The 57,671-nt window shown below is 56.8% G+C and carries 48 protein-coding genes and 2 pseudogenes (1 of these 50 running past the window's edge); 30 read left to right on the top strand and 20 right to left on the bottom strand.

The annotated features are described in order from the left end of the window. Together xdhC and guaD are read left to right on the top strand one after the other, a co-directional pair. Positions 1-287, top strand: the 3' portion of a protein-coding gene (gene xdhC / locus AUK77_RS07805; RefSeq protein ID WP_296127905.1) for a xanthine dehydrogenase accessory protein XdhC. Its footprint begins 550 nt before the window's first position; the window shows 287 of its 837 coding nt (coding positions 551-837); its start codon lies off the left edge, out of view; the stop codon is at positions 285-287. A 61-nt stretch (positions 288-348) separates the two neighbouring features. Next, on the top strand, positions 349-1,653 hold the full coding sequence (gene guaD, locus AUK77_RS07800) for a guanine deaminase (protein WP_296127902.1): 1,305 nt from the start codon (positions 349-351) through the stop codon (positions 1,651-1,653). Positions 1,654-1,725: 72 nt separating this feature from the next. Here the strand turns inward: guaD and AUK77_RS07795 are convergent, their stop codons facing one another. Continuing rightward, a complete protein-coding gene (locus tag AUK77_RS07795; RefSeq protein WP_296127896.1) occupies positions 1,726-2,484 on the bottom strand; it encodes a GntR family transcriptional regulator in 759 nt (252 codons plus the stop codon). A 625-nt stretch (positions 2,485-3,109) separates the two neighbouring features. On the opposite strand from AUK77_RS07795, the pseudogene AUK77_RS07790 reads away from it, so the two are divergent. Together AUK77_RS07790 and AUK77_RS07785 are read left to right on the top strand one after the other, a co-directional pair. Further along, positions 3,110-3,301, top strand: a pseudogene (locus tag AUK77_RS07790) (NCS2 family permease); the annotation flags it as partial. A 67-nt stretch (positions 3,302-3,368) separates the two neighbouring features. Beyond that, a complete protein-coding gene (locus AUK77_RS07785; RefSeq protein ID WP_296127893.1) occupies positions 3,369-3,995 on the top strand; it encodes a LysE family translocator in 627 nt (208 codons plus the stop codon). Between the two features lie 197 nt (positions 3,996-4,192). Here the strand turns inward: AUK77_RS07785 and uraH are convergent, their stop codons facing one another. After that, positions 4,193-4,546, bottom strand: a complete 354-nt coding sequence (gene uraH, locus AUK77_RS07780) for a hydroxyisourate hydrolase (RefSeq protein ID WP_296127890.1) — start codon at positions 4,544-4,546, stop codon at positions 4,193-4,195. A 411-nt stretch (positions 4,547-4,957) separates the two neighbouring features. Between uraH and puuE the strand changes: the two genes are divergently transcribed. From puuE to AUK77_RS07755, 5 genes are read left to right on the top strand one after another with little or no spacing between them, the layout of a single operon-like run. After that, complete coding sequence (gene puuE, locus AUK77_RS07775) at positions 4,958-5,899, top strand: allantoinase PuuE (protein ID WP_296127886.1); 942 nt, start codon at positions 4,958-4,960, stop codon at positions 5,897-5,899. Continuing rightward, entirely contained in the window at positions 5,896-6,411 is a 516-nt protein-coding gene (gene uraD / locus AUK77_RS07770; protein ID WP_296127883.1) for a 2-oxo-4-hydroxy-4-carboxy-5-ureidoimidazoline decarboxylase, read from the top strand. Before puuE ends, uraD begins: the two co-directional genes overlap by 4 nt. Positions 6,412-6,462: 51 nt before the next feature. After that, the gene (gene alc, locus AUK77_RS07765; RefSeq protein WP_296127881.1) at positions 6,463-7,458 is read left to right on the top strand and encodes an allantoicase; all 996 of its coding nucleotides are present in this window, start codon (positions 6,463-6,465) and stop codon (positions 7,456-7,458) included. A gap of 59 nt (positions 7,459-7,517) precedes the next feature. Continuing rightward, positions 7,518-8,021 (top strand): ureidoglycolate lyase, encoded by a 504-nt coding sequence (locus AUK77_RS07760; RefSeq protein WP_296127878.1) that lies wholly within the window; start codon positions 7,518-7,520, stop codon positions 8,019-8,021. Positions 8,022-8,068: 47 nt separating this feature from the next. Next, positions 8,069-9,376 carry a urate hydroxylase PuuD gene (locus tag AUK77_RS07755; protein WP_296127876.1) on the top strand — a complete coding sequence of 436 codons (1,308 nt, stop codon included), beginning with the start codon at positions 8,069-8,071 and terminating at the stop codon, positions 9,374-9,376. Positions 9,377-9,498: 122 nt separating this feature from the next. On the opposite strand, the gene icd is transcribed toward AUK77_RS07755, so the two are convergent. After that, on the bottom strand, positions 9,499-10,755 hold the full coding sequence (gene icd, locus AUK77_RS07750; protein WP_296127874.1) for an NADP-dependent isocitrate dehydrogenase: 1,257 nt from the start codon (positions 10,753-10,755) through the stop codon (positions 9,499-9,501). 362 nt (positions 10,756-11,117) lie between these two features. On the opposite strand from icd, the gene AUK77_RS07745 reads away from it, so the two are divergent. From AUK77_RS07745 to AUK77_RS07695, 11 genes and pseudogenes are all read left to right on the top strand, one after another. After that, positions 11,118-13,343: an NADP-dependent isocitrate dehydrogenase gene (locus AUK77_RS07745; protein ID WP_296127872.1), complete on the top strand. Its 2,226-nt coding sequence runs from the start codon at positions 11,118-11,120 to the stop codon at positions 13,341-13,343. A 124-nt stretch (positions 13,344-13,467) separates the two neighbouring features. Next, positions 13,468-13,908 (top strand): NUDIX hydrolase, encoded by a 441-nt coding sequence (locus AUK77_RS07740; RefSeq protein ID WP_296127871.1) that lies wholly within the window; start codon positions 13,468-13,470, stop codon positions 13,906-13,908. A gap of 61 nt (positions 13,909-13,969) precedes the next feature. Then, positions 13,970-15,088, top strand: coding sequence for a tRNA 2-thiouridine(34) synthase MnmA (mnmA, locus tag AUK77_RS07735; RefSeq protein WP_296127867.1), 1,119 nt, complete (start codon positions 13,970-13,972; stop codon positions 15,086-15,088). Next, complete coding sequence (gene hflD / locus AUK77_RS07730; protein WP_296127863.1) at positions 15,085-15,705, top strand: high frequency lysogenization protein HflD; 621 nt, start codon at positions 15,085-15,087, stop codon at positions 15,703-15,705. The genes mnmA and hflD overlap by 4 nt, the downstream gene beginning before the upstream one ends. Positions 15,706-15,745: 40 nt before the next feature. Continuing rightward, complete coding sequence (locus AUK77_RS07725) at positions 15,746-16,567, top strand: DMT family transporter (protein WP_296127947.1); 822 nt, start codon at positions 15,746-15,748, stop codon at positions 16,565-16,567. 75 nt (positions 16,568-16,642) lie between these two features. Further along, complete coding sequence (purB, locus tag AUK77_RS07720) at positions 16,643-18,013, top strand: adenylosuccinate lyase (RefSeq protein ID WP_296127862.1); 1,371 nt, start codon at positions 16,643-16,645, stop codon at positions 18,011-18,013. Positions 18,014-18,091: 78 nt separating this feature from the next. After that, positions 18,092-19,258: a cupin domain-containing protein gene (locus AUK77_RS07715; protein ID WP_296127859.1), complete on the top strand. Its 1,167-nt coding sequence runs from the start codon at positions 18,092-18,094 to the stop codon at positions 19,256-19,258. Continuing rightward, a complete protein-coding gene (locus AUK77_RS07710; protein ID WP_296127858.1) occupies positions 19,251-19,676 on the top strand; it encodes a GNAT family N-acetyltransferase in 426 nt (141 codons plus the stop codon). Before AUK77_RS07715 ends, AUK77_RS07710 begins: the two co-directional genes overlap by 8 nt. Positions 19,677-19,684: 8 nt before the next feature. Then, complete coding sequence (locus tag AUK77_RS07705; RefSeq protein WP_296127856.1) at positions 19,685-20,317, top strand: histone acetyltransferase HPA2; 633 nt, start codon at positions 19,685-19,687, stop codon at positions 20,315-20,317. Then, a complete protein-coding gene (locus tag AUK77_RS07700; protein WP_296127854.1) occupies positions 20,314-21,123 on the top strand; it encodes a secretin N-terminal domain-containing protein in 810 nt (269 codons plus the stop codon). The genes AUK77_RS07705 and AUK77_RS07700 overlap by 4 nt, the downstream gene beginning before the upstream one ends. 627 nt (positions 21,124-21,750) lie before the next feature. Beyond that, a pseudogene (locus tag AUK77_RS07695) lies at positions 21,751-23,309 on the top strand (isocitrate lyase). A gap of 441 nt (positions 23,310-23,750) precedes the next feature. Here AUK77_RS07695 and AUK77_RS07690 read toward each other — a convergent pair. Further along, entirely contained in the window at positions 23,751-24,398 is a 648-nt protein-coding gene (locus tag AUK77_RS07690) for a hypothetical protein (RefSeq protein ID WP_296127851.1), read from the bottom strand. Positions 24,399-24,499: 101 nt separating this feature from the next. On the opposite strand from AUK77_RS07690, the gene AUK77_RS07685 reads away from it, so the two are divergent. Beyond that, a complete protein-coding gene (locus AUK77_RS07685) occupies positions 24,500-25,285 on the top strand; it encodes a TSUP family transporter (protein ID WP_296127848.1) in 786 nt (261 codons plus the stop codon). Here the strand turns inward: AUK77_RS07685 and nudC are convergent. The 7 genes from nudC to AUK77_RS07650 form a co-directional block, all read right to left on the bottom strand. Next, positions 25,253-26,080 carry an NAD(+) diphosphatase gene (nudC, locus tag AUK77_RS07680; RefSeq protein WP_296127845.1) on the bottom strand — a complete coding sequence of 276 codons (828 nt, stop codon included), beginning with the start codon at positions 26,078-26,080 and terminating at the stop codon, positions 25,253-25,255. The two genes, AUK77_RS07685 and nudC, sit on opposite strands and share 33 nt — an antisense overlap. Before the next feature lie 2 nt (positions 26,081-26,082). Next, positions 26,083-27,762: a ferrous iron transporter B gene (locus tag AUK77_RS07675; protein WP_296127842.1), complete on the bottom strand. Its 1,680-nt coding sequence runs from the start codon at positions 27,760-27,762 to the stop codon at positions 26,083-26,085. A 50-nt stretch (positions 27,763-27,812) separates the two neighbouring features. Continuing rightward, positions 27,813-28,625, bottom strand: coding sequence for a crotonase/enoyl-CoA hydratase family protein (locus AUK77_RS07670; protein ID WP_296127840.1), 813 nt, complete (start codon positions 28,623-28,625; stop codon positions 27,813-27,815). 238 nt (positions 28,626-28,863) lie between these two features. Continuing rightward, a complete protein-coding gene (locus tag AUK77_RS07665; RefSeq protein WP_296127838.1) occupies positions 28,864-31,122 on the bottom strand; it encodes an Orn/Lys/Arg decarboxylase N-terminal domain-containing protein in 2,259 nt (752 codons plus the stop codon). A 130-nt stretch (positions 31,123-31,252) separates the two neighbouring features. After that, positions 31,253-31,996 (bottom strand): DNA polymerase III subunit epsilon, encoded by a 744-nt coding sequence (gene dnaQ / locus AUK77_RS07660; protein ID WP_296127836.1) that lies wholly within the window; start codon positions 31,994-31,996, stop codon positions 31,253-31,255. After that, positions 31,989-32,441 (bottom strand): ribonuclease HI, encoded by a 453-nt coding sequence (gene rnhA / locus AUK77_RS07655; RefSeq protein WP_296127834.1) that lies wholly within the window; start codon positions 32,439-32,441, stop codon positions 31,989-31,991. Before rnhA ends, dnaQ begins: the two co-directional genes overlap by 8 nt. An 18-nt stretch (positions 32,442-32,459) precedes the next feature. Next, positions 32,460-33,239: a methyltransferase domain-containing protein gene (locus tag AUK77_RS07650; protein ID WP_296127831.1), complete on the bottom strand. Its 780-nt coding sequence runs from the start codon at positions 33,237-33,239 to the stop codon at positions 32,460-32,462. 119 nt (positions 33,240-33,358) lie between these two features. Here AUK77_RS07650 and gloB point away from each other — a divergent pair, with 119 nt between their 5' ends. The 8 genes from gloB to fabI all read left to right on the top strand — a co-directional run bounded on the left by gloB (position 33,359) and on the right by fabI (position 44,218). After that, positions 33,359-34,132, top strand: a complete 774-nt coding sequence (gene gloB, locus AUK77_RS07645; protein ID WP_296127944.1) for a hydroxyacylglutathione hydrolase — start codon at positions 33,359-33,361, stop codon at positions 34,130-34,132. 98 nt (positions 34,133-34,230) lie between these two features. After that, a complete protein-coding gene (locus AUK77_RS07640; protein WP_296127829.1) occupies positions 34,231-35,799 on the top strand; it encodes a LysM peptidoglycan-binding domain-containing protein in 1,569 nt (522 codons plus the stop codon). 209 nt (positions 35,800-36,008) lie between these two features. After that, positions 36,009-37,838, top strand: coding sequence for an extracellular solute-binding protein (locus tag AUK77_RS07635; RefSeq protein ID WP_296127941.1), 1,830 nt, complete (start codon positions 36,009-36,011; stop codon positions 37,836-37,838). Beyond that, positions 37,835-39,688 carry an extracellular solute-binding protein gene (locus tag AUK77_RS07630; protein ID WP_296127826.1) on the top strand — a complete coding sequence of 618 codons (1,854 nt, stop codon included), beginning with the start codon at positions 37,835-37,837 and terminating at the stop codon, positions 39,686-39,688. The genes AUK77_RS07635 and AUK77_RS07630 overlap by 4 nt, the downstream gene beginning before the upstream one ends. Before the next feature lies 1 nt (position 39,689). Beyond that, positions 39,690-40,763, top strand: coding sequence for a microcin C ABC transporter permease YejB (locus AUK77_RS07625; RefSeq protein ID WP_296127823.1), 1,074 nt, complete (start codon positions 39,690-39,692; stop codon positions 40,761-40,763). A 1-nt stretch (position 40,764) separates the two neighbouring features. Beyond that, positions 40,765-41,784 carry an ABC transporter permease gene (locus AUK77_RS07620; RefSeq protein ID WP_296127819.1) on the top strand — a complete coding sequence of 340 codons (1,020 nt, stop codon included), beginning with the start codon at positions 40,765-40,767 and terminating at the stop codon, positions 41,782-41,784. 1 nt (position 41,785) lies between these two features. Then, the gene (locus AUK77_RS07615; protein ID WP_296127816.1) at positions 41,786-43,393 is read left to right on the top strand and encodes an ABC transporter ATP-binding protein; all 1,608 of its coding nucleotides are present in this window, start codon (positions 41,786-41,788) and stop codon (positions 43,391-43,393) included. 30 nt (positions 43,394-43,423) lie between these two features. Beyond that, the gene (fabI, locus tag AUK77_RS07610) at positions 43,424-44,218 is read left to right on the top strand and encodes an enoyl-ACP reductase FabI (RefSeq protein WP_296127814.1); all 795 of its coding nucleotides are present in this window, start codon (positions 43,424-43,426) and stop codon (positions 44,216-44,218) included. A gap of 159 nt (positions 44,219-44,377) precedes the next feature. On the opposite strand, the gene sucD is transcribed toward fabI, so the two are convergent. The 9 genes from sucD to sdhC all read right to left on the bottom strand — a co-directional run bounded on the left by sucD (position 44,378) and on the right by sdhC (position 55,730). Continuing rightward, complete coding sequence (sucD, locus tag AUK77_RS07605; protein WP_296127812.1) at positions 44,378-45,265, bottom strand: succinate--CoA ligase subunit alpha; 888 nt, start codon at positions 45,263-45,265, stop codon at positions 44,378-44,380. Continuing rightward, a complete protein-coding gene (gene sucC / locus AUK77_RS07600; protein WP_296127809.1) occupies positions 45,265-46,431 on the bottom strand; it encodes an ADP-forming succinate--CoA ligase subunit beta in 1,167 nt (388 codons plus the stop codon). The genes sucD and sucC overlap by 1 nt, the downstream gene beginning before the upstream one ends. 208 nt (positions 46,432-46,639) lie before the next feature. Next, entirely contained in the window at positions 46,640-48,076 is a 1,437-nt protein-coding gene (gene lpdA / locus AUK77_RS07595; protein WP_296127807.1) for a dihydrolipoyl dehydrogenase, read from the bottom strand. Positions 48,077-48,138: 62 nt separating this feature from the next. Next, positions 48,139-49,353, bottom strand: coding sequence for a 2-oxoglutarate dehydrogenase complex dihydrolipoyllysine-residue succinyltransferase (odhB, locus tag AUK77_RS07590; protein ID WP_296127805.1), 1,215 nt, complete (start codon positions 49,351-49,353; stop codon positions 48,139-48,141). Positions 49,354-49,422: 69 nt separating this feature from the next. After that, positions 49,423-52,254 (bottom strand): 2-oxoglutarate dehydrogenase E1 component, encoded by a 2,832-nt coding sequence (locus AUK77_RS07585; protein WP_296127804.1) that lies wholly within the window; start codon positions 52,252-52,254, stop codon positions 49,423-49,425. Between the two features lie 247 nt (positions 52,255-52,501). After that, entirely contained in the window at positions 52,502-53,206 is a 705-nt protein-coding gene (locus AUK77_RS07580; RefSeq protein ID WP_296127802.1) for a succinate dehydrogenase iron-sulfur subunit, read from the bottom strand. Positions 53,207-53,217: 11 nt separating this feature from the next. Next, the gene (sdhA, locus tag AUK77_RS07575; RefSeq protein WP_296127800.1) at positions 53,218-54,990 is read right to left on the bottom strand and encodes a succinate dehydrogenase flavoprotein subunit; all 1,773 of its coding nucleotides are present in this window, start codon (positions 54,988-54,990) and stop codon (positions 53,218-53,220) included. Between the two features lie 3 nt (positions 54,991-54,993). Further along, positions 54,994-55,362, bottom strand: coding sequence for a succinate dehydrogenase, hydrophobic membrane anchor protein (sdhD, locus tag AUK77_RS07570; protein WP_296127799.1), 369 nt, complete (start codon positions 55,360-55,362; stop codon positions 54,994-54,996). Further along, positions 55,356-55,730, bottom strand: coding sequence for a succinate dehydrogenase, cytochrome b556 subunit (gene sdhC / locus AUK77_RS07565; RefSeq protein WP_160087254.1), 375 nt, complete (start codon positions 55,728-55,730; stop codon positions 55,356-55,358). Before sdhC ends, sdhD begins: the two co-directional genes overlap by 7 nt. 363 nt (positions 55,731-56,093) lie before the next feature. On the opposite strand from sdhC, the gene gltA reads away from it, so the two are divergent. Beyond that, positions 56,094-57,368 carry a citrate synthase gene (gltA, locus tag AUK77_RS07560; protein WP_296127797.1) on the top strand — a complete coding sequence of 425 codons (1,275 nt, stop codon included), beginning with the start codon at positions 56,094-56,096 and terminating at the stop codon, positions 57,366-57,368. Positions 57,369-57,671 lie beyond the last annotated feature (303 nt).

The following is a 57,671-nucleotide window of genomic DNA, read 5'->3' as shown; positions in this document are numbered from 1 at the left end:
TCCTCAAGCGCAACGATTTCGCATACTACGGGCTGATCGGCTCGCAGACCAAACGCGCCAAGTTCGAACACCGCCTGCGTGATCGCGGCTTCGGCCCGGCTGTGGTCGCGCGCATGCGTTGCCCGATGGGCTTGGCCGAGGTGAAAGGCAAATTACCGGTGGAGATCGCTGTGTCCATCGCCGCTGAAGTCATCGCCACCTACAACGCCGCCTTTGGCCAAGACCGAAAAAAGGGCCAGGCCAGCGTTGCCAAGCTGCTGCCCGCCTCGCGCCGAACCCAGGCCTGACTATCTGCCCAGACGCACGCGCGCCTGAGCGACCGAATCCGTAGATTGAGATAAGCGTTACATGACTAGCCCAGTGAAAGCCTACCGCGCCGCAATCATGCACAGCATTGCCGACCCTGCCGTGGTCGGCGTGGAGCACTCCTATGAGTACTTTGAAGACGGTGTGCTGGTCATCGAAAATGGCCAGGTGGCCAAAGTTGGCCACGCCGCCGAGCTGTTGCCCAGCCTCAAGGGCGTGGAGATTACCGAGTACCGCGACGCGCTGATCACCCCCGGCTTTATCGACACCCACATCCACTACCCACAAACCGGGATGATCGCCTCTTATGGCGAACAGCTGCTGGATTGGCTGAACACCTACACCTTCCCCACCGAGCAGCAGTTCGCCGACAAGGCCCATGCGAGTGACGTGGCCGGTATCTTCCTTAAAGAATTGCTGCGCAACGGCACCACTACCGCCCTAGTGTTCGGCACGGTGCACAAGCAATCGGTGGACGCTTTCTTCGAAGCTGCCGAGCGGCTTAACCTGCGCATGATCGCCGGCAAGGTGCTCATGGACCGCAACGCCCCGGAATACCTGACCGACACGGCCGAATCCGGCTATGCCGACAGCAAGGAACTGATCGACCGCTGGCACGGCAAAGGCCGCCTGCATTACGCGGTCACTCCGCGCTTTGCCCCGACCAGCAGCCCGGAACAACTGACCCTGGCTGGCAAACTGCTGGGCGAATACCCAGACCTGTATATGCACACTCATCTGTCCGAGAACCGCAAGGAAATCGAATGGGTTAAAGCGCTCTTCCCCGAGCGCAAGGGTTACCTGGATGTGTACGACCACTACAAGCTAATTGGTCCACGCGCGGTGTTCGCCCACGGTGTGCACCTGTGTGACGAAGAGTGCCAACGCTTGGCCGAAACCGGCTCGGCCGTGGCCTTCTGCCCGACCTCCAACCTGTTTCTTGGCAGCGGATTGTTTGATTTGCAGAAACTGGAACAGCACGGCGTGCGCGTCGGCCTAGGCACAGACGTGGGCGCCGGCACCAGCTTTAGTCAACTGCAGTCGCTGAACGAGGCCTACAAGGTCATGCAATTGCAGGGCAAAAAGCTAGATCCCTTCAAGTCGCTGTACCTCGCCACCCTCGGTGGAGCAAACGCGCTGTATCTGGACGACAAGCTCGGTAACTTCGAAAGCGGTAAAGACGCCGATTTCGTGGTGCTCGACTACAACGCCACACCGCTGATCAGCTACCGCATGCAGCAGGCCAAAACCCTGGAAGAAAAACTCTTTGCCCTGATCATGCTGGGTGATGACCGCGCAATTAAGGAAACTTTTGCTGCTGGCCAGTCGGTGCATCGCCGCGATTGAGGTGGGTAAAACCCCAACCAACAAAAATCCCGCTCATTGAGCGGGATTTTTCGTTCAGGCCGATTGCCCCAATTAGCGGCTCGCGGCTTTCTTCTTGCTGCCCGGTAGCAGGTGCGAGAACACCGCGTGCAGGTCATCGGAGGCCGTTTCGCCATCCAGGTTGAGCTTGGCTTCAACGCTGTCCATATGGCGCATCATCAGGTCCACAGCGACGTCCATATTGCCTGCTTCGATGGCGTCGATCACCTGGTCATGCTCAGCATCCGAGCAATGCTTGCGGCTGTTGCTTTCGTAGAGGGCGATGATCAGCGAGGTCTGCGAAATCAGGCTGCGCAGAAAGCCCAGCAGGGTCAGGTTGCCGGCGGCTTCGGCGAGTTTCAGGTGGAACTCACCGGACAAGCGAATACCCATGCCACGATCACCACGAGCGAAAAAGTCGCGCTCATCGATCACCATCTGGCGCAGCGCAGCAATGTGTTCCGGCTTGGCGTTCTTACAGGCCAATTCGGTAATCGCCCGCTCGATCATCCGACGCACGTAAAAGATCTGCCGTGCTTCTTCCGCCCCTGGACTGGCGACCACTGCACCACGGTTAGGCCTCAGCAGCACGACGCCTTCATGCGCCAAACGCGATAAGGCGCGACGAATAATGGTGCGGCTGACGCCGAAAATTTCACCGAGCGCCTCTTCACTGAGCTTGGTGCCAGGTGCCAGACGCTGCTCGAGAATGGCGTCGAAGATATGGGCGTAAACCACATCGTCCTGAGTCCCGCTGCGGGTGATCTTGCCTTCGCGCGTCTGCTTCTTAAGGGGCTGCAATTGTTCGTTCATTGTGGCTCGCGTGATCAAGGTTCGGCGGTTGCTGATGCAACTCTACTGCGTGCTACCCACCCTCAGGCAAGCAACAAGTCAGTCAAAAGTTACAAATAAAAGTATTTTCATTGTACACAATGTGATCAGTGCGTAAACCGCCAGCGAAGTATGACCATCGTGCCAAGGGGCATTTGCATACGATTCAAGCTTGCACATAAAGGATGAGCAACGCGCAGTCGGCAGATTAGTTTTTGATACCGGGGTTTTCTTGTTCGTGAATTTACCGAACAGCCGCCCGCTTAGGTCACGCCAGTAAAGCCAAGACGCTGCGGTTATTGGCAAAGCCCCACAACTCACCGCAGTTCTACTCGGGCCGGCTAACTGGATGCGCCGTACACGTCAGGCGCAGGACCGTGTCGCATTGGCAGAAAATCCGAGAGCACACAAACACAAACTGTAAACAGCAATAGAATTTAATGTATACAATAAATACCTCGGCGCTATTTCTTGACCTAAAGATCAGCTAGGCGACCAGTAAGACAAAAAACCAGTCCACGAATCGAGCAGTGCGCAGGGCAGGCTCTGGCTTGCAAGAACCAAAGGATGAAAAGCCCCTCTCTGGAAAGCGCTAAGCAAGAACAACCCAGCCATAGTCACTAAGGCCATGATGCCGCTGACCTTCTCTGTTACCAGAGTCATTACCCTGGGTTTGCTGACCTGCGCAACGCTGACACTGCTGACCGGTCAGCGCGACAAGCTATCGCTTAGCGAGTGCGTTATGTGCGTTATGTGCGTTATGTGCGTCATTTTTATTGCCAAGTTCGCCTACCTATAAGGCGGGCTGGCGAGTCATTAAGTCCTGATACAAACATCGATGCGTTGACACATTTGGAGAGTCACTCATGAGTCTGGAAACCTGGCTGTTGTTCGCAAGCGCTTCACTGGTGGTGATTCTAATCCCCGGCCCATTATCACTGTTGATGGTCAGCAACAGCCTGAACTATGGCCTGCGCCGCTCGGCACCGGCTTTTATTGGCGGTGTGTCAGCCTCGATCTGCCTGCTGAGCGCTTCGGCGCTTGGCCTTGGTGCATTGTTAATGGCCTCGGAACAACTGTTCAGCTTGCTGAAGATTGTGGGCGCGTTCTATCTGTTCTACCTCGCCTGGCAAAGCTGGCAGGAATCGCGAAAAGCTGCCAAACCAGTGACCGCCGAAGAGCAGCCAGTCAACCCGAGCTTTCGCGCCATGTTCTGGAAGGCCTTCGGCCTGGGTGCTAGCAACCCCAAAGACATTCTGTTTTTTGCCGCCTTTCTGCCGCAGTTCATCAGTGCCGAGCGCTCGATGCTCAGCCAGTTGCTGGTGATGATCGCCACCTGGGCTGTACTGGATCTGGCCTGCAAGCTGTTCTACGGCCTCAGCGCCCAGGGCGCAGCGAGCTACTTGCGGTCGGGCAAGGGCCAAGTTTGGTTTAACCGTATCAGCGCGGGATTGTTTGGCGGCGCTGGGGCTGCCTCACTGCTTAGCCGCTGAAAGCGACAACCTGCCAAGGTTTATCCACGTCACGACCTCTAGGAGCGGGCCATGCCCGCGACCCGATAGCACGGGCATGAACTAGGAGTCCCCGCCGCTCCTACCTAGCGCCTGGGCAAATCGCAGGCAAAAAAAAGCCCGCAGCATGCAGGGGCTAGGGACTCTTAAACTTAGTCAGAGGGGGACAAGGAAACGGTTCAGCTGCCGCGGTAGGTCGAGTAGCTGTAAGGGGAAATCAGCAACGGCACGTGGTAATGCTCCTGCTCGGCATCGATGCCGAAGCGCAGCACTACAACATCGAGAAAGGCCTGCTCAGGCAAATCGACGCCGCGGGCGCGGTAGTAATCGCCGGCATGGAAGTGCAACTGATAAACGCCACTGCGGTATTCATCACCTTGCAGAACCGGCGCATCACAACGCCCGTCGTGGTTGGTGACAACACAATTGAGCAGCTCAAGCTGAGCCCCATCAACGCGATACAACTCAATCTTCAGTTCGCTGCCTGGGCAACCGTGGGCGGCATCCAGTACGTGCGTGGTCAATCGTCCCATCGCTTATGGGCACCTGCGCAGTTAACCCCAACGCAGACGCCGCACCTCCTCTACTTTTATTGAATTCAGCAGATTTATCAGGCTGAGCAGCCTCGACTGAGCTGAAGCATAGCATGCTGAAATTAAAAAATAAGACACTTTAATATAAATATGTACACAATAAATCGATCATAACGACTGCCCAGCGCACCGTAAAAGAGCAGCAAATCGGCCATAATTGCTTGCAAGCACTGCTTTTGCACAGCAACAGCTGACGCACTGGACAGATTCAGCATTAAGGCAAAATTTCGCGAAATAAGTTAATTTTACATTTACAAGAAGCAACTCACTTTGTATACAATTACCCATCACAGTTGCGCAGCACATTCATGCCCGCCCCGACAGCCACAAACAACAAGAAGGAAGACAACAGTGAGCGCTGACTACCCACGCGACCTGATCGGTTACGCCAACAACCCACCTCATCCGCACTGGCCGAATGATGCGCGCATCGCCCTGTCGTTTGTTCTCAATTACGAGGAAGGCGGCGAGCGCAACATCCTGCACGGCGACAAGGAGTCCGAGGCGTTCCTCTCCGAGATGGTTTCCGCACAGCCGCTGCAAGGCCAGCGCAATCTGTGCATGGAGTCGCTTTACGAGTATGGCAGCCGTGCCGGCGTCTGGCGTTTGCTCAACCTATTCCAGAAACACAACATCCCGCTGACTATATTTGCCGTGGCCATGGCCGCCCAGCGTCACCCAGATGCCATCAAAGCGATGGCCGCCGCAGGCCACGAGATCTGCAGCCACGGTTACCGCTGGATCGACTACCAGAACATGAGCGAAGCCGAAGAGCGCGAGCATATGCTCGAAGCCATCCGCATCCTGACCGCACTGACCGGCGAACGCCCGGTGGGCTGGTACACCGGCCGCCTCGGCCCGAACACCCGCCGTCTTGTCCGTGAAGAAGGTGGCTTTCTGTATGACAGCGACACCTACGACGACGACCTGCCCTACTGGGACCCGGCCAGCACCGTGGACAAACCACACCTGGTGATCCCTTACACACTCGACACCAACGACATGCGTTTCACCCAGGTGCAGGGCTTCAACAAGGGCGATGACTTCTTCGAATACCTGAAAGACGCCTTCGATGTGCTGTATGCCGAAGGCGTGGCCGGCGCACCGAAAATGCTCTCAATCGGCATGCATTGCCGCCTGCTCGGCCGTCCGGCGCGGCTGGCGTCACTGGCGCGCTTCCTTGAATACGTGCAGAGCCACGAAAAAGTCTGGTGCGCCCGCCGCGTCGACATCGCCAAACACTGGCACGCGACCCATCCGCTGCAAGAGCCATCCAAGGAGCGCTCTAAATGAGCCGTTTTCAAACCCTGACCCCGTCCCGTCTAAGCCGTGAAGACTTCGTCAAAGTCTTCGCTGATATCTACGAGCACTCGCCCTGGGTCGCCGAAAAGGCTTTTGACCTGGGCCAGGACGAGAGCATCAATAACATCGACGGCCTGCATCAGCGCATGGCCGACCTGTTGCTCAGTGCCAGCCACGCTGCACAACTGGCGCTGATCAATGCTCACCCGGACCTGGCCGGCAAGGCAGCCATACGCGGTGAGTTGACCGCATCAAGCACGTCGGAGCAGGCTGGTGCGGGCATTCATGAATGCACCGCAGAAGAGTTCGCCCGCTTTACCGAACTGAACAATGCCTACAAAGCCAAGTTCGGCTTCCCCTTCATCATGGCGGTGAAAGGCAGTAATCGGCATCAGATCCTGGCGGCCTTCGAGGAGCGGATTCATAACTCCCCGGAGCAGGAATTCGCCCGCGCACTGGCCGAGATCAACAAGATCGCGCTGTTCCGCTTGCAGCAGCTGTAAGGCGCAAGCACTCCGCTCTCCCCCAACGCCATCATTTAAGGCAGACATTTCATGAAAGCTTACGCCGTACCCTTTGAGAAATACGTCAACCTCGCCGACGCACGCTTGGGCACCAAAGCCATCTCAGTCACCGACGACTGGTTCGCCGACGTTAACCGCCTGTTCCAGCCGACCCCAGCGGTATGGAAGGAAGGCGTTTTCGATGACAACGGCAAGTGGATGGATGGCTGGGAGTCGCGTCGTAAGCGTTTCGAAGGTTACGACAGCGCAGTAATCCGCCTGGGTGTACCGGGCTCGATCAAGGGTGTGGATATCGACACCAGCTTCTTCACCGGTAACTTCCCACCATCGGCGTCCCTGGAAGGCTGCTTTGTTGCTGAAGGCGACCCCACCGATGCCACCGAGTGGACTGAAGTGCTGGGCGCAGTCGAACTGCAAGGCAACAGCCACCACTATCATGAAATCGCCAATGTTCAGGCCTTCACCCACCTGCGCTTCAACATCTATCCGGACGGCGGCGTCGCTCGTCTGCGCGTCTACGGCGTGCCGTTCCGCGACTGGTCTAACGTCGCTGACGACGAAGAAGTTGACTTGGCTTCCGCACTGAATGGCGGTCGCGCCCTGGCCTGCTCGGACGAACACTTCGGCCGCATGAGCAACATCCTCAACCCGGGCCGTGGCATCAACATGGGCGATGGTTGGGAAACCGCACGCCGCCGTACACCAGGTAACGACTGGGTGATTGTCGCCCTCGGCCATCCGGGTGAAATCGAGCGCATCGTCGTCGACACCCTGCACTTCAAAGGCAACTACCCGGACAGCTGCTCGATCCAAGGGGCATTCGTTAAAGGCGGCACCGACAGCCAGATCGAAACCCAGAGCCTGTTCTGGCGCGAGCTGCTGCCAAGCCAGAAGCTGCAGATGCACGCCGAGCACGAGTTCAGCGTGCAGATCAAGGCGCTGGGCCCGATCACCCACGTACGGGTGAACGTGTTCCCAGACGGTGGTATCAGTCGCCTGCGCCTGTTCGGCAAAGTCGCCAAGTAAGCCAATAAACCCCTCTCCCATTGGGAGAGGGGCATAAACGAACGAACAGAAGACCAGCCATGCGCACATTGATCATCGAGCCGCTGAGCAAAGAAGCCTTCGCCCCCTTTGGTGACGTTATCGAAACCGAAGGCAGCGAATTCTTCATGATCAACAACGGCTCCACGCGCCGTTATCACAAACTGGCCACGGTCGAGACCGCACAGCCAGAGGATAAGGCGATCATCAGCATCTTCAGTGCCGAGGCCCTGGATATGCCGCTGACCGTTCGCATGCTGGAGCGTCATCCGCAGGGCAGTCAGGCGTTTATCCCACTGCTCGGCAACCCCTTTCTGATTGTGGTCGCGCCACTTGGCGATGCACCTGAATCAGAGTTGGTCCGCGCCTTCCGCAGCAACGGCAGGCAGGGCATTAATTACCATCGCGGCGTATGGCACCACCCGGTGCTGACGATCGAAAAGCGGGATGACTTCCTGGTGGTTGATCGCAGTGGTTCTGGCAACAACTGCGATGAGCATTTCTTTACCGACGACGAGCTGCTGCTCCTCGCCCCCCACCAATAAGAGAAGCCCAGCATCGGCGTGCCGACACTGGGAAAGAGGTACTGATTGTGGAAGCGCATTTGACTGAATGGCTGAACCTGGGCATCCGCTGGATCCATATGATCACCGGCATCGCCTGGATCGGCGCATCCTTCTATTTCGTCTGGCTGGAAAACAACCTCAACCGCAGCAATCCCCGCGAAGGCCTGTCTGGTGACCTCTGGGCGATTCACGGTGGCGGTATCTACCACCTGGAAAAATACAAACTGGCTCCGCCGAAAATGCCGGAGAACCTGCACTGGTTCAAATGGGAGGCCTACGCCACCTGGCTGTCGGGCGTGGCCCTGATGCTGGTGGTCTACTACCTCAACCCGAGCCTGTACCTGATCAAGCCCGGCGTCGAACTGGCACCAGCCATGGGCATCGCCATTGGCTTCGGCTCGATGCTTGCGGGCTATGTGGCCTATCACTTCCTCTGCGATTCCCCCCTAGGCAAGCGCCCGGCCCTGCTGGGCGCCGTGCTGTTTGTCCTGCTGATCGCCGCCGCGTATGGCTTCAACCAAATTTTCAGCGGCCGCGCCGCTTATATTCATGTCGGCGCGATTATCGGCACCATCATGGTTGGTAACGTGTTCTTCACCATCATGCCGGCGCAGCGTGCATTGGTTAAAGCCATCGAAGATGGCACCACGCCGGACCCGACCCTGCCAGCCAAAGGCCTGTTGCGTTCGCGTCACAACAACTACTTCACCCTGCCGGTGCTGTTCATCATGATCAGCAACCACTTCCCGAGCACCTACGGCAGCCAATACAACTGGCTGATCCTGGCGGGCATCGCGATGCTGGCAGTACTGGTGCGCCATTACTTCAACACCCGCCATGACAGCAGCAAATACGTCTGGACCTTGCCTGCTGCTGCGCTGGGCATGATCTGCCTGGCGTTCGTCACAGGCCCGAGCATGAAGGCCGCCAGCACCGAAGCGCCCAAAGCAGCCGTCATTACCTACGCAAAGATTCCGGCCACTGCCGTGAGCGGTCATCCGGATGTTGCCAAGGCCGCTGAACCCGCCAGCACACCCGCTGAACCTGCAGCCACCGCACCAGCGCTAGCAGTTGTCGAGTTTGCCAAGGTAAACAGCGTGATTCAGGAACGCTGTAGCGTCTGTCATGCGGCCACGCCAAGCAGCCCATTGTTCAGCGCGCCACCGGCCGGCTTTATCCTCGACACGCCGGAGCAGATCAAAGCACAGGCTGCGAAGATCCACGCGCAGAGCGTTGCTTCGCACATCATGCCGCTGGGCAACATCACCCAGATGACCCAGGAAGAACGTGATCTGATCGGTACGTGGATCGACCAGGGCGCACAGCTCAACTGATCCACGAGTCGGTGCCTCGTCGCGATTAGCGCTTTGTAGCAGGCACTTGCAGCATTTGTGGCCGTTAATCGCCCACAAAAAAGGCCGGTCATATGACCGGCCTTCTTCTGCAACGGTTTGGCTTACATGTGCGAAATCATGGCGTCGCCGAATTCCGAGCAAGACAGCAGCTTGGCGCCGTCCATCAGGCGCTCGAAGTCATAGGTCACGGTCTTGGCACCGATGGCGCCGTTGGTGCCTTTGATGATCAAGTCAGCAGCCTCAACCCAGCCCATATGGCGCAGCATCATTTCAGCCGAAAGAATCAGCGAACCTGGGTTCACTTGGTCTTTGCCGGCGTACTTCGGAGCAGTACCGTGGGTGGCTTCGAACATGGCAATGGTGTCGGACAGGTTGGCACCTGGCGCAATACCGATACCGCCCACTTCAGCCGCCAGAGCGTCAGACAGGTAGTCGCCGTTCAGGTTCAGGGTGGCGATCACGTCGTACTCGGCCGGACGCAGCAGGATCTGCTGCAGCATGGCGTCGGCGATGGCGTCTTTAACGATGACGTTCTTGCCGGTTTTCGGGTTCTTGAACTGCATCCAAGGACCGCCATCCAGCAGGGTCGCACCGAATTCTTCAGCGGCCACTTCATAGGCCCACTCTTTGAAGGCACCTTCGGTGAACTTCATGATGTTGCCTTTGTGCACGATGGTCAGCGACTCACGGTCGTTATCAACCACGTACTGCAGCGCCTTGCGCGCCAGACGCTTGGTGCCTTCTTTGGAGACCGGCTTAACGCCAATACCGCAATCCTGATCAAAACGGATCTTGGTGACGCCCATTTCCTCTTTGAGGAATTTGATCACCTTGTTGGCTTCAGACGAACCCGCTTTCCACTCGATACCGGCATAAATGTCTTCCGAGTTCTCACGGAAGATGGTCATGTCGACATCGCCAGGCTTTTTCACCGGGCTTGGCACGCCTTCAAACCAACGCACGGGGCGCAGGCAAACGTACAGGTCGAGTTGCTGACGCAGGGCCACGTTCAGGGAACGAATGCCACCGCCCACCGGCGTGGTCAGCGGGCCTTTGATGGAAACAACGTAATCTTTGACAGCGTCCAGCGTTTCCTGAGGTAACCACGTGTCCTGATCGTAAACTTGGGTGGCTTTCTCTCCGGCGTATACTTCCATCCAGGAGATTTTGCGCGCGCCGCCGTAGGCTTTTTCAACAGCAGCATCGACGACTTTGATCATGACCGGACTGATATCAATACCGATACCATCACCCTCGATGTACGGGATGATCGGGTTGTTCGGAACGTTCAGGGATGTATCGGCATTTACGGTGATTTTGTCACCGGTGGCAGGCACCTGGATCTTTTGGTATCCCATGCTGGACTCCGTCTTGTGGTTAAAACAGTCAGATCACTCGAGAGTAACCCACTTGAATCGGGCGAAACCATATGTTCATTGGTCTTATGTGCCAAGGCATTCTGCGTCGCGCTGTCGCAATGATATACTCGCAGGATGACTAACAGGTCATAAGGAGCGGATCTTCTAACCAAGCTATCCGCCTCTTGAAACCGTGGAACTGCTACAGCGGCTCAACGGCTCGAAACGCTCAACACTCTACTAGCGCATCCAACATCACCGCAGCAAGACCTCGACCTCTGGCTCATTAACGCGAGCCTCAGCGCCTACCCGTGCATGTCGTGTGTCTATGCATGCTCAGCAAAGAAGAGAGTTAACTCTAAATGTCCACCCCCTCGAAGATCATCTACACCTTCACCGACGAAGCCCCGGCCCTTGCGACCTACTCGCTTCTACCTATTGTAGAAGCCTTCGCTGCCTCTGCCGAGATTGCCGTCGAAACGCGCGACATCTCTCTTGCAGGGCGAATTCTTGCAAGCTTTGCTGACCAACTGGGTGCCGACAAGCAGGTCGACGATGACCTCGCCAAGCTGGCCATACTGGCCACTTCGCCAGACGCCAACATCATTAAATTACCGAACATCAGCGCCTCGGTGCCGCAACTCAAAGGCGCAATCGCCGAGTTGCAAGCCCAAGGCTTTAACATCCCGAACTTCCCTGAAGATCCGCAAACAGATGCGGAAAAAGATATCAGCGCCCGCTACAGCAAGGTGTTGGGTAGTGCGGTAAATCCGGTACTACGTGAAGGTAACTCCGACCGCCGCGCACCTGCAGCCGTGAAGGCTTTCGTGCGTAAGCATCCGCACTCCATGGGCAAGTGGAACATGGCCTCGCAATCTCATGCCGACTATATGCGCGGCGGTGATTTCTTCTCCAGCGAGCAGTCGATCACCATGGCCAAGGCCGGTGACGTGCGCATTGAATTCGTCGGTAAGGACGGCCAAGTCAAGGTCAAGAAACAACTCGCCCTGCAGGAAGGCGAAGTCTTCGACAGCATGTTTATGAGCTGCCGCAAGCTGCGTGAGTTCTTCGAGCGCACCCTGCAGGAATGCAAGGACACTGGCGTGATGTGGTCCCTGCATGTCAAGGCGACGATGATGAAGGTCTCGCACCCGATCGTCTTCGGCCACGCTGTCAGCGTTTACTACAAAGATGTCTTCGACAAATACGGTGAGTTGTTCAAAGAACTGGGCGTCAACCCGAACAACGGCATCAGCAGCGTCTACGACAAAATCAAATCCCTGCCGGCCTCGCAGCAGGAAGAAATTCTTGATGACATCCATGCCTGCTACAGCCACCGCCCGGAAATGGCAATGGTCGACTCGGTCAAGGGCGTCACTAACCTGCACATCCCTAGCGACGTAATCGTCGACGCCTCGATGCCCGCGATGATTCGCAGCTCCGGGCAGATGTGGGGTAAAGACGGCAAACTCAAAGACACCAAAGCGGTGATGCCGGAAAGCACCTACGCGCGCATTTACCAAGAGATGATCAATTTCTGCAAAACCAACGGCGCGTTCAACCCAACCACCATGGGCAGCGTACCGAACGTTGGCCTGATGGCGCAGAAGGCCGAAGAATATGGCTCTCACGACAAGACTTTCGAATTGACCGAAAGCGGCATCATGCGTGTCGTCGCAGCCGACGGCACGGTGCTGATGCAGCATAACGTTGAAGCGGGTGACATCTGGCGCGCCTGCCAGACCAAAGATGCGCCGATTCGCGACTGGGTCAAACTGGCCGTTACCCGCGCGCGCCAGTCCGGCACTCCGGCAATCTTCTGGCTCGACCCAGAACGCGCCCATGACCGTGAGCTGCAAAAAAAGGTCGAAACCTACCTGCAGGAACACGACCTGACCGGCCTGGACATTCGCGTCATGGACTACAACCAGGCCATCCGCGTGAGCATGGAGCGCTTGATTCGTGGCCAGGACACCATTTCGGTGACCGGTAACGTGCTGCGTGACTACCTAACCGACTTGTTCCCGATCATGGAACTCGGCACCTCGGCCAAGATGCTATCCATTGTGCCGTTGATGGCCGGCGGCGGCATGTACGAAACCGGTGCTGGCGGCTCCGCGCCCAAGCATGTGCAGCAGTTGATCGAAGAAAACCACCTGCGTTGGGACTCGCTCGGCGAATTCCTCGCCTTGGCAGTTTCTCTGGAAGAAACCGGGATCAAGACCAACAACCCAAAAGCCAAACTCCTGGGCACCACCCTGGATGCGGCAACGGGTAAGTTGCTGGACAACAACAAGTCGCCTTCACGCAAGACCGGCGAGTTGGACAACCGTGGCAGCCACTTCTACTTGGCGCTGTACTGGGCTCAGGAACTGGCCGCGCAGAACGATGACGCTGAACTGAAAGCACAGTTTGCGCCGCTGGCCAAAACCCTCACTGAGAATGAAGCGACCATTATTGCCGAACTCAGCGCTGTGCAGGGCAAGCCCGTAGACATCGGAGGCTACTACCGCTCCAACCCGCAATTGACCAGTCAGGTCATGCGCCCAAGCGCGACATTCAACGCTGCGCTCGCCGCCTTGAACTAAGGCGCACCACCCGCGCGCTCAGCGCGGCAACACCACAAGCCCCGGCCTTCGCGCCGGGGTTTGTGCATTGAGGGCTGAGAGAATCAGGATATGATCGCCTTTTTTCACAACAGGCAGCATACCCATGCAATGGCAACCGCATATCACCGTGGCCACGGTTATCGAAGACCAAGGCCGTTTCCTGTTGGTCGAAGAAATAGCCGAAGGTCGAGCAGTGTTTAACCAGCCTGCCGGGCATTTGGACGCCAACGAAAGCCTCTTGCAGGCCGCCATACGTGAAACGCTTGAGGAAACCGGCTGGGATATCGAGCTGACTGGTGTCACCGGTATTTACCTGTATACCGCACCCAGCAATGGCATCACGTACCAGCGCATTTGCTTTGCCGGCAAAGCCCTGCAACAACGCCCCAATCACCCGCTGGATGACGGCATCATCGGCCCACGCTGGCTGAGCCGAGATGAACTGGCCGCCCAACCCGAACGCTGGCGCAGTGAACTGGTGCTGCGCTGCATCGACGATTACCTCAGCGGGCAGCACTTCGACCTGTCGCTGATTCGCGATTAACGGCGCGAGTGCGCAGCCTGTTAGAATCGCCCCCTCTTTTTTATCGCACGCAAATATCCCCATGCCAGATCCAACCACTCAGCGCGTCATTGTCGGCATGTCCGGCGGTGTTGATTCCTCAGTATCGGCCTTGTTGCTGCTCGAACAGGGCTACCAAGTCGAAGGCCTGTTCATGAAGAACTGGGACGAAGACGACGGCACTGAATACTGCACCGCCATGGATGATCTGGCCGATGCCCAAGCGGTGTGCGACAAGATCGGCATCAAACTGCACACGGCTAACTTCGCTGCAGAGTATTGGGACAACGTCTTCGAGCACTTTTTGGCCGAATACAAGGCGGGGCGCACGCCCAATCCGGACATCCTGTGCAACCGCGAGATCAAGTTCAAAGCCTTCCTCGATTACGCGCTGATGCTCGGTGCCGACCTGATTGCCACCGGCCACTATGTGCGCCGTCGTGATATCGACGGGCGCACCGAACTGCTCAAGGGCCTCGACCCTAACAAGGACCAGAGCTACTTCCTGCATGCGGTCGGCGGTGAGCAGATTGCTAAAACCCTGTTCCCGGTGGGCGAGTTGGAAAAACCAGCCGTGCGCGCCATCGCTGAAAAGTACCAGCTGGCGACAGCAAAAAAGAAAGATTCAACGGGCATCTGCTTTATTGGTGAGCGCCGCTTCAGCGACTTTCTCAAGCAGTACCTGCCGGCCCAGCCCGGCAACATTGAAACCACTGAAGGCGAGGTTATCGGTCGTCACCATGGCCTGATGTACCACACCATCGGCCAGCGTCAGGGCTTGGGCATTGGCGGCCTGAAAGATGCCAGTGATGAGCCTTGGTACGTGCTGCACAAAGACCTGTCCCGCAACGTCCTGGTGGTCGGTCAAGGCAATGAACACCCGTGGTTGTTTAGCCGCGCCCTGCTCGCCTCGGATATTTATTGGGTTAACCCGATTGATCTGAGCGCGCCTCGCCGGCTGACTGCCAAAGTGCGTTACCGCCAGCAAGACCAAGCCTGCACACTGGAAAAAACGACCACCGGCTACAGCGCGGTTTTTGCTGAGCCACAACGGGCGGTCACACCGGGTCAATCCGTGGTGTTTTACGACGGGGACATCTGTTTGGGCGGCGGCGTGATCGAAACCGCCGAACCTTGGACCGAGCGGGAGCACCGGGCATGAATCAAATTCGCGAACAATTGATTGCCCTAGGTGCTGTCTTTGAGTCCGCAGCACTGGTCGACAATTTGGCCAGAACCGGCCAAGTCAGTGAGCCTGCAGTGGCCTGCCTGATCAACAGCCTGTTGGTGCGCGACCCCAAGGACACGCTGGAGGTTTATGGCGGCGACGACCTTTATCTACGTGATGGCTACCGCGCACTGGTGGGCGCTCTTGAACGCGATCCGGCCAGCCTGCAACGCGACCCTTTGCGTTACGCCCTAGCGCTGCTGGCCCTGGAGCGACAGCTGGATAAACGTCCCGACATGCTCAACGTCATGGGCAGCCGACTGGACCAGGTGCAGCAGCAGGTCGAACATTTTGGCCCGGTGCATGAAAATGTCATCGCCAATTGCGCCAGCCTGTATCAGGACACCATTAGCACCTTCCGCCAACGGATTCAGGTACAAGGTGATATGCGCCATCTGCAGCAAACCAACAATGCCGCGAAGATTCGCGCCCTGCTGCTCACCGGCATTCGCTCGGCGCGCCTGTGGCGACAGCTAGGCGGGCATCGATGGCAAATGGTGTTTAGCCGCGGCAAATTGCTCAAGGAGCTCTACCCGCTCATGCGGACCTGAAGCATGAGCGCGCGCCTTCAAACCCCTTCAAGGCGCTGCTCTGCTTGCCCTCTCCGCCCTGCTCTTTTCGCTGATGGGGCTGGGCATTCGTGAGGTTTCCACCGGCGTCAACAATGAGTCTGTGGTGTTCTGGCGCAATCTTGTAGGGGTGCTGTTTTTTCTGCCGCTGGTGTTGCTCAAGGGCGTTAGGCCGCTTAAAACCGCTCGGCTCAAATCTCACCTCGGCCGCACCCTGTTCGGCCTGGCGGCGATGTATTGCTTCTTCTATGCCATCGCCCACCTGCCCCTGGCTGATGCCATGCTCTTCACCTACTCAGCCCCGGTGTTTACTCCACTGATTGCCTGGTGGTGGCTTAAGGAACCGCTGAGTAAACGCATGCTGCTGACAACCGGTATCGGCCTTATTGGCGTGCTGTTGGTGGCCAAACCTTCAGCCGCATTACTCGACAGCCATGCATTGATCGGGCTGGCAGCCAGCATCTTGGCGGCCCTCGCTTTTGTGTCGATTCGCGAGATGAGCGACACAGAACCTGCTTTTCGTATCGTGTTCTATTTTTCTCTGTTCAGCGCCCTGATCTCGGCTATTCCGCTGACGTGGGCTTGGCAACCCCTGACACAAGCGCAGCTGGGCTTGCTGCTGGTGATCGGTCTGTTGGCAACCGCCAGCCAGATCATCATGTCCAAGGCATACAGCCTCGCGCCGCCTGGCCAGATTGGCCCCTTTGCTTACCTGGCCATTGTCTTCGCCGGGTTGATCGCCTGGCTACGCTGGGGCGAAGTGCCTGATTTGACCTCGCTGCTTGGTGCTGCGCTGATTTTCAGCAGCAGCCTGCTGTCGATTAGTCTCAGCAAGCGCCGCTGAAGCAATCGCGGCCGGCCGCCCTTTTATGTATGATACGCGCCCTTTTCAACGCCCGATTGTCCGAGAACGCCTCCCATGCAGCTTTCCTCGCTCACCGCGGTTTCCCCCGTCGATGGCCGCTACGCCGGCAAAACCAGCGCTCTGCGCCCTATTTTCAGCGAATACGGCCTGATCCGTTTCCGCGTTATGGTTGAAGTGCGCTGGCTGCAACGCCTGGCCGCCCACGAAGGCGTGGCCGAAGTGGCACCTTTCTCCGCCGAAGCCAACGCCATACTCAATGAGCTGGCGGACAACTTCGCCGTCGAGCACGCCGAGCGCGTCAAAGAGATCGAGCGCACCACCAACCACGACGTTAAAGCCGTCGAGTACCTGCTCAAAGAACAAGCGGCCAAGCTGCCTGAGCTGGACAAAGTGAGTGAGTTCATCCACTTCGCCTGCACCAGTGAGGACATCAACAACCTGTCCCACGCCCTGATGCTGCGCGAAGGCCGCGACACCGTGCTGCTGCCGCTGATGAAGCAGATCGCCGGCGCCATCCGCGAGCTGGCCGTCAAGTTCGCCGGCGTGCCGATGCTGTCGCGCACCCACGGTCAGCCGGCCTCGCCGACCACCCTGGGCAAGGAACTGGCCAACGTCGTCTACCGCCTGGAGCGCCAGATCGCCCAGGTGGCCGCCGTGCCGCTGCTGGGCAAGATCAACGGCGCCGTGGGCAACTACAACGCCCACCTGTCCGCCTACCCGCAGATCGACTGGGAAGCCAACGCCCAGCAGTTCATCGAAGGCGACCTGGGCCTGCAATGGAACCCCTACACCACGCAGATCGAGCCGCACGACTACATCGCCGAGCTGTTCGACGCCATCGCCCGCTTCAACACCATCCTGATCGACTTCGACCGCGACGTCTGGGGCTACATCTCCCTCGGCTACTTCAAGCAGAAGACCGTGGCTGGCGAAATCGGCTCCTCGACCATGCCGCACAAGGTCAACCCGATCGACTTCGAGAACTCCGAAGGCAACCTGGGCATCGCCAACGCGATCTTCCAGCACCTGGCCAGCAAGCTGCCGATCTCGCGCTGGCAGCGCGACCTGACTGACTCCACGGTGCTGCGCAACCTCGGTGTCGGTTTCGCCCACAGCGTCATCGCCTACGAAGCCAGCCTCAAGGGAATCAGCAAGTTAGAGCTCAATGTTCAACGCATTGCTGATGACTTGGACGCGTGCTGGGAAGTGCTCGCCGAGCCAATCCAGACCGTTATGCGCCGTTATGCGATCGAAAATCCTTACGAAAAGCTCAAAGAACTGACCCGCGGCAAGGGCATCAGCCCCGAAGCGCTGCAAACTTTTATCGACGGCCTGGATATGCCAGCCGCCGCCAAGGCTGAACTCAAGCGCCTGACCCCTGCCAGCTACATCGGCAACGCAGTCGCCCAGGCCAAGCGCATTTAAGCGGCAACAGCCTCCCAGACGCCCGGCTGCGCCGGGCGTTTTCATTTATGGGTATTTATTTACTTCAAGGGCTTAGCGATGAATCCTGATACTCCGCTGCAACTGTTGGGTGGCCTTACTGCCCGTGAGTTCATGCGCGATTACTGGCAGAAGAAACCCCTGCTGATACGCCAAGCCATTCCTGATTTCGAGAGCCCAATCTCTCCAGATGAGTTGGCGGGTCTGGCACTCGAAGAAGAAATCGAATCGCGCCTGGTAATTGAGCACGGCGCACACCCCTGGGAACTGCGCCGCGGCCCGTTTGCCGAGGACGCGTTTGCCGAGCTGCCAGAGCGCGACTGGACCTTGCTGGTGCAGGCCGTTGATCAGTTCGTCCCGGAAGTGGCTGAACTGCTGGAAGCGTTTAAATTCCTGCCCAAGTGGCGCATCGACGACGTAATGGTCAGCTTCGCCGTACCCGGTGGCGGCGTAGGCCCACATTACGACAACTACGATGTGTTTCTCCTGCAGGGCTACGGCAAACGCCGCTGGCAGGTTGGCCAGATGTGCGATTCCGATAGCCCGATGCTGCAACACGCGGATCTGAAGATCCTTGCCGAATTTGTTAAAACTGAAGAATGGGTTCTGGAGCCCGGCGACATGCTTTATCTGCCGCCGCGCCTGGCCCACTGTGGTACCGCTGAGGATGACTGTATGACGTATTCCGTAGGCTTCCGCGCACCTAGCGCTGCTGAAGTCCTGACCCATTTCACCGATTTTCTCGGCCAATTCCTGCCTGACGAAGAGCGCTACAGCGACGCAGACGCCGTGCCGACCAGCGACCCGACGCAGATCCAGCGCGACGCGTTGGATCGCCTCAAAGCCCTGCTCACCGAACACATGAGCGATGAGCGTCTGCTAATGACCTGGTTCGGCCAGTTTATGACCGAACCCAAGTACCCGGAACTGATTGCGGGTATCGAAATCGACGCCGAGGCTTTCCTCGCCAGCCTGGACAATGGCGCGATACTGGTTCGCAATCCCAGCGCGCGTATGGCGTGGTCGGAAGTCGGCGATGACTTGGTACTGTTTGCCAGCGGTCAGAGCCGCCTGCTCTCGGATAACCTGCGTGAACTGCTGAAACTGGTGTGCGCGGCAGACGCATTACACATCGAAAACCTTGGCCCATGGCTGGCCAACGACGAAGCGCGTAACCTATTTGTCGAACTGGTTAAGCAAGGCAGTCTGGGGTTTGCGGATGAGTGATATACAGGTTCGTTTGGCTGATTGGCAGAAAGATAACGCCGCTCTTCGGCGTATTCGTGAAATCGTATTTATCGCTGAACAATCCGTACCGGCGGAACTCGAATGGGATGCCGAGGACGCCGATGCCGTGCACTTTCTCGCCCTTGAGGGTGACTACCCGATTGGCACCGCGCGCCTGCTGCCCGACGGGCATATTGGTCGGGTCTCGGTACTCAAAGACTGGCGCGGTATGAACGTAGGTGTAACGCTGATCCAAACAGTGCTTGCCGAAGCCGAAAAACGCGGCCTGACTCAGCAAATGCTAAGTGCACAAGTTCATGCGACGGCATTCTATGAAAAACTTGGTTTTGCCATCGTCAGTGACGAGTACCTTGACGCGGGCATTCCGCATGTAGACATGGTGCGGCACAGCCACTAGAGGCCTCTATGCGCGACGAAAACGCCCCGACTGAGCAAACCGAAGGCCATGAGTTGCCTGCCATCGAGTTTGAATCACCGGGGCGTTTTACTGTGCACAACCCAGCCAACGCAGCAGCCGATTCGGTCTTGCATGAGCCCGCCCCCTTTACGCTCGGTGCTCACACCTCATTGGAGCGTTTCAACCAGCCGGATCAGGCTCGCGCGCACACCCTCGCCCTGCTGCAACAAGCTCAACGTAGCCTGTGCATCTACAGCCATGACCTAGAGCCCTGGCTCTATCATCACAGCAGCGTGCAACAAGCTTGCACGCGCTTTCTGCTGGCGAGCCCGCGTAATCAGCTGCGTATTTTGCTGCGTGAGCCGGGGCGCGCCGTCAAGGAAGGCAGCCGTTTGCTCAGCCTGTCACGCCGCCTGTCGTCTAACTTGCTGATCCGCAAGCTCCACCCGGACTACCCTAATGAAGCGCTGGCCTTTCTACTCGCCGACGACAGCGGACTTTTGCTACTACCTGAGTTAGGCCAGCCAAGCGGATATGCGCTGTACCACGACCCTATTCGCAATCGCCAACGCCGTGCCCAATTTGAGCAGGCTTGGGATACCAGCATCACCGATGCCGATTTACGGAGTTTTTTGTTATGAAGGCTCGCGCCCTGTTTACCGCCGTACTGATCACGTGCAGCCTGTCGCTGAGTGCTGCAACCGAAGTCATACCGCTCAATTTCCGCACAGCGGATGAAGTGCTCAGCGTGGTGCAATCGGTGTTGGGCCATGAGGGCCGCGTGAATGCCTACGGCAATCAGCTGATCGTCAACGCCGACCCGGCAAAGATTGAGGAAGTGCGCACCCTGCTGCAGCAAATCGACACCGCGCCACGTCGCCTGTTGATCAGTGTTGATACCCAGGAATCTGGCTTCCAGAGTGATCGCGGCTACAGCGCTAACGGCAGCATCAGCAGCGGCAATGGCGAAGTCCAGATCGGCCAGGGTGAGGTCAACGGCCGCGATCAGGTGCGCATTATTCGTCGCACGACCGACAGCCGTGGCGGTGGCACTCAGCAGGTGCAAGCGAGCGAGGGCTACCCCGCGTTAATTCAGGTCGGCCAGAGCGTGCCAATAACCACGCAAGGGCGCGACATGTATGGCCAACCCTATAGCAACACCCAGTATCGCAATGTCACACGCGGCTTTTATGTCACCGCCAGCCTAACGGGTGATCGGGTGCATATCACTATCAGCAGCAATCGGGATCGCTTAAGCCAGACACAACCAGGGACGATCGATATACAAAACACCGATACACGCGTAAGCGGCCGTATTGGTGAATGGATCGCTATCGGCGGTGTCAGTGAGCAAAGTCAGAGCGAACAGAGCGGCTTTGTTCAGCACCGCGCAACTCAAGGACGCGAAGACATGAACATGCGCGTCAAGGTTGATGTGCTGCAGTAGGTTTCCGGCCCTGTGGGTTAGTGCTCAACCGTGCAATTTGAGTCCGCCTGTCGCCTAGCGCCGCGACGTTGTATCGAGACGGCAAGCACTGCTTCCCCGAACCGCTTCGTAACACCCACTGCAGAGCGGCTAAGCCCCGCACAACATGACTGGACGGTCGCATTTTAATTTATGTAGTAGTCACTCGAAAGCCACTGCAAAATAATTGACGAACCCATTAGGCAGAGGCATCATTGCACCGCTCCCGCTAATCAGAGGCGCTGAAAAGCCCTCCGAGTCGCGCTCAAACTTACCGTCAGAGCCGATTTGCGTTGTAAAGCCCACAAGGCCGTCCGATGAGATTGCGACTGGAACGAAGTTGTCCTGAGGGACGGGGAAGCGTTTAGCAACAGTGCGCAAAGCGCCTAGCAGGTTGACACATCGAGCGGCATCCACGAGCCGGTTTTATCGACGTGACTCACAACCTACTCTGCCAGCGTGTTGTTCAGTTCGTCGCCCTCCTCTCGGATCAATTCCGTCTAAAGTCGATTTCTCGGCGTCTGCAGTGAGCTACAACAGCCTCCGGCAACACAGGTGTTAAGTGGGAAAGCCGGTGCTTAACCAAACACATACTTTGAAGGATTGACCATGTCAGCTTATCAAAACGACATCAAAGCCGTTGCCGCCCTGAAAGCCGCTGCTGGCAGCAGCTGGAGCGCTATTGACCCTGAGTCCGTGGCCCGTATGCGCGCTCAGAACCGCTTCAAAACCGGTCTGGAAATCGCTCAGTACACAGCCGACATCATGCGCAAAGACATGGCTGAGTACGATGCTGACTCCTCCGTCTACACCCAGTCGCTGGGTTGCTGGCATGGTTTCATCGGTCAGCAGAAGCTGATTTCGATCAAAAAGCACCTGAAAACCACTAACAAGCGCGTTCGGATTTCGGTCCGCTGCCGGATCAGTCCATGCACGAGAAAACTTCGGTTTCCGGCCTGATCGAAGAGCTGTACACCTTCCTGCGCCAGGCTGACGCCCGTGAGCTGGATCTGCTGTTCACCGCTCTGGACGCTGCTCGCGCTGCTGGCGACAAAGTCAAAGCAGACGAAATCCAGGCTCAGATCGACGGTTATGAAACCCACGTCGTACCGATCATTGCCGACATCGACGCTGGTTTCGGTAACCCAGAAGCCACCTACCTGCTGGCTAAGAAGATGATCGAAGCGGGTGCTTGCTGCATCCAGATCGAAAACCAGGTCTCTGACGAGAAGCAGTGCGGCCACCAGGACGGTAAAGTGACCGTTCCTCACGCCGACTTCCTGGCCAAGATCAACGCTGTGCGTTACGCCTTCCTGGAACTGGGCATCGACAACGGTGTAATCGTTGCGCGTACCGACTCCCTGGGTGCTGGCCTGACCAAGCAAATCGCTGTTACCAACCAGCCGGGCGACCTGGGCGACCAGTACAACTCCTTCCTGGATTGCGAAGAAGTTTCCCCTGCGGACCTGAAGAATGGCGACGTGGTTCTGAACCGCGAAGGCAAGCTGCTGCGTCCTAAGCGTCTGCCGTCCAACCTGTTCCAGTTCCGTGCTGGCACCGGTGAAGCGCGCTGCGTACTGGACAGCATCACTTCGCTGCAGAACGGCGCTGACATGCTGTGGATCGAAACCGAGAAGCCACACGTTGGTCAGATCGCCGAAATGGTTGACGAGATCCGCAAGGTAATCCCGAACGCCAAGCTGGTTTACAACAACAGCCCATCGTTCAACTGGACCCTGAACTTCCGTCAACAGGCCTACGACGCATTCGTAGCTGAAGGCAAAGACGTTTCCGCCTACGACCGCGCCAAGCTGATGAGCGTTGAGTACGACGAAACCGAGCTGGCTCAGGTTGCTGACGAGCGCATCCGCACCTTCCAGCGTGATGGTTCGGCTCGCGCCGGTATCTTCCACCACCTGATCACTCTGCCGACTTACCACACCGCCGCGCTGTCCACCGACAACCTGGCCAAAGGTTACTTCGCAGACCAAGGCATGCTGGCTTACGTGAAAGGCGTTCAGCGTCAGGAGATCCGTCAAGGTATCGCCTGCGTTAAGCACCAGAACATGTCCGGCTCCGACATCGGCGACGCTCATAAAGAGTACTTCGCTGGTGAAGCAGCTCTGAAAGCAGGCGGTAAAGACAACACCATGAACCAGTTCAGCTAAGAACAGGTTCACTCAACCGAGGCCACGATCAAGGTTGAGTGTGTTGAGAAAACCCCAGCAGAGATGCTGGGGTTTTTTTATGGCTTCTTAGCCATGGCGTATTGAAACGCGAGCCCCCTTCCCCAAGCACTGAACGCAGTGCATCAATACCCTTTTTTCAGAGCATGCACTCACGCAAACTGAGCTTTTAGGCAGATTCAGAGCAGTTGAATAGGTGGGTGGTATTGCTGGCGGATCGGTTTAGACCGACACAATGAAATCCGGCAAGGCAGGCTAGGTTCTGGCTTTCGCTGCGCTACACCAGCCGACGTATCGCTGCGCCAAGACGCAGGTCTGCGCCGAATTTAAATACTTGAAAGCATTGCGCATGCAGGTGAACCAGGCTGCTCTCAACCTCGACCAGTTGGAGGCGTGGCGGCCATCAGCAGCAAACGCCAGAGCTTACTGCCATTCTTTGAGCGCCTGCTTGGCCGCAGGGTTCATCGGCTCAGCCAAAAGGCCTGCCGGGGTCTGATTGATGCGATAAACCGCCTCATCAGCAAGGGGCAGGAAATTAACCCGCCTGGCTTGGGCGTCAAATATAAACAGATCACGCTGCCCCACGCGTAGCCAACGCCAGAGATCGACTCCGTAGGGGCTTTCGGCGAGCTGAACGCGCGTGTGCTGAGCCAGCGTTTGTTGCTCGATAGAAAGGAATCGGCCTGATAACTTTTCCAGCCGATAACCCGGCTGCAACCCGATCAGCGCCGCCAGACCTTTCCATTGCAAAAAGCGCGCATCAAGCTGCCAAAGATCGCCCTCCAGTGTGAAGGTGCGCTCTTTAGCGCCCTCCAGCACACTGACCCGATACACAGGCCCCTCGGCTTTGAAGCTCAGGGTCGCCAGCGGCTTATCCGGAGCAATGGGGGCATAACTGCGCATGTCATTGGCCAATAAACCAATCAGCCCCGCAAGTGCCACGAATGCCAAGCCGCAGGTGCCTCTGAGCCAGCCCAAGAACCAGCTGCGGTTGAATAAAATACGCAGGGCAATAAACGCCGCAAGTAAGGCCAACAATGCTGTAGCCCATGCCAGTCCGCCATATTGCATTGCGATGCATTCCTTATCTGTTTAATTCTCGGCATTATGCGCAGCTGTCTGGCTGGCGAACAGCCGGCGTCACGCACAATTAGACGCAGAGCGTGTTTTACATGCTATTCCCATTTGAACTGGGCATTGAGCTGTCGACCCTGGCCATCTTGGTTGTGGTTGCATTCACTGCCGGATTTATCGATGCCATTGCTGGCGGCGGTGGATTGCTGACCATTCCAGCGCTATTGACCGCAGGCATCCCGCCGCACCTGGCGCTAGGCACCAATAAGCTGTGCGCCACCTTCGGCTCGGCGACGGCCAGTTACACCTTCTACCGCCGCAAACTGTTTAGCCCGGGTCAATGGCGCCATGCCCTGGTCGCTACTGCAATCGGCGCATGGTTAGGGGCTGTTTTAGCCCACTGGTTGCCATCGGCTTGGCTGAACCAGTTACTGCCCGTGGTGGTATTCGCCTGCGGCCTGTATCTGCTGTTTGGCAAAACACCAGACGTGAAAAGCTGCACAGATGCGCCCATCGCCAAAGCCCGTCAGTGGCCGCAAGGCTTGGCGCTGGGGTTTTACGATGGTGTGGCAGGCCCCGGAACAGGTGCCTTTTGGACTGTCAGCAGCCTGATGCTTTATCCGCTCGACTTGCTGCGTGCCAGTGGCGTGGCCCGTAGCATGAACTTTGTGAGTAATGCCTGCGCCTTGAGCATTTTTATCTTCAGCGGCCATGTGGTGTGGCTACTGGGAATTTGCATGGGGCTGGGCTTGATGGTGGGCGCATACCTCGGCGCGCGAACCGCCATTAAGGGCGGCTCGCGGTTTATACGACCGGTATTTATTCTCGTGGTACTGGCGCTGACGGCACGCCTAGCTTGGCAACACTGGTTCGGGCTGGCCTAGCCGACGCGCTACGTAGACATCAATCAGGTGGCGGGCAATCGAACGAGTCGCGGGCAGTGGCGGCAGATCATGCACGTTGAACCAACCCGCGTCCTCTATTTCGTCAACCTGCATGACGATATCGCCTGATGCATATTCGGCATGAAAGCCAAGCATCAACGAATGGGGAAACGGCCAGCCTTGGCTGCCCATGTACTGAAGGTTGTGCACCTCAACCCCAACCTCTTCGCGCACTTCACGCACCACACAATGCTCAACAGATTCACCGGCTTCGACAAAGCCGGCCAGGGTGCTGTAAACGCCGGGCACAAAGCGCGGCGAGCGTGCCAACAGCACTTCATCACCACGGGTTACCAACACAATCATGCTAGGTGATAACCGCGGGTACAGCCTGAGTTCGCATTGCGCACAATGCATGGCGCGCTCGCCGTGAACTGGTTGCATGGCGCTACCACAACTGCCGCAAAAACGATGGTGACTGGCCCAAGTGCCAATCTGCGTGGCATAGCTGAGGAGCCTGAAGGTGTCCGCATCGCCGTGGAGTAAAAACTGACGCAGGCTCTGCCAGTTACAGCCCGGCATATCGAAGGTTTGCCCCAACTCCAGCAGGTAAACCATATCACCGGCAAAATGACCAAGCCCGTGTTCAGCCAAAATGGGCAAGTCTTGCTTTTTTAACCACTCGCGGGGGAATAGCACACCGTTGCTGTCAGACAGGAAGTGTTGCTTGAAGTGAACCACTGCCCACCCGCCCGGCTGGGCAGCATCAAGCACGGACGGTTGCCAAACAGACATGCTTACTCCTCCAACGGCATGCCCAGCGCGCGAACACTGTCGGCGGCCAGATCAAGCACACTGGGTTTGGTTTCCGGACGCATCACCGCCCCGGCTTCGAGGTAATACTCAAGGCTGCTCAGGGCATCGGCCAGGGTTTCCAGCATTTGTTCGGATGGCATCTGCGGAGCATCGAGCATGTGTTTCTGGATGTAGTCGGCGCAAGCCCCAACCAGCAACGCGGCGCGACTTTGATTGAGGAACCACAACCCGCCCCTCACGGCTTGCAGGCTGAACGGCACGTTCGAGAGGTGCATGCGATCCCCCCCCGACTCCAGATAAGCCGTAATCGCACGTTTGGCCAAGGCTAACCCTGCTTGCGCCTCATCAACCACAACGATGCGCGCTTCCTTCAGTTGGTGCTGCGCGAATGAATCGGCCTCATCACCCGGTTGCACTTGGGCCAGGCGAGCATCGCTGCGCTCACCACGTTCCAGGCTGGCCACCATGCCTTCAACGTACAGCACAGCATCAGCCAGTTTGTGCAATTCATTAGGCTGCGGCTCTGCGCCCTCACACCAGCTGGCAACGGTTTGCAGTTGTGCGTTGAGCGAGTTACCGGCCGAACTCAGGCCAACCATGCCGAGCGTTTTGCTCAACTTACCCAGTTGGGCGTGCAAGCCGTTGAGGCTATCACTCTGCAAGGTGCCGCGCTCAATCAGGTCCAGCATGTCCTTGACGCTGTTTAGCTCTTCACGAATAGCCGAACTCAAGGAGCGCATCACCGACTGCCCAGGTCCTGCCAGACGCTGGTATTCCTCTTCCAACAGGTGATCGGTAAACGGCATCGGCATTAAGCCGAAAACCTCACGAAGGGCACTGGCCTGTGGGCCTTGGGAATCAGCCAAAGCGACCAAATAGAGCAACTCTTTGAGCAAATTGCGCGGAGCTTCGTATTGACCGTTGGCCAGCATTTGCTTGAGTTCACGATCAAAACGCGAGAACAGCTGCTTACGTGATTTTCGCGCAAGCAACTGCCCCACCACCTGCGACTCGATGGCGGCTGCACCTACCCAGCAAAGTCGCCCCCGCGGCTCATTGGCAAACAGGCTGTCGAGACGTCCCAGCGCGCGCCCCATCAATTTGAGACTGGCCTGTGGATTTTGCTCACGGATAAAACCCAGCAAACCCACTTGGTACATATGGCGCAGACGCCTGCCCTGGGTTTCCCGCGCGGCACCATCAACGTCAGCCGGCGCGGTACGTGGGCGGGCATGATCAAGGCGAACGCTGAAGAAAAAACTTTCTGGCAATGCCGGCTGGCTGCCCGCCTGACGCAGATCATTGATGGCCGGCAACAAAAGCTCTGGCATTTCCTGCCGATGGGCCTCGACGTTTTCCAGATACCGACGCAGCACATGCAAGGCATTGCTCAGCGCCGAAAGCTGCACGTCGCGCTCTTCACCGGCGCCTGCTGGAATATCAGTAGCTTGGTCCAAGACTTCCTGAGCCAGCAGTTCGGCCCCAGCCAGCTCAATCAGATTCAGCGTTCCACGCACCTGATGCAGACTTTCCACAGCTTGCTGCAGCAGACTGCCATTGTTACGGTCGGCGATGAATTGCTCGAGACTCGATTCAGCCTCTTCGATGGTGGCGAACAATTCATCACGCACCAAATTGAGCGACGTGGCTCCAGATACCATGAGCTATTACGCCTCCCGCGTCAGTGATGGAAACAGCTGAACCAAAGGCATCAGTCGGCAAACTCCGGCTTTTGCTTAGTCATGTGCGCCGTCATGGCGACACGTAGGTCGGCCGATTGCAGCATGGCGGCGTTCCAGGTGGCGATGTATTCAAGGCCATCATCCACGCGGTGATCGCGCATGTAGCGAATCATTTCCTTGGTGCCACGAATCGCCACCGGGGACTTGCTGGCAATCTCGCGGGCAATCGCCATAACGCCGTCGAGCAGAGCATCCGCGTCAACAAATGTGCGATTGACCAGGCCAATACGCTGGGCCTCATCACCCTCAATAGTGCGCCCGGTAAACGCCAGCTCACGCATCATGCCATCGCCGATAATGCGCGGCAGACGCTGCAGTGTGCCCACGTCAGCCGCCATGCCGATGTCGATTTCTTTAATCGAGAACTGCGCATCGACGGTGGCATAACGCATGTCACAGGCGGAGATCAGGTCGATGGCTCCGCCCAGGCAGTAGCCTTGGATGGCTGCCAAGACAGGTTTGCGGCAGTTGTCTACGGCATTGAAGGAGGCTTGCAGCTCAAGAATCTTACGGCGCAGTTTTTCCGCATTGCGACCGACGTCCGGGCCCATCTGATTGCCGATGGAGGCCAGCATCATCAGGTCAATACCTGACGAGAAGTGCTTGCCAGCACCGGATATAACCACGGCACGAACCTCGTCGGTGTCGTCTACCCAGCGGAAAATCTCGATGATTTCGCGCCAGAAGTCCGCATTCATCGCGTTGACTTTTTCCGGGCGGTTAATCACCACATGGGCAACCTTATCTGCCAACACGACGTTAAAGGCTTTGTAGTCGGACACGGCAGTCATCCTCAGCAGGGCGCGCAAGCGCGCGTGGAAATCTTATTAGGGTAAAAATCGAGCAACTATAACAACCAACCGGCAAATGTCGATGCTGGCCACTGTGACGAGGGCCACGTCATGAAAGTTAAGCTCAACTTTTATCTGTCCACGATAAGCGCTTGATCTAATGAGGAAGCGCACAGCAAAGCCGAACCTGTGCGCTGGCAGTCACTGCTGTTATCACCAACGGTGATGGTTAAGCCTTGATGCAATCTACGGTGTACCGCCCGCCCTCACGCTGCAACCCATGAACATCCGCGTCAAAGCCTGGAAAGCTTTGGTCGAAGGTGCGCGCAAACTCTAGGTAATCGATGATCGAGCGGGTCTGTGCGGTAAAGCGCTCCCCCGGCATGATCAGCGGGATGCCAGGCGGATAAGGCACCAGCATCACTGCGGCAATGCGTCCTTCGAGCTGTTCAATTGGCACCGCTTCCACCTCACCACGGACCAACTGGTTGTAGGCATCCGCCGGTTTGATCGCGACCTCCGGCAATACCGTGTACATCCGTTTCAACGCCTTGGCGGTGGCGTTTTCGCGGTAGCAGGCATGCAGGGCATCGCACAGGTCACGCAGGCCCATGTCCTGATAGAACCCTTTGCCGGCCTGAGCAATCGAAGGCAAGACATTAACCAGCGGCAGGTTGGCATCGTAACTGCGTTTGAATTCCAGCAACTCGGTGAGCAAGGTGCTCCACTTACCCTTGGTGATGCCCATCGAGAACAGCACCAAGAACGAATACAGGCCGGTTTTTTCTACAACCAAGCCGCGCTCCCAGAGAAACTTGCTGACCACGGCGGCTGGAATGCCACGCTGATCAAGGGTGCCGTCAGCCGTAAGGCCAGGCATAACCAGGGTCACCTTGATCGGATCGAGCAGTACATAGTCCTCGGCCACGTCACCGAAACCATGCCAGTCCGCTTGCGGTTGCAGCAACCAGTTCTCGGTCATTACATCATCAGCACCTTCAGCCTTAGCCGGTTGCCAGATGGTGAACCACCAGTCGTCGCTACTGAGGTTCTGCCGCAAGTTGGCCAGCGCGCGGCGAAAGCTCAGGGCTTCGTCGAAGGTTTCCTGAATCAGTGAACGCCCTGCTGGGCCTTCCATCATGGCGGACGCCACATCCAGCGAGGCGATGATGCCGTACTGCGGCGATGTGGAGATGTGCATCATAAAAGCTTCGTTGAAACGGTCCCGATCCAGCTGGCGCTTACCACCATCTTGCACATGAATCATCGAGGCCTGGCTGAACGCAGCCAACAACTTGTGCGTGGAATGGGTGGTGAATACCAATGGCGTGTCGGCGCTGCGCGCAGTGCCCATGCCATAGCGGCCAGCGTAGAACTCATGGAACGCCGCATAGGCGTACCAGGCCTCATCGAAGTGCAACACCTCAACACTGTTGCCCAGGGTTTGTTTGATCAACTCGGCGTTGTAACACAGGCCGTCGTAGGTGGAGTTGGTCACCACCACCAGCTTGACCATCGCCCCGCTGCTGTTCGGCACCCTGCCTCGAGCTAACGGGCTGGCATCGATTTTGGCCTGGATCGACTCTCGGCTGAATTCGCTCAGTGGAATCGGACCAATGATGCCCAACTCGTTGCGCTCCGGGCACAGGTACAGCGGAATTGCACCCGTCATGATGATCGAATGCAGAATCGACTTGTGGCAATTACGGTCTACCAGCACCAGATCATCGCGGCCGACCATGCTATGCCAGACGATCTTGTTTGCCGTTGAGGTGCCGTTAATTACAAAGTAGGTGTGATCAGCACCGAAATTGCGTGCCGCCCGCTCCTCGGCTTCGGCCAGCGGGCCAGTGTGATCGAGCAGCGACCCCAACTCTGGCACCGAGACAGATAAATCGGAGCGCAGGGTGTTTTCCCCGAAAAACTGATGAAAGGCCTGGCCCACCGGGCTTTTGCGATAAGCCACACCGCCGCCGTGGCCAGGTGTATGCCAGGAGTAGTTGGACTGCGCCGTGTGCTGCACCAGAGCTTTGAAGAACGGCGGCAACAGGCCATCCAGATAATTGCGCGCCGCACGTGCCACTTGGCGCGCGAGGAACGGCACGGTGTCTTCAAACAGGTACAGAATGCCGCGCAATTGATTGAGGTCAGCCATGGCAGCGGCAGGAGCATTTTCGATAGTGACCTGTTCGCCAAGAGCAAAAATCGGTAATTGCGGCGCGCGACGGCGTGCAATGCGAATCAGCTCAACCATGTCCTGCAGCAGCGTTTGATTCTCTCCGGCGCCCTCTGCCGCCACCAGAATGCAAGCCAGCCCATGGTGCGTGGAAGCAACGATGCGCCCTTCGGCAGAGCTGGCCGAAGACAAAATACTGAAGCCGTCCTGCTCCAGCTCTTGAGCAATGGCGCGCACGCGATCACCGGCCACGGTGTCGGCCTTGATGTCGCGGTGCACGATGAGAACGGGGAACTTGAGGTCTTTATACATTATGGCGTCCCTGAAGAGCGGCAAGTCGAAGCTTGCCTATCGCCTCAGGGTAGAGGCTGGCTCCGTCAGGCGGAACCCCCTCAGCGTACCGCTGTAAGAAAAGGTCGCGGGTGGATAAATCCTCCGCGACTCAGGCCTCAGCTTTTGGCTGTTCGAGCTGCACCCAGAGTGGCGGCGCACCGGCGGACTTTTCAATAATGGCCAGGCGCGCCAAGTGCGCATCAAGCTCTTCGGCAGTGGCACGAAGCACACGAGTGGGTGTGCGCTCGGCAGATAAACGACGTATAGCGCTGGGCTGTTGACGACCGTTGCTGTCACCTTCCGAGCCATCACCCGCCAGGGACAGGTTGGTCTGCCCGCCAGTCATGGTCAGGTAAACGTCAGCGAGAATTTCGGCGTCGAGCAACGCACCGTGCAGTTCACGACCCGAGTTATCGACCCCGTAGCGCTTACACAGAGCGTCGAGGTTGTTGCGCTGCCCCGGATGGCGCTCACGGGCCATCATCAGGGTGTCGAGGATCGAGCAATGCTCACTGATATCCGCGCGATCATGCTGCTTTAGCAGAGCAAATTCGTTGTTGATAAAGCCAACGTCGAACGCTGCGTTGTGGATGATCAGCTGCGCGCCTTTGATAAATTCAAAGAACTCATCGGCAACTTCCTTGAAGCGCGGTTTGTCCTTCAACGCATCATTGGTGATGCCGTGAACGGCGATTGCGCCTTCGTCGATCTCACGATCAGGTTGCAGGTAAACGTGGAAATGCCGGCCGGTCAGACGCCGGCCCATCAACTCGACACAACCGATTTCGATGATCCGATGACCATCGGCGACCGGCATACCTGTTGTCTCAGTATCGAGTACCACACTACGCATGCTTTAACCCTCTCACTTCATCAACACCACGATTGGCCAACTGGTCGGCCCGTTCGTTGCCGGGGTGACCGGTATGGCCGCGCACCCATTGCCAGGTCACGTTGTGCCGATTGACCTGCTCGTCCAACTGCTGCCAAAGATCGGCATTTTTCACTGGCTGTTTGGCGGCGGTTTTCCAGCCGCGTTTCTTCCAATTAGGCATCCAATCCTGAATGCCTTGCATCACATACTGCGAGTCGGTCACCAGGCGTACATCGCAGGAGCGCTTAAGCTCGGCCAGGGCGCGGATAGCAGCGGTCATTTCCATGCGATTGTTGGTGGTATCGGCCTCGCCGCCCCACAACTCTTTCTCCACCCCTTTGAAAATCATCAACGCACCCCAGCCACCAACGCCAGGATTGCCCTTGCACGCGCCGTCGGTGTAGATCTCAACCTGTTCACTCATGTATCAGTTGTCTCTCGCTTAATTGATCGGCCGTTGCGGTTTATCCGACGTATCGCGCCGGCTGACGCTGGCCACAGGCATAGGTATCAACTTGCCAAGCGCCTGCCGGCCGGGTTGACGCAAGGGCCGCAGGCCCACCACCAACTTACGTGCCACCAGCACATAGAAGCCGCCGCCGGGCGGTTGCCAGGTCGCACCCAGTTGCTCAAGCCAGGTCAGGCGCGCCTGCCAGGCCGGCGAAGAAAGCGGCGGACGATAGCACCCGAAGCGGCGTTTCTCCAGCGCAAAACCCAGCAGATGCAGCCAGTCACAGACACGTCTGGGAGCAATGCAGCGCGCTTGGCGCAACGCATCACGGGCAAAAAGATGGCGCACGCCCCAGCTGCTATTTGGGTTGATACCAACGATCAATAAATGCCCGCCAGGACGAACACTGCGTGCGGCTTCACGCAGCAGGCCATGGGGGGAAAGGCTAAAGTCCAAGCCATGCTGCACCACCACCACATCAGCAGCATGTTCGGTAAGCGGCCAAGACTGCTCCTCGCAGACAATCTCAACACCTTTAAACGGTGCACCCACTCGCACACTGCGTTGAATTTGCTGGGCATTGGCCAATGCATCAGCGGAAGGGCCGTAATGCACTAAGAAACCACCAAAGAAACGCGCCAATTCCTCTTCAAGCATTTGCCGTTCCTGCTCGAGCAGCAACTGCCCCAGCGGCCCGGCCAGCCAAGTGCGCGCTGAGCGGGTCAGGTCGAGCCAAGCGGTATCGGCCTGAGCAAACGGATGATCGGACATAAGCGCTCCTTTCGGTCAGTGGCAGTTAGACGCATGACAGCGAAGTGGCAGCTGGTTCATAGCCAGCACCGACGATGCGTCCTAAGATGCACCTTTGTATCGAGCTTAGCGACCCACTGATGATAAAAATCGACGCCCTGCCCGCCTTCACTGACAACTACATCTGGCTGCTGCAAGACACTAAACAGCGCCGCTGCGCCGTGGTTGACCCAGGCGATGCCGCACCCGTCGAGGCCTGGCTGGCCAGTAACTCAGAATGGCAATTGACCGACATTCTGATTACCCATCATCACTTCGACCATGTCGGCGGAATCGAACGTTTAAAAGCGGCCACAGGCGCACGGGTGCTTGGGCCTGCCAATGAGTCCATTCCCGGCCGTGACCTTGGTTTGAACGATGGCGATCACGTCGATGTGTTGGGCCTGTCCTTTAGTGTTATGGCGGTGCCCGGCCATACGCTTGGCCACCTTGCCTACCTGCAAGCGGATCAGCATTGGCTGTTCTGTGGCGACACGCTGTTTGCCGGCGGCTGCGGGCGATTGTTTGAAGGCACTGCTGAACAGATGCACACATCATTAAGTCGCCTGGCGGCCTTGCCTGAGCAAACACAGGTGTATTGCACCCACGAATACACCCTGAGCAACCTGCGCTTTGCCAGCGCTGTGGAGCCGGAAAATGCAGCGATCAGCCAACGCTTGCAGCAGGTCACGCAATGGCGGGAAAACGCCCAGATCAGCCTTCCTTCATCCATCGGCCTTGAGCGTGCAACCAATCCATTTCTGCGCAGCACACAGCCGGCTGTACGCGACCGTATTGCTGAGCGTGAAGGCCATGGGGATCAAAACAGCGTGCGAGTTTTTGCCGCCTTGCGTGCCTGGAAAGACACGTTCTAAATGACGACAGCGCCACAAAAGACTGGTTAAAACTTGACCAGCACTGAGGTGGTTCCTAGAATCTGCCGACCTTACCGCCGGGAAGTACACCGCCGCCAATGCCTTTATCACCACGCAATACCTTGCATTTAAAGGGATTGGCACAACACGCAAAAGCGCTTGTGGTGATCATGTGTGTAGCCCTGGCTGGCTGTCAGAGCAACAGCCAATACCGCCCAGATAGCGGTCGAGACACTGATCGAGCAGTCGGTCTTGCTCAGGAGCCAGAATGGCTCAGCATCAATACGCCGCCAGCCCCTGAAGAACCCAAAGACATTTGGGAACGCGTGCGCGAAGGCTACCAACTGCAAGACACCATTACCCTTAACCCGCGCGTTGAGCGGCAACGGTTGTGGTTTGTCAGCAACCCGTCCTTTATTGAAAAGGCTGGCGAGCGCAGCAGCCCCTACATCCATTTCATTGTTGAGCGGCTTGAGAAGCACAACATGCCCATGGAGTTGGCGCTGCTGCCTATGATTGAAAGTTCATACGACCCCCTGGCTTACTCGCCCGCCCACGCTGTTGGCCTCTGGCAGTTCATTCCCTCAACCGGGCGTAACTTCAACCTGCGCCAGACCAATTGGTATGACGGTCGTCGCGACGTGATGGCCTCAACCGATGCGGCCATCAGTTACCTGACGCGCCTCAAGGAAATGTTCAACGGTGACTGGCTGCTAGCACTGGCTGCCTATAACGCAGGGGAAGGCCGCGTAAGTCGCGCCATTGAACGTAATGAGAAGTTAGGGCTGCCGACTGACTACTGGAACCTATCACTGCCTGCTGAGACACAAAACTACGTGCCGAAATTATTGGCACTGTCACAGGTTGTCATGGCACCCGAGGCCTACGGCGTCAGCTTGGCGCCGATAGCCAATGAGCCCTATTTCGAAAAGGTCGAATTCAAACAGCGCATGGATTTGGCTCGGGTTGCAGCCATGGCCGATCTTGATGAAGACGAACTTTATCTGCTCAACCCGGCGTTCAAACAACGCATGACGCTCGATGGCCCACAGCATCTGCTAGTGCCCACGGACAAAGCCGATCTGCTCACCGCTAATCTGGCGTTAATGAAACCGCAGAAACAGATTGATTGGCAGCAATACCGCGTGCGCTCCGGCGACAGCCTGCACAGCATCGCCAATCGCCACCAACTGACAGTCAACACGCTGAAAGACATCAACAAGCTTTCGGGCAACAACCTGCGCATTGGTCAGGTGCTTAATATTCCGGCAGAAGCCGGCTTACCCCAGTCAGCGCCCGTGTTCCAGCGCGCTTTTGCCGAATCTGAACCCAGCCGAACCTACCGCGTTAAAAACGGTGACAACCTGTGGCAAATTGCCAAAGACCACAAGGTTGCCGTCAAGGATGTGCAGCGCTGGAACAAACTCTCAGGCAATAGCCTGCGTGTAGGCCAGGTGCTGACATTACGCGCAGGCCAAGCGACGACGGGCGGCAGCGGCGGCGCGCCACAAAAACCGGCGGCTTACTACAAAGTGCAGCGCGGTGATTCGCTCTATCTGATTGCCAAACGTTTGAAAGTCCCGATGAAAACCCTGCAAAGCTGGAACCCCCGCGCCGGCAAAAACCTTAAACCAGGCCAAACCCTGACGCTGTATGCCCCGCGCTAATTAGCAACCCCAGCCACCGCCAATGCCGCGCCGTGCGTGCTGAATGGTTCAAGGTTGCCATGAGCAGACCCCGCCCCCTCAATCGGCTAGACCGACCTAACTGACGCGCCCCGTGCGCGTCACAAATTCGACTCTTTTTCCAGCCGATACAAGCTGTTAATGTGCCTGACCAGCAGCCCTTAAGACGCCACGGATCGGATATTCACTTGATACGTCCCCTCCTCTCGTTATTCCTCTGCCTGGCTTTCAGTTCTTGTGCCTGGGCAACGCTCTACAAAAGCCATGGTTATGCCCAGTTTGGCGAGTTGAAATACCCAGCCAGCTTTACCCATTTCGCTTGGGTTAACCCTGAGGCCCCCAAGGGCGGCACTTTGAGGATGATGGCCTCAGGCACATTTGACACGCTCAACCCCTATACCCTGAAAGGCACAAGCCCGATCAATACCCCGAACTTTTTGCAATACGGGGTCAATGAACTCAATGCGCCGCTGATGATCGGCACAGGTGCTTATGACCCCTCAGGCGATGAACCATCGTCGAGCTATGGTTTGATCGTCGAATCGGTTGAATACAGTGATGACCGCAGTTGGGTGGTTTATAACCTGCGGCCTGAAGCGCGCTTCCATGATGGAAAACCCATCACCGCCTATGACGTAGCCTTTTCTTATCGCTTACTGCTCAAAGAAGGCCATCCGCAGTACCGCACCAACCTGCAGGAAGTGCAGCGAGTCGACATCCTAAATCGACATAGCATCCGCTTTGTGCTGAAACGTGCGGGCAATTCCTTGCTGATTTTACGGCTCGGCGAATTACCCGTGCTGCCACAGCATTACTGGAAAGACCGCGACTTCAAAGCCACCACTTTTGAACCTCCATTAGGCAGCGGCCCCTACCGCATTACCCAAGTGATGCCCGGACGCAGCTTGCACTTTGAGCGGGTCAAAGACTGGTGGGGCGCCAAGCTGCCGGCCAACCGGGGGAAATACAACTTTGATCGCGTGGAGGTCGAGTTTTACCGCGACAGCCACGTCGCATTTGAGGCCTTCAAGTCTGGCGAGTTTGATATTTACATCGAACAGCAAGCCAAGAACTGGGCTAACAACTATCGCTTTCCAGCCATTAACCGTGGCCAGGTCATTCGCGCCGAGATCGCCCACCAGATCCCCACCCAGACCCAAGCGTTGTTTATGAATACGCGGCGGCCTGTATTTGCTGAACGCAAGGTACGTGAAGCACTAGGGCTGATGTTCGATTTTGAGTGGGCCAACCGCGCGCTGTTTAACAGTTCCTATACCCGCGCCCAGAGTTACTACCCCAACAGCGAGTTTGCTGCCAGCGGTAAGCCAGAAGGTGCTGAGTGGTTGCTGTTGTCCCCCTACCGCAAGCAATTACAGTCACGCCTGTTTAACGAGCCGTTCAAGGCGCCGCAAACAGACGGCCGTGGGATTCCCAGAGAAACCTTGCGCCGCGCACTTGGGTTGCTTGCTGAAGCCGGATGGACGCCTAACGGCCAGCGCTTGCTGAATAACAAAGGGCAGCCGCTGACTTTTGAAATTTTGCTGGTCAACCCGAACCTGGAGCGCATTCTTCAGTCATTTACCGAGAACCTGGCCAGCATCGGCATTCAAGCCCGTTTGCGCACCGTCGACCGCGCCCAGTACAAACAACGCCTCGATCAATACGACTTCGACATGATCCTGCACACGCTGCCGCAAACCCTGAGCCCTGGATTGGAACAATCGCTGTACTTCCATTCCTCTCAAGCCAAGATCAAAGGCGGGCGCAATTACGCAGGCGTTACCCACCCGGTGGTCGATGCCATGATCGAGAAGCTGCTCTCTTCGCAAACCCGCGATCAACAGATCGCCGCCGCCAGAGCCCTTGATCGCGTCCTGCTGTGGCAGCACTACAGCATTCCAAATTGGTACATCGACTACCACCGTCTGGCTTACCGCAACCGATTTGCCTTCGTCACCACGCCGCCCTACACCTTGGGCTTGCGTACCTGGTGGCTGAAATCCATGGAGAACGCTGAATGACCCATGCATTGCGCGCCCTGTTTACCCACGTCAGCAGCATTGCCCTGCTGAGCGTTGCCAGCTTGGCCTTGGCAGCCCCGCAACATGCTCAAACCTTGTATGGCGAAGCGCCTAGGTATCCGGCAAATTTCAAGCATTTCGAGTACGTAAACCCCGACGCTCCGAAAGGCGGCACATTACGCCAAGCCGGCTTTGGTAGCTTTGACAGCCTGAACCCCTTTATCAATAAGGGTGTACCGGCTGATGACATCAGCATGATCTACGACACCTTGACCCGACAAAGCCTGGACGAACCCTTTACGGTTTACGGCCTGCTCGCGGCAAAAATCGAGAAAGCACCCGACAACGCCTGGGTGCGTTTTTACTTGCGACCCGAGGCGCGCTTCCATGACGGCCAACCGGTCACCGCTGAAGACGTCAAGTTCACCTTTGACACCCTAATGAGCAAAGGCGCGCCGATGTATCGGGGCTACTACGCCGATGTCGAGCGGGTTGAGATTGAAGACCCGCTGCGTGTGCGCTTCGTCTTCAAACAGGCCGGCAACCGCGAACTGCCACTGATTGTCGGCCAACTGCCGGTGCTGCCGAAGCATTGGTGGGCCGAGCGGGACTTCAGCAAAGGCAATCTAGAGGTGCCACTGGGTAGCGGGCCTTACAAAGTTGCTGATGTGCAGGCTGGTCGCTCGATTCGCTACGAGCGTGTCACCGATTGGTGGGGCAAGGACTTACCGGTCAACCGCGGTTTCTACAATTTCGACACCCTACAAATCGACTACTACCGCGACAATACGGTGGCGCTTGAAGCACTCAAGGCTGGTCAGTTCGACTACTGGATGGAAATGAGTGCGAAAAGCTGGGCCACGGCTTACAACACCGAAGCCGTCGCCAATGGCCAGTTGATCAAAGAAGAGATCGTCAATCACAACCCCACCGGCATGCAGGGTTTTATCTTCAACACGCGCCGCCCTATTTTCAGCGACCGCCGTGTACGTGAAGCCTTTGGTCTGCTGTTTGACTACGAATGGGCCAATCGCCAGTTATTCAACGGTGCCTACACCCGCACGGGCAGTTACTTTGACAACTCGGAACTGGCAGCCAGCGGTTTACCCTCAGCCGCCGAATTGAAGCTGCTTGAGCCGCTGCGCGAGCAAGTCCCGCCGCAGGTATTTACCGACGCCTATCAACCGCCTGTTACCGATGGCAGCGGCATCATTCGCGAGCAGCAGCGCCGTGCTTATCAGCTACTGCAAGAGGCCGGTTGGCGCGTGGATGGCGACCAAATGCTCGACAGCACCGGCGCGCCTGTAAAGGTTGAATTTTTGCTGGCGCAAACTGAGTTTGAGCGCGTGTTGCTGCCCTACAAACGTAACCTGGCGGATCTGGGCATTGAACTGGTCATTCGCCGCGTCGATGTTTCGCAGTACATCAACCGCTTGCGCTCGCGTGATTTTGACCTGATGGTCGGTGGCTTCGGTCAATCCAACTCACCGGGCAATGAGCAACGCGAATACTGGCATTCCAGCAGCGCTGATAACCCCGGGAGCCGTAACTACATTGGCTTGAAGGACCCAGCCGTGGACAGCCTGGTTGAAGGCCTGATCAATGCCGACTCGCGCGACAGTTTGATCACCCACACCCGCGCCCTTGACCGTGTGTTGCTGTGGGGCCATTACGTGGTGCCCAACTGGCACATCAAAACCTGGCGCGTGGCTTATTGGAACCGCTTCGAGCACCCTAAAATCAGCCCCAAATACGACATAGGCCTGCACACCTGGTGGGCACGCGAAAAATCACCCGAAGCGGCTGCTGACGCAGCCTCCATCCAGCCTGCTGTAGACGTGGAGCAATAGCATGCTGGCGTATATCTTCCGACGGTTGTTACTGATCATTCCCACGCTGTTTGGCATTTTGCTGATCAACTTCATCATTATTCAGGCGGCGCCCGGTGGGCCGGTTGAACAGATGATTGCCAAACTCGAAGGCTTTGACGGCGCTACCAGCCGGATCGCCGGCGGCGGTGCCGAAGTGTCAGTAGCGGGTTCAAACTACCGAGGTGCGCAAGGGCTTGACCCGGATCTGGTAGCTGAAATCGAGCGCATGTATGGCTTCGACAAATCGGCCCCGGAACGCTTCTGGCTGATGCTCAAGAGCTATGCGCAACTGGATTTCGGCTCCAGCTTCTTTCGCGATGCCGAGGTCATCGACCTGATCATCGAGAAGATGCCCGTTTCGATCTCTCTCGGGCTCTGGAGCACGCTGATCATGTACATGGTGTCCATTCCACTGGGCATCGCCAAAGCCACCCGCCACGGCAGCGCCTTTGACGTTTGGACCAGTTCATTGATCATCGTCGGCTATGCCATCCCCGCGTTCCTCTTTGCCATTCTGCTTATCGTGCTGTTCGCCGGTGGCAGCTACTGGGATTGGTTCCCCCTGCGCGGGCTGACGTCCAACAACTTCGAAGAACTGAGCTTCACCGGGAAAATACTCGACTATTTCTGGCATTTGGCCTTACCGGTGACTGCATTGGTGATCGGCAACTTCGCCACCTTGACGCTGCTGACCAAGAACAGCTTTCTCGATGAGATCAACAAGCAGTATGTGATCACCGCCAGGGCCAAGGGTTTAACCAATAACCGTGTGCTGTATGGGCATGTGTTTCGCAACGCCATGCTGATCATCATCGCCGGCTTTCCCGCAGCCTTTATCGGCATCTTCTTTACCGGCTCGCTGTTGATCGAGGTGATCTTCTCGCTTGATGGCTTGGGCTTGATGAGTTTCGAGGCCGCCATCAACCGCGACTACCCGGTGGTGTTCGGCACCTTGTTTATCTTCACGTTGTTGGGGCTAGTGGTGAAATTGATCGGCGACATTACCTACACCCTGGTCGATCCGCGTATCGACTTCGAAAGCCGGGAGGGTTGAGATGAAACTGTCGCCTATCAATCAACGCCGCTTCCAGCTGTTCAAAGCGCACAAGCGCGGCTGGTGGTCACTGTGGATTTTCCTCGTGCTGTTCTTTGTCACCCTGGGTGCCGAACTGATCGCCAACGACAAACCGCTGGTGGTTGGCTACGACAACGAACTGTACTTCCCGGTATTCAAGCGCTACCCGGAAACCACCTTTGGCGGTGAGTTCCCGTTGCAGGCCAACTACAAAAGTCCGTACATCCAAGAACTGATCAAGGAAAAAGACGGCTGGATGATCTGGCCGCCGATTCGCTACAGCTATTCGAGCATCAACTACGACTTGCAGGTGCCCGCCCCGGCTCCGCCCTCTGCAGAAAACTGGCTGGGTACGGATGACCAAGGCCGTGATGTGTTAGCGCGGGTGATCTACGGCTTTCGCATATCAGTGTTGTTTGCCTTGATTCTGACGCTGGCCAGCTCCGTCATTGGCGTCTTCGCGGGTGCGTTGCAGGGCTTCTATGGCGGCTGGGTTGATCTGGTTGGCCAGCGTTTTCTGGAAATCTGGTCTGGTCTGCCGGTGTTGTACCTGCTGATCATCCTCGCCAGCTTCGTGCAGCCGAACTTCTGGTGGCTGCTGGGCATCATGTTGCTGTTCTCTTGGATGAGCTTGGTGGATGTTGTGCGCGCCGAATTTCTTCGTGGACGCAACCTGGAATACGTGCGCGCGGCACGTGCACTGGGCATGCAAAACGGCTCGATCATGTTCCGGCACATCTTGCCTAACGCAATGATCTCGACCATGACCTTCATGCCGTTCATCCTCACCGGCGCGATTGGTACGCTCACGGCTCTGGACTTCCTGGGGTTTGGTTTGCCGCCGGGTGCTCCATCGTTGGGCGAGTTGGTTGCACAGGGCAAATCCAATCTGCAAGCACCCTGGCTGGGGATCAGCGCCTTCGCGGTACTGGCCTTGATGCTAAGCCTGCTGGTGTTTATCGGCGAAGCGGCACGCGATGCCTTCGATCCGAGGAAATGACATGACCGACGCCAACACATTGATTGAAGTTCGCGACCTTGCGGTCGAATTCGTCACCGGCAAGCAAAAACAGCGCGTGCTGGAACACGTCAGTTTTGACATCAAACGCGGCGAAACGCTGGCACTGGTAGGCGAAAGCGGTTCGGGCAAGTCCGTCACTGCACACTCCATCCTGCGCCTGCTGCCCTACCCGCTGGCGCAGCACCCGGCGGGTAGCATTCATTACGCGGGGCAAGATCTACTCAAACTCAATGAGAACAAACTGCGCAGCATTCGTGGCAACCGCATTGCCATGGTCTTTCAGGAGCCCATGACCTCGCTGAACCCGCTGCACAGCATCGAAAAGCAGATCAACGAAGTACTCGCCCAGCACAAGGGTTTGTCGGGTAAAGCCGCCACGGCGCGCACGCTGGAACTGCTGGATCTGGTCGGTATTCCAGAGCCGCACAAGCGCCTTAAGGCCTATCCACATGAACTGTCCGGCGGCCAACGGCAGCGCGTAGTAATCGCCATGGCCTTGGCCAACGAGCCCGAACTGTTGATTGCCGATGAGCCGACCACGGCCCTCGACGTCACCGTGCAGTTGAAAATCCTGGAACTGCTCAAAGACCTGCAGGCGCGCCTCGGCATGGCCATCTTGCTGATCAGCCATGACCTCAACCTCGTGCGACGTATCGCTCATCGTGTGTGTGTGATGCAGCACGGCAATATCGTCGAACAGGCGGCATGCGAAACCCTGTTTAACGACCCGCAACACCCCTATACCCGTGAGTTGCTGGGTGCTGAACCCAGCGGCGGCCCAGTCGATCAACCGGCGGGCAAGCCCATGCTGGAAATCGACAACCTGCGGGTCTGGTTCCCGATTAAAAAGGGTCTGCTGCGGCGTACCGTCGACCATGTAAAAGCCGTCGATGGCATAAATTTCAGTCTGCCGCAGGGGCACACTCTGGGGATTGTCGGTGAAAGCGGCTCGGGTAAATCCACCCTGGGCCTGGCCATTCTGCGTTTGCTCGGCAGCCAGGGCGGCATTCGCTTTCAGGGCCAAGCCATTGAGCAGCTCTCGCAGCATGATGTCCGGCCGCTGCGCCGGCAAATGCAGGTGGTGTTTCAAGACCCGTTCGGCAGCCTCAGCCCACGCATGTCCGTAGGCCAGATTGTCGGTGAGGGTTTGCAGATTCACCGCATGGGCAGCGAGACCGAGCAGCAACAGGCGATCATTGATGCCTTGGTTGAAGTTGGCCTAGACCCGGAAACTCGTCATCGCTATCCGCACGAGTTTTCTGGTGGCCAGCGCCAACGCATCGCCATCGCCCGCGCCTTGGTGCTCAAACCCGCACTGATTCTGCTCGATGAGCCCACCTCTGCACTCGACCGAACCGTGCAGCGTCAAGTGGTCGAACTGCTGCGTTCTCTGCAGGCCAAATACAACCTGACTTACTTGTTTATCAGCCATGATTTGGCTGTGGTCAGGGCATTAAGCCATCAGGTTATGGTGGTCAAACAAGGCAAAGTAGTGGAACAGGGACCGGCGGCACGTGTCTTTAGCGCGCCACAGGACATCTATACACAGCAGTTGCTGGAAGCCGCCTTTATGGTCCCAGCTGGTTAATTCTTGAAGACAGGAAGAGGAACAACATCCATGGGTTTTCTAAGCGGCAAGCGCGTACTGATCGTTGGCGTTGCCAGCAAACTGTCCATCGCCTCCGGTATAGCCGCGGCCATGCACCGTGAAGGCGCTGAACTGGCGTTTACCTACCAGAACGAAAAGCTCAAAGGCCGTGTCGAAGGCTTTGCCGCTGACTGGGGCTCCAACGCGGAGCTGTGCTTCCCGTGCGATGTGGCAAATGACGACGAAATTGCAGCGGTGTTTGAAGCCCTGAGCAAGAAGTGGGACGGCCTAGATTGCATCGTTCACTCCGTTGGCTTTGCCCCGGGTGATCAGCTGGATGGCGATTTCACCGATGTCACCACCCGCGAAGGTTTCCGCATTGCTCACGACATCAGCGCCTACAGCTTCGTTGCCCTCGCCAAAGCTGGTCGCGAAATGATGAAAGGCCGTAACGGCAGCCTGCTCACCCTCTCCTACCTGGGTGCCGAGCGCACCATGCCCAACTACAACGTCATGGGCATGGCCAAAGCCAGCCTGGAAGCAGGTGTGCGCTACCTGGCCGGTAGCCTTGGCCCAGAAGGCACACGGGTTAACGCCATCTCCGCAGGCCCGATCCGCACCCTGGCCGCTTCCGGCATCAAAAGTTTCCGCAAGATGTTGGCTGCCAACGAGAAACAAACCCCGCTGCGTCGCAATGTGACCATCGACGAAGTCGGTAACGCCGGCGCGTTCCTCTGCTCCGACTTGGCTTCGGGCGTGAGTGGCGAAATCATGTACGTTGACGGCGGTTTCAACACCACCGCAATGGGTGCCATGGAAGAGTAAGCTCATCGGCATAAACCTCAGCCTTTATCGACTGAGGTTTATGCCAGGCTGAATTGATTGCCGTATGCAGCGCTATCGGTTCACTGTGAAACGTGTAGATCGCGATAACGCATACAAAAAAGGCCACCCGAAGGTGGCCTTTTTCATGCTCAAAAACGCTTAGGCGTTCTTGGCTTCCCAGCCAGTCAGCTCGGCCAGGGCCTTACCGATGTCTGCCAGGGAACGTACGGTTTTCACGCCAGCGTCTTGCAGAGCAGCGAATTTCTCGTCTGCAGTGCCTTTGCCGCCGGAAATGATTGCGCCTGCGTGGCCCATGCGCTTGCCTGGAGGAGCAGTCACACCAGCGATGTAGGACACAACCGGCTTGGTCACGTGTGCCTTGATGTAGGCAGCCGCTTCTTCTTCAGCCGAGCCGCCGATTTCACCGATCATCACGATCGCTTCAGTCTGCGGGTCTTCCTGGAACAGCTTCAGGATGTCGATGAAGTTGGAGCCTGGGATCGGGTCACCGCCGATGCCGACGCAGGTGGACTGACCGAAACCGGCGTCAGTGGTCTGCTTAACGGCTTCATAGGTCAAGGTGCCGGAACGCGACACGATGCCTACTTTGCCTGGCAAATGAATGTGGCCCGGCATGATGCCGATTTTGCACTCGCCCGGAGTGATAACACCTGGGCAGTTAGGGCCGATCAGGACTACGCCCAGCTCGTCGCACTTAACCTTGGCTTCGAGCATGTCGATGGTCGCGATGCCTTCGGTGATGCAAACAATCAGCTTGATGCCGCCCATGGCCGCTTCAAGGATCGAGTCCTTGCAGAACGGAGCCGGAACGTAGATCACGCTGGCGGTGGCGCCAGTCTGCTCAACTGCTTCACGCACAGTGTTGAACACCGGCAGATTCAGGTGAGTGGTGCCACCTTTGCCCGGAGTCACGCCGCCAACCATCTTGGTGCCGTAAGCGATGGCTTGTTCGGAGTGGAAAGTACCTTGCGAGCCGGTGAAGCCCTGGCAGATAACTTTGGTGTCTTTATTGATCAGGACGCTCATTATTTGCCCTCCGCAGCTTTGACGACTTGCTGAGCAGCGTCAGTCAGGCTGGTTGCCGCGATGATGTTCAGGCCGCTTTCTGCCAGTACTTTAGCGCCCAGCTCAGCGTTGTTGCCTTCAAGGCGCACAACGACCGGGATTTTCACGCCGACTTCTTTTACGGCGCCAATGATGCCTTCGGCAATCATGTCGCAACGTACGATACCGCCAAAGATGTTCACCAGAACGGCAGCAACGTTGCTGTCGGACAGGATGATTTTGAACGCTTCGGTTACGCGCTCTTTGGTAGCACCGCCGCCTACGTCGAGGAAGTTGGCTGGTTTGCCGCCGTGCAGGTTGACGATGTCCATGGTGCCCATGGCCAGACCAGCACCGTTCACCATGCAGCCGATGTTGCCTTCAAGGGCAACGTAGTTCAGTTCGAACTTGGCAGCGTGGGCTTCACGCGGGTCATCCTGGGACGGGTCATGCATGGCGCGCAGTTTAGGCTGGCGGTACATGGCGTTGCTGTCGATGTTGATCTTGGCATCGAGGCAATGCAGATTGCCGTCGGCCTTGATCACCAGCGGGTTCACTTCCAGCAGTGCCAGGTCATAGTCCTGGAACAGCTTGGCCAGACCGACGAAGATCTGGGTGAACTGTTTGATCTGATCACCTTCCAGACCCAGCTGGAATGCCAGCTCACGGCCTTGGAACGGCTGAGCGCCGACCAATGGGTCTATGGTTGCCTTGAGGATCTTTTCAGGGGTGTCGTGAGCGATTTTCTCGATGTCCACGCCACCTTCGGTGGAGGCCATGAACACGATACGACGGCTTGAACGATCAACCACAGCGCCCAGGTACAGTTCCTTGGCGATATCGGTGCAGGACTCGACCAGAATCTGGTTGACCGGCTGACCATTGGCATCAGTTTGGTAAGTCACCAAACGCTTGCCCAGCCAATGAGCGGCGAAGGCTTGGGCGTCTTCTTTGCTCTTAACCAGCTTCACGCCGCCCGCTTTACCGCGGCCACCGGCGTGGACTTGAGCCTTAACGACCCACTCAGTGCCGCCGATTTTTTCGCATGCTGCTGCGGCTTCTTCCGGGGTGTTTACCGCGAAGCCCTTGGATACGGGCAGGCCGTATTCAGCGAACAGCTGCTTACCCTGATACTCGTGGAGATTCATGCTTGTCTACCGTCTTCGTTTAGGTATTGCGCATACGGTGCTGCACTTATGGTGCCGCACCACCTGTGATTGCCTCTGTAGCAATCCGACCGGTTTTCCGCACAACCCGTGGGCTGTTGGCGGGCAACCGGCCGTGGTTCTTCGAGTTTGAACCGCGTATTGGCCGATAACTCTAATCGGTTAATACACGGTTCATACCCACACCGCGTTAGCGTTTTTTGCGATTCGCGATATGAATAGCGTGGCCATTAACTGCCAGAGCAGCTTCATGCAGCGCTTCGGAGAGCGTCGGGTGAGAGAACACCATCATCCCCAGATCTTCAGCGCTGGTGCCGAATTCCATGCCGATTGCACCTTGCTGTACCAGTTCAGCAGCGCTTGGACCAATCACGTGAACGCCCAGTACGCGGTCTGTGTTGGCATCAGCAATAACCTTGACCAAACCACCGGTATCGTTGGCGGCCATAGCGCGGCCGCTGGCGGCGAACGGGAAAGTGCCGACGTTAACCGCAACACCTTCACCCTTGAGTTGCTGCTCGGTTTTACCAACCCATGCAATTTCCGGGTGGGTATAAATAACCGAAGGGATCAGGTCGTAATTCATTTGCGCTTTATGGCCAGCGATACGCTCGGCGACCATCACGCCCTCTTCCGAGGCTTTGTGAGCCAGCATTGCGCCGCGCACAACGTCACCAATGGCATACACACCGGGTACGCTGGTGGCGCACTGATCGTCAACGTAAACAAAACCGCGCTCGTCGAGAGTCACACCGCTGTCGGCAGCCAACAAGTCGGTAGTCACTGGGCGACGGCCTACGGCAACAATCAATTTATCAAAAACAATTTTCTGGTCGCCTTCAGCATCGGTGAAGCTAACAGTCACCTGCTTCTTCTTCACTTCGGAGCCGGTAACGCGAGCGCCCAGACGAATGTTTAAGCCTTGCTTGGTGAAGGTTTTCAGCGCTTCTTTGGCTATCTGGTCGTCGGCGGAAGGGAGGAACTTGTCCATCGCCTCAAGGACCGTCACTTCAGCACCCAGACGTGCCCAAACCGAGCCCAACTCAAGACCGATGACGCCAGCGCCGATCACGCCCAGCTTCTTCGGCACGCTCTGGAATTCCAGAGCACCGGTGGAGTCGACGATTACGTCCTGATCAACGGGGGCCGGCGGAATATCAATAGGCTTGGAACCCGAAGCCAGAATGACATGTGCAGCTTCAACGATCTGCGAGCTGCCGTCAGTACCCGTCACTTCGACCTGCTTATTGGCCAGCAATTTGCCGTGGCCTTCGAGCAGGGTCACACCGTTGGCTTTGAACAGAGTGGCAACACCGCCGGTGAGGTTTTTTACGATGTTGGCTTTACGGCCGATCATCGCTGGCACGTCGATGGTGATGCCTTTGGCTTCGATACCGTGGATGGCGAAATGATCCTTCGCCTCGTAGTACTTCCAGGAGCTATCCAGCAGCGCCTTAGAGGGAATGCAGCCAACGTTCAGGCAGGTACCGCCGAGCGCAACCTTACCTTCCTTGTCTTGGTACTTCTCGATGCACGCCGTCTTCAGGCCAAGCTGAGCAGCTTTGATCGCTGCCACATAGCCGCCTGGGCCTGCACCAATTACTACCACGTCAAATTTCTGGGTCATATTTCATTCCTTATCGGATAAAACCGGGCGAACCCTTGTGAGGCTCGCCACGTGCACAGGGATCAGATGTCCAGCAGCAAACGAGCCGGGTCTTCCAGCAGGTTTTTGATGGTCACCAGGAAGCTCACGGCTTCCTTGCCGTCGATCAGACGGTGATCATAGGACAGCGCCAGGTACATCATCGGGCGGATCACAACCTGACCATTAACAGCCATCGGGCGCTGAATGATGTTGTGCATGCCGAGAATGGCGGCTTGCGGCGGGTTGACGATCGGCGTCGACATCATCGAGCCAAAGGTGCCGCCATTGGTGATGGTGAAGGTGCCGCCGGTCATTTCATCAATCGAAAGCTTACCGTCACGCGCCTTCTTGCCGAAGGTGGCAATGCCGTTTTCGACTTCAGCCAGGTTCATCAGCTCGGCGTTACGCAGAACGGGCACAACCAGGCCACGGTCGCTGGATACGGCAACGCCGATGTCCTGGTAGCCGTGATAGACAATGTCGTTGCCATCAATGGATGCGTTGACGGCAGGGAAGCGCTTGAGCGCCTCAACCGAGGCCTTGACGAAGAACGACATAAAGCCCAGGCGCACGCCGTTATGTGTCTTCTCAAACAGATCTTTGTACTTGGAGCGCAGTGCCATGACTTCAGTCATGTCCACTTCGTTAAAGGTGGTCAGCATGGCCATGCTCGACTGAGCTTCAACCAGGCGGCGAGCCACTGTTGCGCGCACACGCGTCATCGGCACGCGCTTCTCAACGCGATCGCCGGTTGCCAGAACAGGGGCCGGTGCCGCAGCAGGTTTAGCCGCTACAGCAGGCGCGTTCTTCTTCGCTTCAACCGCCGCAACAACGTCTTCCTTGGTAACGCGACCGCCTTTACCCGTGCCGGCAATGCTGTTTGGGTCGATGCCGTTTTCTTCAGCAATCTTGCGTGCAGCAGGCGAAAGAATCTGATCATCACCCGCAGCAACGGCAGGAGCGGCAGCCTGAGCAGGTGCGGCAGCAGCCTGAGCAGCCGGTGCAGGTGCAACAGCACCGCCCTCGCCCAGCATACCTAGCACTTCATTACTCAGAACCGTGTCACCTTCATTCTTGATGATTTGTGCGAGCACGCCGTCGGCTTCAGCCAGTACTTCAATTACGACCTTGTCGGTTTCGATGTCGACGATCAGTTCGTCACGTTTAACCGCATCGCCCGGTTTCTTGTGCCAGGTGGCAACGGTGCCATCGGCAACCGATTCCGGGAAAGTAGGGGCTTTGATCTCGATAGCCATTGTGTGTGGTTCCTTAAATTCGGTTTGTTCGAGCAGGCGGCTCAATTGGCCGCCTGCTTCGCGAAGGCGTTAAACAGTAAAGGCATCTAGCAGGAGTTTTTCCTGCTGTTCAGCGTGCATCGAAGCGTAGCCACAAGCAGGTGCAGCAGACGCATCACGGCCAGCATATTCAAGGAACAACGCTTTCTTATGCGCTGTCACCACGCGACGCATGTGATGCTGGCTGCAATACCAGGCCCCCTGGTTCATAGGCTCTTCCTGACACCAGACGATGTGTTTGAGGTTCTTGTACGGGGCAATAGCCTCGGCAAGATCATCTTCCGGGAACGGGTAGAGTTGCTCGATGCGCACGATGGCGATGTCTTCGCGGCCTTCGTTGCGACGTTTTTCCAGCAAATCGTAGTAAACCTTGCCGCTGCACAGCACCAACCGCTCGACCTTCTTCGGATCAATTGCATCAAGTTCCGGTATCACGGTCTGGAAGGAACCTTCGGCCAGATCTTCCAGCGTCGAGATGGCTAATTTGTGACGCAGCAGCGACTTGGGAGTCAATACGACCAATGGCTTGCGCAGCGGGCGAATCACCTGACGACGCAGCAAGTGGTAGATCTGCGCAGGCGTGGTGGGCACCGCAACTTGCATATTGTGCTCAGCACACAATTGCAGATAGCGCTCTAAACGCGCCGAGCTGTGCTCAGGCCCCTGCCCTTCATAACCGTGCGGTAGCAGCATGGTCAGGCCGCACAGACGGCCCCACTTGTGCTCGCCACTGGAGATGAACTGGTCAAATACGACCTGAGCACCGTTGGCGAAGTCACCAAACTGCGCTTCCCAAATCACCAATGCATTGGGTTGAGTGGTCGAATAACCGTATTCAAAAGCCAGAACGGCCTCTTCCGAAAGGAAGGAGTCGTACAGGTCGAATCGCGGCTGACCTTCGTACAGCGTTTTCAGCGGAACGAACGCATTGGCATCTTTCTGGTTATGCAGCACTGCATGGCGGTGCGAAAAGGTGCCGCGACCAATATCTTGGCCGGTCATGCGGATAGGATGGCCTTCAAACAACAAGGTGGCGTAAGCCATTGTTTCGGCATAGCCCCAGTTGATCGACAGGGCACCGGCACCCATTTTTTGACGATCTTCAAGGATCTTCGCCACCTGGCGCTGAACGACAAAACCTTCGGGTATTTCCAACAACTTGTTGGATAGATCCTGCAAGGTTTTAAGATCAAAGCGGGTGTCGTGACGCGCGGTCCAGGTGTGACCCAAGTAAGGACGCCAATCAACAAACAGCTCTTTGTTGGGTTCCTTGACCAAGCTCTTAACCACATGCTGGCCGTTATCAAGCGCCGTGCGGTATTCGTCGATCTTGGCTTGCACATCTTCGACAGATTGGCTGGCAGCTGCAATCAAGGCATCGGCATACAACTCACGCGTGGTGCGCTGTTTGGTGATTTGCTGATACATGATCGGCTGGGTGCCGCTTGGCTCGTCCGCTTCGTTGTGCCCACGACGGCGGTAGCAAACCAGGTCGATCACCACATCACGCTTGTACTGCATGCGGTAATCAACAGCCAGTTGAGTCACGAACAGTACGGCTTCTGGATCATCACCGTTAACGTGCAAGATCGGCGCTTGAATCATCTTCGCCACATCAGTGCAGTACTCGGTTGAGCGCGAGTCCAGCGGGTTGCTGATGGTGAAGCCGACTTGGTTGTTGATTACGATGTGGATGGTGCCGCCCGTTTTAAAACCACGGGTCTGCGACATCTGGAAGGTTTCCATGACCACACCCTGGCCGGCGAATGCAGCGTCGCCATGCAGAGAGACCGGCAGAACCTTCTCACCAATGGTGTCGTTGCGACGATCCTGACGGGCACGCACAGAGCCTTCGACCACAGGCGAAACAATTTCCAGGTGAGACGGGTTGAATGCCATTGCAAGGTGAACTTCACCGCCGGCAGTCATCACGTTGGAAGAGAAACCTTGGTGGTATTTCACGTCACCCGAAGACAGACCTGCGGTCTTCTTGCCTTCAAACTCGTCGAACAAATCGCGCGGGTTCTTACCGAAGGTGTTGACCAGTACGTTCAGGCGGCCACGGTGTGCCATACCAATAACGACTTCTTTGGTGCCATAAGAACCAGAACGCTGAATGACTTCGTCCAGCAGCGGAATAAGACTCTCGCCACCTTCCAGACCAAAGCGCTTGGTGCCTGGGTATTTGGTGCCCAGGTATTTTTCCAAACCTTCAGCAGCTGTTAGGCGCTCAAGCAAGTGGCTCTGCACGTCAGCGGAAAACTGAGGGCGACCACGCACGCTTTCCAAACGCTGCTGAAACCAGCTGCGCTGCTCGGAATCGACGATATGGGTAAATTCGGCACCGATGGTGCGGCAATATGTCTGCTGCAACGCATCGCGAATTTCGCGCAGAGTAGCCTCTTCCTTGCCAATGAACAGACCACCGGTACGGAAAGTGGTGTCCAGATCGGCATCGGTCAGGCCGTAGTGATTGATCGCCAGATCAGCCGGAACACTCCGCTGCCAGAGCCCAAGCGGATCGAGTTGAGCGGCTTGATGGCCACGCATGCGATAGGCCTGAATCAGGCGCAGCACTTCGACCTGCTTCTTTTCGTGCTCGCTGCTCACACTGCCAGCTGACACCGGTTGGGCGCGGCGCTGGTTTTTAGCGAGCAGGACGAAATGATCGCGGATCGTTGAATGCGATACGTCTGTGGCAGCGCTGCCGTCAGTCGGCAACTTCTGGAAGTAAGTGCGCCACTCTTCTGGCACAGCGTTGGGATCGTGCAGGTAAAGCTCATAGAGCTCTTCCACATAGGCAGCGTTACCACCGGATAGGTGGGCACTGTCCCACATGCGCTGCATCACGCTTTCTTGCATGCTTGGTCACCCTCGGTAAGGGGACACCACCGGCGAAGAAACCGCATGACCTTCAGTCCTTAAGCAGCGACTGGTAGGCCACTACGGATCCCGCAGATAGTCCGGGCACCAGCCCGGATGCCCCTGCTGGTCGTCATATTTTTCAAGTTAAGGGCCGCCACTTTGTAAACAGCGGCCCTGGCTATAACTACGGCGCTGGGTGTTAAACCAGCGCCGTAGGTGTTACAGGTCTAGCAGAAGAAGCGAATCAGGTACCGCTTTGCAGCAACATGTTGCGTACGTGGCCAATCGCCTTAGTCGGGTTCAGACCTTTCGGGCAAACGTTCACGCAGTTCATGATGCTGCGGCAACGGAAAACACTGAACGGGTCATCCAGCGACGCCAAACGCTCTTCAGTTTTGGTGTCGCGGCTATCCGCCAAGAAACGGTAAGCCTGCAGCAATGCAGCGGGACCGAGGAACTTGTCTGGGTTCCACCAGAACGATGGGCAACTGGTAGAACAGCAAGCGCACAAAATGCATTCGTACAGGCCGTCCAGTTTCTCACGCTCTTCTGGCGATTGCAGACGCTCAATAGCCGGTGCCGGTGTATCGTTTTGCAGGAACGGCTGCACCTTCTCGTATTGCTTGTAGAAGATGCTCATATCAACAACAAGGTCACGAATCACTGGCAAACCTGGCAGTGGGCGAACAACCAACTTGTTGTTTTTAACGGTGGCTGACAGTGGCGTAATGCATGCCAAACCGTTCTTACCGTTGATATTCATGCCATCGGAGCCACACACCCCTTCCCGGCACGAACGACGGTAGGAGAAGGTCACGTCCTGCTCTTTGATCAGCGCAAGCACGTCCAGAACCATGACATCCTTGCCACCGGTATCAACTTTGAACTCTTGCATAAACGGAGCGGCATCTTGCTCCGGGTTATAGCGATAAACACTGACGTTCAACATACCAGTCACCCTTAATAAGTCCGAATCTTGGGTTCAAACGCCGGAACTGTCTTCGGCGAGAAGTTGACCGCACGCTTGCCCACGCGCTTCTCTTGGGAGAAGTACATGGAGTGGCAAAGCCAATTTTCGTCGTCGCGCTCTTCGAAGTCTTCACGGGCATGCGCGCCACGAGACTCTTTGCGACCTTCAGCAGCGATAGCGGTTGCTTCAGCCACTTCCAGCAAGTTTTGCAGTTCCAACGCTTCGATACGCGCAGTGTTGAACGCCTGGCTCTTGTCCGCGATCTTAACGTTCGCGATCCGCTCACGCAGGTCGACCAGTTGTTCGATACCTTTTTGCATGTACTCGCCGGTGCGGAACACACCGAAGTAGTTCTGCATGCAGGTTTGCAGCTCTTTACGCAGAGGTGCTACGTCTTCACCAGTGGTTCGCTCGTTGACACCTGCGAGGCGAGCAAGCGACAGATCAAGATCAGTTTCCGACGCACCGCGGTAATCAACGCCTTCTTTAAGCGCTTTTTCCAGGTGCAGACCGGCAGCACGACCGAATACAACCAGGTCAAGCAGCGAGTTACCACCCAGACGGTTTGCACCGTGCACAGATACGCAAGCCACTTCACCTACGGCAAACAGGCCTTCGATGATTTTGTCGTTGCCATTGGCATCCTGAGTAATCGCCTGACCATGAATATTGGTCGGCACGCCGCCCATCATGTAGTGGCAGGTTGGAACAACCGGGATCGGAGCAACAACCGGGTCAACGTGAGCAAAGGTCTTGGACAGTTCACAGATACCAGGCAGACGGCTGTGCAACACTTCTTCGCCCAAGTGATCGAGCTTGAGCATCACGTGATCGCCGTCAGGGCCACAGCCGTTGCCGGCAATGATTTCTTTGACCATCGAACGTGCTACTACGTCACGACCCGCGAGGTCTTTGGCGTTTGGTGCATAACGTTCCATGAAACGCTCGCCATGCTTGTTGATGAGGTAACCACCCTCACCACGGCAGCCTTCGGTAACCAGCGTACCCGCGCCGGCGATACCGGTCGGGTGGAACTGCCACATTTCAATATCTTGTACCGGTACGCCAGCACGCAGAGCCATGCCAACACCGTCACCGGTGTTAATCAGGGCATTGGTGGTCGAGGCGTAGATACGGCCCGCACCACCCGTAGCCAGCACGGTGGCCTTGGAGCGGATGTAAACGGTTTCGCCAGTTTCGATACAGATGGCTATAACACCCACAATCACGCCGTCTTGGTTTTTAACCAGATCAACCGCGTACCACTCATTGAGGAACGAAGTACCGTTCTTCAGGTTGGCTTGATAAAGGGTGTGCAGCAGAGCATGACCCGTACGGTCAGCTGCGGCGCAGGTGCGAGCGGCCTGGGTCGGGTTATCCGGACCTTTCGACTGACCACCGAATGGACGCTGATAAATACGCCCTTGCTCGGTGCGGGAGAACGGCAAGCCCATGTGCTCAAGCTCAAATACCGCTTCCGGACCTACGGAACACATGTACTCGATAGCGTCTTGGTCACCGATATAGTCGGAGCCTTTGACGGTATCGTACATATGCCAGCGCCAATCATCGTTCGGATCTGCCGAAGCGATGGCGCAGGTGATGCCGCCCTGAGCAGAAACGGTGTGCGAACGCGTCGGGAACACCTTTGTTACAACGGCTGTTTTGTGGCCGCCCTGAGACAACTGCAGCGCAGCGCGCATGCCTGCGCCGCCGCCACCGATAATGATGGCGTCATAAGAGAGAGTGCGAATGCTTGTCATGGATCAGTTACCCCAAAAAATCTGCACACCCCAGACGAAAAACGCGAACATGGCAATACCACACGCGGCCTGGAACAGAAAACGCACAACAGTCGCCCACTTACCGATAGCCATAGGCGTCAGGTAGTCGGTGGAAATTGTCCACATACCAACCCAGGCGTGAACGCTGAGCGCCACCAAGGTCAGCAGACTGAAAATACGCATTGCGTTGTTGGAGAACAGTGCATGCCACTCGGCATAGCCCAGCCCTGGGCTAGCGATTACAAAGCCGAGCAGAAAAAGCACATAAGCCGCGAGGACGACAGCCGACACACGCTGCGCCATCCAGTCATACAGACCGGAACGCGAGAAGTTAGTGACGTTGGTTACCATATCCACACCCCCAGCAGCACGATCACGATCGTGGAAACGACCAGAACGATTTTCGAGCCCAGCTTGCCGCCTTCCAGCGTCTCACCGATGCCCATATCCATGATCAAGTGGCGTACACCGGCCACCAGGTGGTACAGCAGAGCGGACAACAAACCCCAAATCACGAACTTGGCCAGCGGGCTGGTCAGACACTCTTTCACCTCGGCAAAACCTTCTGCTGATGCCAGCGACTTGTCGAGCCCATACAGCAGCACGGCAATGCCGAAGAACAGAATGATTCCAGAAACGCGGTGAAGGAATGACGTAACGCCAGTGATAGGAAGTTTGATCGTCCTAAGGTCTAGGTTTACAGGTCTTTGGCTATTCACGGCTTTTTTATCACACTGAGAGCCCCTAACTATCAGGGCAAAGTTGTCGGGAAGTGCACTGGTCAGGTACCCATCACCCAAGGAGTGACAACCACCAGAAAACAGGCGTAAAGCCCTTGGTAGTTGGGCCGAGAGTATAGACAGTTAGGTTACTAATGACAATGCAAAGCCCCCTACCTAAAAGCGCATTGCACAGCATCAATAAATGGCGTAAAGGGCCTTACTCAAACCGCAAGAAATGCCCGCAAACCCTTCTCCCACATGGGTTCTCGCAAATTGACATTCGTATTTATCACACTATAGTGGGTCGGGCCCTGCGTGGGGGGCAGTCTGATGATTTCAAGCATAACTAGGAGGCCACACATGGCTGACAAAAAAGCGCAGTTGATCATCGAGGGCGCAGCCCCCGTCGAGCTGCCCATTTTAACCGGCACCGTTGGTCCCGATGTAATTGACGTACGGGGCTTAACCGCCACGGGCCGTTTCACATTTGATCCTGGCTTTATGTCTACTGCCTCGTGCGAGTCGAAGATCACCTACATCGACGGCGATCAAGGCATTTTGCTGCACCGCGGCTACCCGATTGAGCAACTGGCTGAGCAGTCTGATTATCTTGAAACCTGCTATTTGTTGCTGAACGGTGAGCTGCCAAACGCCGAACAAAAAGCCAAGTTTGTTAGCACCATCAAGAACCACACCATGGTTCACGAGCAGCTGAAAAGCTTCTTCAATGGCTTTCGCCGCGACGCACACCCAATGGCTATCATGTGTGGCGTCGTGGGCGCGCTTTCTGCCTTTTATCACGACTCTCTGGACATCAATAATCCGCATCACCGCGAAGTCTCGGCCATGCGCCTGGTCGCGAAGATGCCGACCATTGCTGCAATGACGTACAAGTACTCCATGGGTCAGCCCATGATGTACCCGCGTAATGACCTTAATTATGCGGAAAACTTCTTGCACATGATGTTCAACACCCCGTGCGAGATCAAACCGATCAGCCCGGTGCTGGCTAAAGCTATGGATAAGATCTTTATCCTGCATGCCGACCATGAGCAAAACGCTTCTACCTCTACCGTACGCCTTGCAGGTTCGTCGGGTGCCAACCCGTTTGCCTGTATTGCAGCGGGCATTGCAGCCCTTTGGGGCCCGGCACACGGCGGCGCTAACGAAGCTGTACTGACCATGCTTGATGAGATCGGCAGCGTAGATAATATCGATGCATTCATTGCCAAGGCCAAAGACAAGAATGACCCATTCAAGTTGATGGGCTTCGGTCATCGCGTTTACAAAAACCGCGATCCGCGTGCCACCGTAATGAAACAAACCTGCGACGAAGTGTTGAAGGAACTGGGCATTACCAACGACCCGCAACTGCAACTGGCTATGCGCCTCGAAGAGATCGCACTGACCGATCCGTACTTCAAGGAACGCAATCTGTACCCGAACGTAGACTTCTACTCGGGCATCATCCTTAAAGCCATCGGCATCCCAACCAGCATGTTCACCGTGATTTTCGCACTGGCGCGTACCGTCGGTTGGATTTCGCACTGGAAGGAAATGCTCTCTAGCCCATACAAAATTGGCCGTCCGCGTCAGTTGTATACCGGCTACGAAAAGCGCGATATCAAGAAGTAATTCTTTCGTGCGAAAAAACAAGGCTGCCCTCGGGCAGCCTTGTTTGTTTATGGCGTGGACGTGATTGAATTTTCTGCCAGCTTGCGAAGATTAATAAGCGTATTAAAGGGGGCATCTACAACAAAACTGTTGGCTAGCCAGGCCGGCACACTCCCTCCTGGATCAGAGTGCACTTGATAGATAACCTCCACCCCGCCCTCATAAGGGGCGGCCGCGGAAACTGAGTGCAACACCTGAACCTTTCGGTAAGGTGTCGGCCCTATGTCCTATCACGAACTCAGCATTGAAGAACGCGTCACGATC

Origin of the sequence: Pseudomonas sp. Ga0074129 (genome assembly GCA_001465025.1) — a bacterium.
Lineage (GTDB): Bacteria > Pseudomonadota > Gammaproteobacteria > Pseudomonadales > Pseudomonadaceae > Aquipseudomonas.
The sequence above is the reverse complement of the archived record's forward strand: the minus strand, read 5'-3'. Positions and strand labels throughout refer to the sequence as shown.

Bases quoted from the DNA above. Each gene is read 5' to 3' on its own strand.
- guaD (WP_296127902.1), top strand. From the start codon at position 349: ATGACTAGCCCAGTGAAAGCCTACCGCGCCGCAATCATGCACAGCATT.
- AUK77_RS07795 (WP_296127896.1), bottom strand. From the start codon at position 2,484: ATGAACGAACAATTGCAGCCCCTTAAGAAGCAGACGCGCGAAGGCAAG.
- AUK77_RS07785 (WP_296127893.1), top strand. From the start codon at position 3,369: ATGAGTCTGGAAACCTGGCTGTTGTTCGCAAGCGCTTCACTGGTGGTG.
- uraH (WP_296127890.1), bottom strand. From the start codon at position 4,546: ATGGGACGATTGACCACGCACGTACTGGATGCCGCCCACGGTTGCCCA.
- uraD (WP_296127883.1), top strand. From the start codon at position 5,896: ATGAGCCGTTTTCAAACCCTGACCCCGTCCCGTCTAAGCCGTGAAGAC.
- alc (WP_296127881.1), top strand. From the start codon at position 6,463: ATGAAAGCTTACGCCGTACCCTTTGAGAAATACGTCAACCTCGCCGAC.
- AUK77_RS07760 (WP_296127878.1), top strand. From the start codon at position 7,518: ATGCGCACATTGATCATCGAGCCGCTGAGCAAAGAAGCCTTCGCCCCC.
- icd (WP_296127874.1), bottom strand. From the start codon at position 10,755: ATGGGATACCAAAAGATCCAGGTGCCTGCCACCGGTGACAAAATCACC.
- AUK77_RS07745 (WP_296127872.1), top strand. From the start codon at position 11,118: ATGTCCACCCCCTCGAAGATCATCTACACCTTCACCGACGAAGCCCCG.
- AUK77_RS07740 (WP_296127871.1), top strand. From the start codon at position 13,468: ATGCAATGGCAACCGCATATCACCGTGGCCACGGTTATCGAAGACCAA.
- mnmA (WP_296127867.1), top strand. From the start codon at position 13,970: ATGCCAGATCCAACCACTCAGCGCGTCATTGTCGGCATGTCCGGCGGT.
- hflD (WP_296127863.1), top strand. From the start codon at position 15,085: ATGAATCAAATTCGCGAACAATTGATTGCCCTAGGTGCTGTCTTTGAG.
- purB (WP_296127862.1), top strand. From the start codon at position 16,643: ATGCAGCTTTCCTCGCTCACCGCGGTTTCCCCCGTCGATGGCCGCTAC.
- AUK77_RS07715 (WP_296127859.1), top strand. From the start codon at position 18,092: ATGAATCCTGATACTCCGCTGCAACTGTTGGGTGGCCTTACTGCCCGT.
- AUK77_RS07710 (WP_296127858.1), top strand. From the start codon at position 19,251: ATGAGTGATATACAGGTTCGTTTGGCTGATTGGCAGAAAGATAACGCC.
- AUK77_RS07705 (WP_296127856.1), top strand. From the start codon at position 19,685: ATGCGCGACGAAAACGCCCCGACTGAGCAAACCGAAGGCCATGAGTTG.
- AUK77_RS07700 (WP_296127854.1), top strand. From the start codon at position 20,314: ATGAAGGCTCGCGCCCTGTTTACCGCCGTACTGATCACGTGCAGCCTG.
- AUK77_RS07690 (WP_296127851.1), bottom strand. From the start codon at position 24,398: ATGCAATATGGCGGACTGGCATGGGCTACAGCATTGTTGGCCTTACTT.
- AUK77_RS07685 (WP_296127848.1), top strand. From the start codon at position 24,500: ATGCTATTCCCATTTGAACTGGGCATTGAGCTGTCGACCCTGGCCATC.
- nudC (WP_296127845.1), bottom strand. From the start codon at position 26,080: ATGTCTGTTTGGCAACCGTCCGTGCTTGATGCTGCCCAGCCGGGCGGG.
- AUK77_RS07675 (WP_296127842.1), bottom strand. From the start codon at position 27,762: ATGGTATCTGGAGCCACGTCGCTCAATTTGGTGCGTGATGAATTGTTC.
- AUK77_RS07665 (WP_296127838.1), bottom strand. From the start codon at position 31,122: ATGTATAAAGACCTCAAGTTCCCCGTTCTCATCGTGCACCGCGACATC.
- dnaQ (WP_296127836.1), bottom strand. From the start codon at position 31,996: ATGCGTAGTGTGGTACTCGATACTGAGACAACAGGTATGCCGGTCGCC.
- rnhA (WP_296127834.1), bottom strand. From the start codon at position 32,441: ATGAGTGAACAGGTTGAGATCTACACCGACGGCGCGTGCAAGGGCAAT.
- AUK77_RS07650 (WP_296127831.1), bottom strand. From the start codon at position 33,239: ATGTCCGATCATCCGTTTGCTCAGGCCGATACCGCTTGGCTCGACCTG.
- gloB (WP_296127944.1), top strand. From the start codon at position 33,359: ATGATAAAAATCGACGCCCTGCCCGCCTTCACTGACAACTACATCTGG.
- AUK77_RS07640 (WP_296127829.1), top strand. From the start codon at position 34,231: ATGCCTTTATCACCACGCAATACCTTGCATTTAAAGGGATTGGCACAA.
- AUK77_RS07630 (WP_296127826.1), top strand. From the start codon at position 37,835: ATGACCCATGCATTGCGCGCCCTGTTTACCCACGTCAGCAGCATTGCC.
- AUK77_RS07625 (WP_296127823.1), top strand. From the start codon at position 39,690: ATGCTGGCGTATATCTTCCGACGGTTGTTACTGATCATTCCCACGCTG.
- AUK77_RS07620 (WP_296127819.1), top strand. From the start codon at position 40,765: ATGAAACTGTCGCCTATCAATCAACGCCGCTTCCAGCTGTTCAAAGCG.
- AUK77_RS07615 (WP_296127816.1), top strand. From the start codon at position 41,786: ATGACCGACGCCAACACATTGATTGAAGTTCGCGACCTTGCGGTCGAA.
- fabI (WP_296127814.1), top strand. From the start codon at position 43,424: ATGGGTTTTCTAAGCGGCAAGCGCGTACTGATCGTTGGCGTTGCCAGC.
- sucD (WP_296127812.1), bottom strand. From the start codon at position 45,265: ATGAGCGTCCTGATCAATAAAGACACCAAAGTTATCTGCCAGGGCTTC.
- sucC (WP_296127809.1), bottom strand. From the start codon at position 46,431: ATGAATCTCCACGAGTATCAGGGTAAGCAGCTGTTCGCTGAATACGGC.
- lpdA (WP_296127807.1), bottom strand. From the start codon at position 48,076: ATGACCCAGAAATTTGACGTGGTAGTAATTGGTGCAGGCCCAGGCGGC.
- odhB (WP_296127805.1), bottom strand. From the start codon at position 49,353: ATGGCTATCGAGATCAAAGCCCCTACTTTCCCGGAATCGGTTGCCGAT.
- AUK77_RS07585 (WP_296127804.1), bottom strand. From the start codon at position 52,254: ATGCAAGAAAGCGTGATGCAGCGCATGTGGGACAGTGCCCACCTATCC.
- AUK77_RS07580 (WP_296127802.1), bottom strand. From the start codon at position 53,206: ATGTTGAACGTCAGTGTTTATCGCTATAACCCGGAGCAAGATGCCGCT.
- sdhA (WP_296127800.1), bottom strand. From the start codon at position 54,990: ATGACAAGCATTCGCACTCTCTCTTATGACGCCATCATTATCGGTGGC.
- sdhD (WP_296127799.1), bottom strand. From the start codon at position 55,362: ATGGTAACCAACGTCACTAACTTCTCGCGTTCCGGTCTGTATGACTGG.
- gltA (WP_296127797.1), top strand. From the start codon at position 56,094: ATGGCTGACAAAAAAGCGCAGTTGATCATCGAGGGCGCAGCCCCCGTC.